We start from the raw sequence: 57,212 nt of genomic DNA, 5'->3' as shown, positions 1-57,212 counted from the left end.
CATGGCCTGGCCGTAGCCAACCAGACGCGGCAGCATTTGCGATGCACCGCCGCCGCCGACCCAGCCGCGCAAGACTTCCGGCGCGCCGAACTTCGCGCTTTGTCCCGCCACGCGGATGTCGGCGCCCAGCATCATTTCGAGTCCGCCGCCCAGCACCCATCCCTTGAGCGCCGCGACGACCGGCTTGGTGAATTCGCGAATGACCATCGCGTAGTCCGTGCGCCGGCGGAATTCCCACGCAGTCCGATACGTCTTCAACGTATGGAGATCGCTGCCGGCACTGAAGGCGCGTTCGCCTTCGCCGCGCAACAGCACGACGCGTACGTCGTTATCCCGCTCCAGTTCCTCCCTGATTCCAACCAGCGTTTGCGTCATTTCCGGCGTCATCGCATTCATTTTTTCCGGCCGGTTGATGACGATTTCGGCCACGGCTCCGTGGCGCCTGAGTAGAACGTGCTCCTGCATTGTGTCTCCTGATTCTGCTGCTGCATGCAGCGCGGTTTCCCTCGATCGCGACCCATATACTTACTTACTAGTAAGTATTTTTCGTGAAGATACCAGCTTTGTTTGAGACAGGCAACGGGGATTTTTGCTAGCGTCATGGCTAGCGCCTGGCGCCGTCCGCAATGGGTCTGCGACGGGTGACGGGAAGTGGGGGAAGTGTTTTGCCGGCCGGCTGGCCGGGCTCGGGGATGGACTGCTTCGCTGCTGGGGCGCGGGGGAGTCGTGTAGAATCGGCGCCATCAATCGTGCCGGACCGTTGTGCGCCGGCTGCCCGCAATTACACGAGTCACGCCTGCTGCTGTGTTCCGCATGAGGCCGCTCTCATCACACCGTTTTTCGCCGAGGTGAGACGTTGAGTCAGAACGACAAGACAACTTCCGGGCCCAAAAAGCCTTCGATGTACGACAGCATTAAAGAACTGGCAAAGAAGCTGCTCATTGCACACGGTTATCACAAGACCACGTTCGGCGTGATCGCCAAACAGTTAGGTATCACGACGACCAATATCCACTATCACTTCGGCAACAAGAACAGTCTCGTTGAAGAAGTCGTCAAGGATTATGTCGACGCGGCAATCCACGGGCAAAAGAGCATCTGGCTCGATGAAACGAAGTCGCTACAGGAAAAGGTGCAGGGAGAGATCGCCTATAACCGCAATCTGTACAGGAAATACAACCCGGGCGGAAAGACCCATCATCCCTGGAGTCTGATCGGACGTCTACGGCTCGAAAGCGATGTGCTCAGCGACGAAGCGCGCGCGACCCTCGTCAGGTTCACGACCGAAATTCACGGCGCAATCGAGACAGCGGTCGGATTCGCGATCCGCAGCGGTGAGTTGAAACGCGATACGCCGAAGGAGGACCTGATTCTTCTATTGACTCATCTTGCAGACAGCCTTTCGGTATTCGCACAGGACGCGGGGGGATTCGAACGGGTCGAGCAATTCATGAATGCGTTTTCGCGCGTCGTGTTGACGAAATACACGCGCAATTCAGGCTGAGAGGACGGAGGTCCTGATTGAGGTACTTCTAATGCGTGCCGAGTCGTCCGGCACGCGGTGCTGCGGTCAGTCCGCGATGGATTGGCCGCAGCTATGCAACGTCGCGCGATCTTCGATGAACCCGACGTCGTGGACATCGGGAACACACTGACTCCCTCACGCCAGCGCCTGCGCTCCCGCTTTCGCGACCTGCGCATCTTCACCCGGCTTCACGCCGGACACACCGACGGCGCCCACCACCTGCCCATCGACGGTAAGCGGAACACCGCCTTCCAGCGTCGCGACGAGCGGTGCGCTCACGAAAGCGGTGCGGCCGCCATTGATCATTTCTTCGTAGAGGCGCGACTCGCGACGTCCCAGGGCCGAGGTGCGCGCCTTGCCGATCGCCATCTCGGCGCCGATCGGCGCGCAGTTATCCAGACGCAGCAGGCCGAGCAGATGGCCGCCGTCGTCGACCACCGCGATGGCGACGGGCCAGTGGTTTTTTTCCGCCTCGGCGCGGGCGGCGTCGAGAATGCGCGTGGTTTCCGCGAGGGTGAGTACAGGTTTGGTTTGCATGTCGGTCGATTCCCGGAGTTATTGAAGCGCGTCTTCGATAAGTTCGATCCAGTGCTGCACGCGCGTGCGATTGGCACCGGCGAGGTGAGTCTGACAGCCGATGTTGGCCGTCGCAATGAGGTCGGGCTGGCCGCTTTCGAGCGCGTCGAGCTTGCGCTCGCGCAGCGTTGCCGCCAGTTCCGGCTGCGTGATCGAATAGGTGCCCGCCGAGCCGCAGCATAGATGCGCGTCGGGAACGTCGGTCAGGTCGTAGCCGAGCCGCGTCAGGATCGCCTCGACCGCACCGCCGAGCTTCTGCGCATGCTGCAGCGTACACGGGCAATGAAAGGCGATGCGCTTGCGCTCGCCGGTTTGCAACGCGTCGAGCGGTTCGGCGCGGAGCACTTCGACGAGATCGCGGGCCAGCTCGCTCGTGCGCGCGGCCTTGGTCGCGTAGCGCGGATCGTCGCGCAGTAAATGTCCGTACTCCTTGACGAAGGCGCCGCAGCCGCTCGCGGTCAGCACGATCGCTTCGGCGCCCGCCTCGATGGCGGGCCACCATGCGTCGATATTGCGGCGTGCGCGTGCGAGGCCCGCATCCTGCGCGTTCAGGTGGTAGTCGGTCGCGCCGCAACAGCCGGCCTGTGGCGCCGCGATCACGCTGATGCCGAGCCGGTCGAGCACGCGTGCTGTGGCGGCGTTCGTGTTCGGCGACAAGGCAGGCTGCACGCAGCCTTCGAGTATCAGCATGCGACGGCTGTGTCTCGCCGGCGGGCGAGGCTTGGCCGCGACCTTGTCGACGGGGATTTTCTGTCGCAGCGATGTGGGCAGGAAGGGCCGCGCAAGACGGCCCGCCGTCAGCAGCGTCTTGAATACCATCGGGCGCGGGATGACCTGCCGCAGCCCTTCGCGCAGCATGCGCTCGCCGGTCGGCCGCGCGACCCGCCGCTCCAGTTCGGCGCGGCCGATGTCGAGCAGCGCGTGATAGGTGACGCCGGAAGGGCAGGTCGTTTCGCAATTGCGGCAGCTCAGGCAGCGGTCGAGATGCTGCTGGGTTTTCGCGCCGACGTCCTCGCCTTCGAGCAGTTGCTTGATCAGATAAATGCGGCCGCGCGGGCCGTCGAGCTCGTTGCCGAGGACCTGATAGGTCGGGCAGGTCGCGTTGCAGAAGCCGCAATGGACGCAACTGCGCAGGATCGATTCCGCTTCGTCGGCGCGCGCGAGAGTTCGGGCCTGTTCGCTGAGGTTGGTTTGCATGGTGTCTCGCGTCAGAAGTCGGCGTACAGGCGGCCGGGGTTGAACAGGCCATGCGGATCGAGCCGCGCCTTCAATGCGCGATGCAGGCGCAGCAGCGGCGCGGTGAGCGGCATGAACGGGCTTGCCGCGCCGCGCGGGTCCGGCGTTGCGTCCGCGCTGTAGCGAGTCGCGTGACCGCCGGCGGCCGCGGCGATTGCCTGTATCGACGAGGCGTCCGCATGGCTCTTGAGCCAGCGCTGCGCGCCGCCCCAGTCGAGCATGACGTCGCCGGGCAGCGGCGTGAGCGGCGCGGCGACCGGCAGCGACAGACGCCAGAGCGGACGCGCATCGGCGAAGAAAGGCAGGCGATGTTCGCGCAGGTCGGTCCAGAACGCCATGTCGAGGTCCGCGCCGCCGATGTGGCCGATGGCCGATTCCACGGAGCCTTCGCCGCCTTCGAGCCGCACGTGCAACAGGCCATCCTCGTAACAGGCGCCGGTGACGGGAAGTGCGCCGCGGCGCCAGTTCGTCAGTGCCGTCATGGCTTTGTCGGCGCTCATCTCAAGGACGACGCTGCGCGTCGCGCGCGGTTTGGGCAGTACCTTTAGCGACACCTCGGTCATCACGCCGAGGCATCCGTAGCTGCCGGCCGCGAGCCGCGCCATGTCGTAACCGGCGACGTTCTTCATCACTTCGCCGCCGAAGCGCAGATGTTTCGCCTCGCCGGTAATCAGGCGGCAGCCGAGCACGAAGTCGCGCATGGAGCCCGCCCACGGCCGGCGCGGTCCCGACAACCCGCTCGCCACCGCGCCGCCGAGCGTCGCGCGGCCGTCGAATTCGGGCGGCTCGCAAGGCAGCATCTGACCGGCGGCGTCGAGTGCCGCCGAGAGCGCCGAGACGGACGTACCGCAGCGCGCCGTGATGACGAGTTCGGTCGGCTCGTAGCGCACGATGCCGCTGTGGCTGCGCGTGTCGAGTTCGCGCGCGCCGTTGGGTGTGTCATCGGGTGCGCTGCGGCCGAGGAACGCCTTGGTGTTGCCGCCGCGCACGCTCAGCGGCGTATGCGTCGAGATGGCGCGAGCGACTTCGTCGACGAGACGCTGGCTGTCGTCCAGCGGGATCGGATCGTCTCGCATCAGAATCGCTCCAGTTCAGGAAACGGCAGGGCGCCGTGGTGAACGTGCATCGCGCCGAATTCGGCGCAGCGATGCAGGGTCGGAATGTTCTTGCCGGGATTGAGCAGACCTTGCGGATCGAACGCGGCTTTCAGGGCATGAAACAAGGTCAATTCATCGGCATTGAACTGCGCGCACATCTGATTGATCTTCTCGCGGCCCACGCCATGTTCCCCTGTGATGCTGCCGCCGACCTTCACGCACAGCTCCAGGATCGCGCCGCCGAGCGCTTCGGCGCGCTCGGTCTCGCCCGCGTTCGCATCGAACAGGATCAGCGGATGCAGATTGCCGTCGCCCGCGTGGAAAACGTTGGCGACGCGCAGCCCGTATTGCTGCGACAGGCGCTCGATGCCGGCCAGCACGCCCGGCAGTTCGCGGCGTGGGATCGTGCCATCCATGCAGTAGTAGTCGGGCGATATGCGGCCGACCGCCGGGAACGCGTTCTTGCGGCCAGCCCAGAATTTCTGGCGCTCGGCTTCGTCGCGGGCGAGCCGCACGTCGGTGGCGCCGGCCGCGCGCAGCAGCGCTTCCACCCGCTCGCAATCCTCGTGGACGTCGCTTTCGGCGCCGTCCACCTCGCACAGCAGGATGGCTGCCGCATCCACGGGATAGCCCGCGTGGATAAAGTCTTCGGCGGCGCGAATGGCGAGGTTGTCCATCATCTCCAGGCCGCCCGGAATGATCCCCGCGCCGATGATCTCGGCCACCGCCGAGCCGGCCCGCTCGACGTCGTCGAAGCTCGCGAGCAGCACGCGGGCGCTCTGCGGTTTGGTGAGCAGCTTCACCGTGACTTCGACGACGATGCCGAGCATGCCTTCCGAACCGGTGAAGAGCGCGAGCAGATCGAAGCCGGGCGAATCGAGCGCGTCCGATCCGAGCGTGACGCGTTCGCCCTCGATGGTGAGGACTTCGAGCTTGAGGATGTTGTGGACCGTCAGGCCGTATTTGAGGCAGTGCACGCCGCCGGCGTTCTCGGCGACGTTGCCGCCGATCGAGCAGGCGATCTGCGACGAAGGATCGGGGGCATAGTAGAGCCCGTATTGCGCGGCGGCCTGCGAGATCGCGAGATTGCGCACGCCCGGCTGAACGCGCGCGATGCCGGCCTCGGGATCGATCGCGACGATGCGGTTCATGCGCGCCATCACGAGCAGAATGCCTTTTTCGAGCGGTAGCGCGCCGCCCGACAGACCAGTGCCGGCGCCGCGCGCCACCACGGGAATGCGCGCCTCGTGCGCATAGCGCAGCAGCGCTTCGATCTGCTCGACGGTTTCGGGCAGCGCGACGAGTAGCGGGGTCGTGCGATAGGCCGAGAGCCCATCGCATTCGAACGGACGCAGCTCCTCGGCTTCGTGCAGGATCGTCAGGCCAGGCACGCGCGCGCGCAGTTCCGCGACGACGGCGGCACGGTCGTGCGTAACGAGCGGGCCGTCGATCGCTTCGTCATAGCGATAGCTCATGAATGTCTCCTCGCCCTCGCGCGACGGATCGGGGCGACCGGCCGGCAGGCGTTGCAGGCGGAATTGTTGCCGCGCCGCCGGCGTCTGTCGATAAGCTGGTCGAGTGGTCGTACCAGTTTTTTATCGGGCTTTGCAGAGCAATTTCCGCACTGGCTTTAATATCGTGCGATATCCTGCTGGATGACGATTTGATTCATGCCCTTGTCCTAACTGGTCGTACCACTTGAAAATGCACGATACGAATACCCGCGAGAACGCCGATGTCGCCCCCGCCCGCCAGGTCGCGGACGTCGTGGCGGAACGCATCGAACGGCTGATCGTCGACGGCGTGCTCAAAGCGGGGCAGTCGCTGCCCTCGGAGCGGCGGCTTGTCGAGAAGCTCGGCGTGTCGCGCACGGCGCTGCGCGAAGGGCTCAAGCTGCTGCGCGCGCGCGGCATCATCGAGACCTCGCATGGGCGCGGGTCGTATGTCGCCAGTCTGACCGGGCACACGGAGACCTCGCCGCTCATGCACCTGCTCGGCTCGCAGCCGCGCACGCTCTACGACCTGTTCGAGGTGCGCGGCATGCTGGAAGCGGAATCGGCGCGGCTGGCGGCACTGCGCGGCACGCCGGCTGACCATGTGCTGATTACGCGGCGCTATCAGGAGATGATCGAGGCACAGGAGACCGAGGCCGATCCGTCGGTCCACGCGCGCCTCGATCACGCGTTTCATCTGGCGATTTGCGAGGCTTCGCACAATCCGGTGCTGGTCCACACCCTGCAATCATTGACCGATCTGCTGCTCAGTTCCGTGTTCGCGTCGGTCAATAACCTTTACCACCGCGAACAGCACAAACGGGTGATCGATCGTCAGCATGCGCGGCTTTACAACGCGGTGATCGGCAAGCTGCCCGAGCAGGCGCGCAAGGCCGCCGCCGATCATATCGACAGGGTCTGTGCGAGCCTGCGTGAAATCGAGCAGGAAGAGCAGAGGCTGGTGCGGGCGACGTTGCGGCTCGAAGGGTGGAGTTGAGCGTCCGCTTATGCCTGGAGATACCTAGAAATCCGCCGCCATGGCGAGCGCCCGGGCTTTTCCCTGCTCGATCGCCTGCCGAGGGTCGGCATGCCAGGTGTGCTCCACCATGAGGCTTTTAACGTCGGCCACGCCAATGAACTTGAGCCAGAAGTCGAGATAGTCGGCCTGATGTTCAAACCCGGGATGGCCGCTGCCGGCACTTGCCTCGCGGCTCTGTCCACGCACATGAATGACGAGGGCGCGCGGAATCTTCAGCATCGGACCGTATGCGCTCCCATTGAAGGTGAACAGCATATTGCGCTGGCTGACGAGATCGATCAGTTGTTTCAGCTTGTACGGGTAGCCGAAATTCCACATCGGCACGCCGAGAACGATCCGGTCAGCTTCCTGGAAACGCTTGACGAGAGACTGTATGCGATTCCAGATCGACGATTCGACGCTGTTCAAGGGTTCTTTCGATACCCCTTTATATTTCGCGCCAATGCCCTCGCTGTCGAAGTCGGGCAGGTCTTCTTCCCAGACGTTCAACGTGTCGACCTCGATCGACGTGCAATGCTGGCGATACGCGTCGAGAAACGCATTCGCGATGGTGATCGAGGCTGACGCGTCGCCACGAGGAGAACACACGATATTCAATAGACGCATGATGCCAGGTCCAGATGGGATTGCGATTAGTCAGGTATCCGGTGAATGCTGCCGCCGGTACTCAAACCGTGGCCGGGTCCATCTTGTCGATATCGATACCGTAGCGCGCAATCGCCTCGCTGACTGTCCGGCGCGCAATGGTGCCTTCGTCCGCGAGCGCTTTCAGTGCTGTGAGCACGATGAAATGCCGGTCCACTTCGAAAAACGTGCGTAGCGACTCCCGCGTATCGGAGCGGCCGAATCCATCGGTGCCGAGCGCGATGAAGCGGCAATCGTCGACGAACGGGCGGATCTGGTCGCCGACGATCTTCATGTAGTCGGTCGCCACGACGACCGGACCCGGCCGGCCCTGCAGGCATTGCTGAACGTACGGAATGCGCGGCTCGTCCTGCGGATGCAGGATGTTCCAGCGCTCGGCGGCGAGACCGTCGCGGCGCAGTTCGGTCAGGCTCGTGGCGCTCCAGATGTCGCTGGAAACCGCGAAGTCCTGCTTCAGCAATTCGCCCGCGGCGATCACTTCGCGCAGAATGGCGCCGCTGCCCATCAGTTGTACATGAGGACGCTGCGCATCGTCGCGAGCTTCGTCCGGTGCCACACCGGGCAGCCTGTATAGCCCCTTGAGAATGCTGGCTTCGGCATCGGGCGGCAGCGCCGGGTGAGGGTAGTTCTCGTTGAGCAGCGTGATGTAGTAGTACACGTCTTCCTGTTGCGCGTACATCCGGCGCAAGCCGTCCTGAACGATGACGGCCAGTTCATACGAAAAGGTCGGATCGTACGAGACGCAATTGGGAATGACCGATGACAGCACGTGACTGTGACCGTCGTCGTGTTGCAGGCCTTCGCCCATCAGCGTGGTGCGCCCGGAAGTCGCGCCGAGCAGGAACCCGCGCGTGCGTGCGTCGCCTGCCGCCCAGGCGAGATCGCCAATGCGCTGCAAGCCGAACATCGAATAGAAAATATAGAACGGAATCGTCGGCAACGCATGATTGGCATAGGCGGTGCCGGCGGCGATCCACGACGCGAACGCACCGGATTCGTTGATCCCTTCCTGCAGAATCTGGCCGTCCTTCGCTTCCTTGTAGTAACTCAGCTGGCCCGCGTCCTGCGGCGTATAGAGTTGCCCGACCGGCGAATGAATGCCGATCTGACGGAATAGCCCTTCCATGCCGAAGGTGCGCGATTCGTCCGGCACGATCGGCACGACCAGCTTGCCCAGGTTCGGGTCCTTCAGCAGCGTACTCAGAATGCGCACGAAAACCATCGTGGTGGACGCACCCCGTTCGCCGCTGTCCTTCAGTTGCGCGGCGAATGCCTCGAGCGGTGGAATCGGCAATGGCGGAACATCGGCGAAGCGGGCCGGAACGTGACCGCCGAGCCGCGTGCGGCACGCCGCTAAATAGCGTGCTTCGTCGCTATTCGGCTCGGGCTTCAGATAGGGCATCTCGTCGAGCTGTGCGTCGCTGACCGGCAGATCGAAGCGATCGCGAAAAGCGCGTACCGCATCGGCGCTCATTTTCTTCAATTGATGGTTGATGTTCTGGCCTTCGCCGGCTTCGCCCATGCCGAAACCTTTGACCGTCTTGGCGAGAACGACGGTTGGCCGGCCCTCGGTGCGCATGGCCTGCGCATACGCCGCGTGAACCTTTTCCGGATCATGACCGCCGCGCGCCAGTTTCCAGATTTCGTCGTCGGACAGATCGGCCACCAGTTCGAGCAGTTCGGGATACTTACCGAAGAAATGTTCGCGCACATAAGCGCCGTTCTGCGACTTGAAGGTTTGATAGTCGCCGTCCACGCATTCCATCATGCGCCGGCGCAGCAGGCCGGTGTGATCGCGTTGCAGCAGCGCGTCCCATCCGCTTCCCCAGATGACCTTGATGACGTTCCAGCCGGCCGCGCGGAAGGTGCCTTCCAGTTCCTGGATGACCTTGCTGTTGCCGCGCACCGGGCCGTCCAGACGTTGCAGGTTGCAGTTGACCACGAAGATCAGATTATCGAGCCGCTCGCGGCCGCCGAGCGAAATCGCCGCGAGCGATTCCGGCTGGTCCATTTCGCCATCGCCGAGAAAGGCCCACACTTTACGGCCCTGATGTTCCTTGAGCCCACGGTAGTCGAGGTAGCGCATGAAGCGCGCCTGATAGGCCGCCGTGAGCGGCCCGAGCCCCATGGACACCGTGGGGAATTGCCAGAAATCCGGCATCAGGCGTGGATGCGGATAAGAGGAGAGGCCATTGCGGCCCGCTTCGCGGCGGAAGTTGTCCAGTTGCGCTTCCGTTATGCGGCCTTCGAGGTAGGCGCGGCCATAGATGCCCGGTGCGGAATGCCCCTGAATATAGACCAGGTCTCCGGCGAAGTTCCCGGTGCGGCCGCGAAAGAAATGGTCGAACCCGACGTCGTAGAGCACCGCGGCGGACGCGTACGTCGCGATATGGCCGCCCACATTCGAATGCTTGCCTGCGCGCAAAACCATGACCATCGCATTCCAGCGGATATAGGCATTCAGGCGGCGTTCGAGTCTCAGGTCGCCGGGGTAGGCGGGTTGCCGTTCGAGTCCGATCGTGTTGACGTAGGCGCTCGTCACGCGGCCATGCATATCGCCATGTCGGGCAGCATCCCGGTCGACCAGTCGATCGATCAGGTAATGCGCGCGTGGACGTCCTTCCACGGCCACGACCGCTTCCATCGCTTCCAGCCATTCTCGTGTTTCCTGCGGATCGACATCGACGGATTCAAAGACGGAATTCATTGGCACATCTCCAGAATGAGTGGCGGGTGCATCGCTTGCACGAACCGCGGCAAAAAAGGTGTCCACGAAAAACAGCGCATTACGATTGCAATTGCAATCGTTAAGGCGGCCATTGTAGCTCCGTAGAGTAGAATTGCAACTGCAATTACCTCATGGAGTTTTCCGATATGTCCAGAAACGAGCCCGACCTGTGGTTCTCATTCGTCCGCGCGCACCGTTTGATGATTCGCGAGGTCGAGCGGCGGCTGGCCGAGAGCGGCTTGCCCGCTTATGCGTGGTATGACCTGCTGTGGGGGCTGGAAAGCGGCCCCGGCGGCACGCGGCGCATGCACGAACTGGCGGACGTGCTGGCGATCGAGCGCTACAACCTGACGAGACTGGTTGACCGCCTGGAGGAAGAAGGGCTCGTTACCCGTGCCCGTTCCGCCGAGGACGGACGGGCCGCCTACGCGTCGATTACCAGCAAGGGGCGCGCGCTGCGCAAAAAAATGTGGAAGGTCTACGAATCCGCGGTGGCCGAGTTGTTTCTCGCCCAGTTCGATGCGGACGAACAGCGCGTGTTCGCGAGCGCACTCGATCAGGCCGGCGCGGCTGCGCGCGAAGCGGCGCCGGGCAGGTAAGGGCAAATAAGGGCAAATAAGGGCAAATAAGGGCAGGGCGCGGCTAGGTCAGCGCATAAGTGCGCAGCGCGGCTTCCAACGTTTGCGCGGACAATGCGCCTTCGTCGACGAGTGCTTTCAGGGCAATCAGGGTGATCCATGGCGCACCGGGGAAATCCGCGTAGGCCGTGCCGCGCTGCGGCGTTGCGCCGAGCGCCACGAATCGCCCGGGTGCAAATGGAGCGATCTGCTCGGCAATATGCTGTGCGTAGCCGGTGACGGCGATCACTGGCGCCGTGCTGTCGCCGAGGCATCGGGCGATATGAGGCCGTCGTGGCCGCGATTGCGGATGAAGCATGTTCCATCGCGCGGCGGCGCGTCCCTCGCGGGCAAGGCGCGTATAGCTGGGACAACTCCAGACTTCCGCCGCGATTCCCCAATCCTGCGAGAGCAGGCGTGCCGCATGGAGCACGCGCTGTAGCGCCTTGCCCGCGCCGCATAGGCGGATTTGCGGCGGCGTTTTTCTATTTCCATTCGTGCTTGCCGTGCTCACTGTGCTTACCTCGGGCGTGAACCTGAGCCGATACATCCCCTTGATTGCGCCTTGCGCATCGGCACGATGCAAGGGGCCGGTGTCGACGCACGTATCGTCATGCGTCGCCAGATAGTAGAAGCCGGCTTGATGGTCCACGTAAAGCGCTTGCAGCGCCGAGCGCAGGATGGCGCGTGCTTCATCGGCGGAAGCGGGGTCGTACGGCGTGCAGTCCGGATGCGAGGCGAGCCAGAGCGGCAGTGCGGGTTGCACGCCCTTGCACCAGATCGATGGCCGCGTTTCGGCATCGTTGCACAGAATGCCCCGTCCCGCCGATTCGAACGACAGCATCCGCAGCCGGTCGAGCGTTTCCGAGCCGAATAGATACAGCAGCGGTTTTTCGAACGCATGACGCCTGCTTTGAAACCAGAGTGGCCATGCACTGGGGAGTGCCCCATGCGAATCTCGCTGCCGGTTCGCTCTGACGATCGAGATTCGATGCGATACCGAACTGTTGCCGCCGAGACTATCCGCAATGGCGTCGATGGCGTGTCGCGGAGAAGTGGCATGGTGTGGGACGCTGCGCTCCATGGCGTCGAACGCATCGAGACAGGCACGTGCCGCACCGCGTGTTGCGTTTGAAAAAACGGGAGGGCGCAGTGGCGCTGAAGTCATACGGATACCTACGGTTGTTGGACGGCTTGCCAAAAGCGATCTTCGGCCATACGATTGCAATTGCAATTATTGTAATTGCAAAAATATGGAGGCCGCAAGGAACCCTATGTCAAACGCCGACGCTATGACGCTTTACACCGCGGACACGCCCAACGGGCAGAAAATCAGCATCTTCCTGAAAGAAGCCGGCATCGCCTACCGGCAGGTGAATCTCGATCTGTCGAGAGGCGATCAGCACCGTCCCGACTATCTGGCGATCAACCCGAACGGGAAGATTCCCGCCGTGGTCGATCATGAAGCCGGCTTGACGATCTTCGAGTCCGGCGCGATCCTGACCTATCTTTCGTCGAAGACCGGGTGCCTATGGCCTGGCCGGCAACGGGAGCAAAGCACGGTCCAGCAGTGGCTGCATTTCCAGATCGGCAGCATCGGTCCGATGCTCGGCCAGCTATGGTGGTTTCTGCATAGGGCCGAGACTGCCAACGATGAGGCGATCGCGCGCTATCGCAAGGAAGCGTTGCGACTTTACGGCGTCGTGAATCGACGCCTGGGCGAGTCGGCATTCCTCGCCTTGCCCGAATATACGATTGCTGATATCGCCGCGTTCAGCTGGTTGCGCACCTTCGGCGAACTGGAGCTGGACGTGTCGGCATTTCCGCACGTAGCGCGTTGGCTGACGGTGATCGAGGCTCGTCCGGCGGTCATCGAAGGACTCGCCGCGAACAGGGTGCTGTCGCCGGCTGCCGACGGGCAATCCAGTGAGACACGGGAGTAGCGGTATGGCGTGGGCAACGCTGTTTCTCGCCGCGATGCTGGAGATCGCGATGGGCGTGTCGCTCAAGCTGAACGCCGGCTGGACACGGCCCGTGCCGAGTATTCTCGCGATAGTCGCGGGACTGCTCAGCATCTATCTATTGGCGCGCTCGCTTGCGTCTTTGCCAATCGGCACGGCTTATGCGATCTGGACCGGCATAGGCACGATCGGACTCGTGGTGATCGGCATGGTCTGCTTTCATGAAGGAACGGGCTGGATGCGGTTGTTCTTTCTCGGCCTCGCGCTGATCGGCATCATCGGATTGCGCTTCGCCGAGGCGCCCGGGTAAGGCAATGACGTTGTGCGCAACATCGTTCCTGACGTCGGGTTATTGGCGCGGCTCGAATCTTGTCAGGTTATGCGCGTGCAGCCACGATGGATTTTCCGCATACATTTCTTCGATCAATCGTTTGACGAGGCCGATATAGATCGAATTGTCGTTGATACGGTGATTGAAAATGACCGGCGACGTTGCGCGGTCGCTGTCCAGCACCCGGTAGTGCACGTCCTGCCGCGATTGCCGTGCCGACGAGGGCACGATGCACACGCCGAATTCGGCCGCGACGAGTCCCAGTGCGGTCTGGATCTCGCGCACTTCCAGCACCTCGCCCACTTCCACGCCGTGGCCGTACAGGACGTTCAGGACCTGATCGGCAAAGCTGGGGCGCGGCTCCTTGGGGTAAACAATCAACTTTTGCCCGGCCAGCTGTTCGATGGGCAATGGCGTCGATTCTCTCGCCATCGGCGAGCCGGCCGGCACGACCGCGGCAAGGCGCTCTTCGCGCAGGACGATCGCGGCGATATTCGGATCGCCGTGGTGCACGCGGCCGAAGCCGATGTCGATACGGCCTTCTTTCAGCGCCTCGATCTGTTGCATCGACATCAATTCGACCATCTGAATGTCCAGTTCGGGTGCATGCTCGCGCAGCTTGCGCATCAGCGTCGGCAATCCCGCGTACAGAACCGAACCGACGAATCCGATCGACAACACGCTGCGCTGATGGAGTCCCACGCGCCTCGCGGCGGCTTTCATCTGATCTATTCGCGCAAGAACCTGCATGGCCTGCTCGTAAAACAGACGGCCCGCGTCGGTCATCCGCACGGGGCGGGTATTGCGAATCAGCAGGGGGACGCCGACCTCTTCTTCGAGCAACTGAATCTGCCGGCTCAGCGGCGGTTGAGCAATGTGAAGCTGCTCGGCCGCGCGGGTGAAATTGCGCTCGCGGGCCACGGCGACGAAGTAGCGCAGTTGACGCAGATCCATGATGGTGATCTCAAAGATGAACTATTTTTCGATGCACGTTTGAGTATATTGCGTCGCAAAAAGCCCATGTGGGTCGGGGATTATGCGCACTTTATATTCTATAGGTATCAAAGAGGATGGGGAAAGTATTGGACGGTCGAAATGCGTGACCTGTATAAAACCATCAAATGAACTGAAGTGCATCTTTCGCCATGCCAGGGCGGACCCGCACCAGGCAATTTCCCCAGATACCCAACGGAGACAGTCATCATGAGCGTCAAAGCAGTCCCGGGCAAGAAAGCGCAGGTCCTGCCGAAAGCCGTGTCGAAGCGCGCATAGGGAGAGGAAATCATGTCCACCATCGTCGACAAAGCCAATGAACTGGATCAACTGCTCGCCACCGCGGTGCAGGATGATAAGGAGGCCGGCATATTCCGTTGCCGGCGCGATATCTTCACCCATGCCGATCTGTTCGAACTCGAGATGAAGCACATCTTCGAGAACAACTGGGTGTACCTCGCGCACGAGAGCCAGATTCCGGACAACAACGACTACTACACCACGTGGATCGGCCGCCAGCCTATTGTCATTACTCGCGACAAGACGGGGCAATTGAATGCGGTCATCAACGCCTGCGCGCACAAGGGGGCGATGCTGTGCCGCCGCAAGCACGGCAACAAGGGCAGCTTCACTTGCCCGTTCCACGGCTGGACGTTCTCGAATACGGGCAAGCTGCTCAAGGTAAAGGACGAGAAGACCACCGAATATCCGGTGCAGTTCAACACGAACGGCTCGCATGATCTGCGCAAAGTGGCACGCTTCCAGAGCTATCGCGGCTTTCTGTTCGGCAGCCTCAATGCGGACGTGTTGCCGCTCGAAGAGTACCTCGGCGAATCGCGCGTCATCATCGACCAGATCGTCGACCAGAGTCCGAACGGGCTTGAAGTACTGCGCGGCAATTCCACGTATGTCTACGACGGCAACTGGAAAATGCAGATGGAGAACGGCTGCGACGGCTATCACGTCAGCACCGTGCACTGGAACTACGCGGCGACGATGGGACGGCGCAAGGAAGACGGCACGCAGGCCGTCGATGCGAATAGCTGGAGCAAGTCGGTCGCGGGCGTCTACGGTTTCGACCACGGCCACATCCTGTTGTGGACCCGGACGATGAATCCGGAAGTGCGGCCAGTGTACAAGCATCGCGAAGAAATCAAGGACCGTGTCGGCGAAACGCAGGCGGAGTTCATCGTCAATCAGACGCGCAACCTGTGCCTGTATCCGAACGTGTTTCTGATGGACCAGTTCAGCACGCAGATTCGCGTGGTTCGTCCGCTCAGCGTGGACAAGACCGAAGTCAGCATCTTCTGTTTCGCGCCGAAGGGCGAAAGCGCGGAGGATCGCGCCATTCGCATCCGCCAGTACGAAGACTTCTTCAACGTGTCGGGCATGGGTACTGCCGACGATCTCGAAGAGTTCCGCGCCTGCCAGGCGGGCTATGCCGGCATCACGGCGATGTGGAACGACCTTTCGCGCGGCGCGCCGCTGTGGATCGAGGGGCCGGACGAGAATGCGAGCCGGATGGGTCTGAAGCCGCGCATTTCGGGCGAACGCAGCGAAGACGAAGGCCTGTTCGTGTGCCAGCACGAGTACTGGGTGCAGGTGATGCGCGATGCGCTGAAGAAGGAAGGCAAGGAGACCGTGGCATGAGCTTCGACTACCAGAAGATTTGCGGCGTGCTCTACCGTGAAGCGCGTCTGCTCGACGATCGCCAGTGGGACGAGTGGCTGGCCTGTTATACGGAGGACGTCACCTACTGGATGCCGTCCTGGGACGACGATGACCGGATCACCGACGACCCGCAAAGCCAGATCTCGTTGATGTACTACCCGGACCGGGGTGGCCTCGAAGATCGCGTATTCCGCATCAAGACGGAGCGCAGCGGTGCCTCGACGCCGGAGCCGCGTACGGCGCACAACGTCACCAACGTGGAGGTCCTGGCCGAGCGCGGCGACGAAGTGGACGTGCGCTACAACTTCCACACGCTGAGTCACCGCTACAAGTCCACGGATCATATTTTCGGCACGATGTTCGTCACCTTGCGCGAGGCCGGCGACGACCTGCTGATTTCGAACAAGAAGATCGTGCTGAAGAACGACTATATCCGGCAGGTACTCGACGTCTATCACGTTTGATGTCGGGCGTCAGAATCAACATGGGATCAGGAGGATCCATGTCCAACTTCAATATTGCACTGAATTTCGAAGACGGCGTGACCCGTTTCATCGAATGCAAGGCGGGCGAGAAAGTACTCGATGCCGCCTTCCGCGCGAAGATCAATCTGCCGATGGATTGTTCCGACGGCGTGTGCGGCACCTGCAAGTGCCGCGCCGAAAGCGGCAGTTACGACCTCGGCGACGATTACATCGAAGACGCACTGACCGAAGACGAAAAGGACGGTGGGCTCGTTCTGACTTGCCAGATGATTCCGCAAAGCGATTGCGTGATTGCTGTGCCGGCATCGTCTTCCGTGTGCAAGACCGGGCAAAGCAAATTGGCCGCGACCGTGGCGAAGATCGAGCAGCATAACGACGCAGCCGTCGTGCTCGAACTGGAGGTGGACGCGGCCGCTCCCGTGTTCCTGCCGGGCCAGTATGTGAATATCGACGTGCCCGGCAGCGGCCAGCATCGTTCGTACTCTTTCTCGTCGGCGCCGGGCGAAGCGAAGATCAGTTTCCTGATCAAGAAGATTCCGGGCGGCGTCATGAGTACCTGGCTCGAAGTCGCGGAGCCGGGCACGAAACTGGATTTGACCGGTCCGCTCGGCAGCTTCTATTTGCGCGACGTGCAGCGGCCATTGCTGTTTCTCGCGGGCGGCACGGGCCTCGCGCCGTTCCTGTCGATGCTGGAAGTCCTGGCGCGTACGAACTCGCAGCAGAAGGTGCATCTGATTTACGGCGTGACCCGCGACCTCGATCTCGTGCTGGTCGAGGCGATCGAGGCGTATCAGACGAAGCTGCCGAATTTCAGTTTCGCCACGGTCGTCGCCGACGCGGAGTCCAGTCATCCGCGCAAGGGCTGGGTCACGCAGCATATGCCGGCCGGGTCCTTGAACGACGGCGACGTCGACGTGTACCTGTGCGGGCCGCCGCCGATGGTCGACGCAGTGCGCAAGTATTTCGACGACAACGGCGTGAAGCCCAACAGCTTCCACTACGAGAAGTTCACTCCCAACGCGGCGCCAAAGGCATGAACATGCAACGATTCACAGGCAAGGTCATGGTCGTCACCGGCGCGGCGCAAGGGATCGGCCGCGGCGTGGCGCTGCGCGCGGCGGCCGAGGGTGCCCGTGTGCTGTTCGTCGATCGCGCCGACTTCGTGGCCGAGGTGGCCGCCGAAGCAGGCCGTGCGGATACGGCGGGTTTCGTTGCGGACCTCGAAACGTACGAGGGCGCTCAGGCGTCGATGGCCTACGCCGCGCAAAAGTTCGGCGGTATCGACATCCTCATCAACGGTGTCGGCGGCGCCATTCGCATGCGTCCGTTCGCTGAGTTCGAGCCCGCGCAGATCGATGCGGAAATCCGCCGCTCGCTGATGCCGACGCTGTACACCTGTCATGCAGTACTGCCTCATCTGCTCGCGCGAGGCGGCGGAACCATCGTCAACGTATCGTCGAATGCGACGCGCGGTATCCGGCGTGTGCCGTATTCGGCGGCCAAGGGCGGGGTCAACGCGATCACGCAATCGCTGGCGATGGAGTACGCGGAGCACAACATCCGCGTCGTTGCCACGGCACCGGGCGGCACCGATGCGCCACCTCGACGCGTTCCGCGCAACGCCGCAGGAGACAGCGAACAGGAAAGGGTCTGGATGAGCGAAGCGGTGCGGCAGGTGACCGGGTCGACCTTTCTGAAGCGCTACGGCAGTATCGACGAGCAGGTTGCGCCGATCCTGTTTCTCGCGTCGGATGAAGCGGGTTATATCACGGGCACGGTGTTGCCGGTTGCAGGCGGAGATACCGGCTGACCCATGACTTGCTTGCGGCAACATTCGGATAGGGTGCAGCATTTGAGGCTGTTTGAGGAGACGTTGATGAATGATCGTAAGGCCATTGTTCCCGAAGGAATGGAAGCAGTGTACGAGAAGATTCGCTATGCACCCGCGGTCAAGGTCGGCAATACGATTTACGTGTCGGGCCAGATTGGCCGTGACAGGAATATGCAGCTCGTCGAAGGGCGCGAAGCGCAAATCGTGCAGGCATTCGACAATCTCAAGACGGTATTGGCTGCTGCCGGCGCATCGCTGCGAGATGTCGTGGACTTGACCACGTTTCATACCGATATGCGTGATCTGCCTTTGTTCATGCAGGTGCGCGATCGCTATCTCGACACCGATCCGCTTCCCGCTTGGACGGCAGTAGGGGCGCATATGCTTGGTGGCGCGCCTGGGTATATCGTCGAGATCAAGGTGGTTGCCGTGCTGCCCGAGTCGGATTTCATTCATGTACCGAACCGGGAGTCGTAGAGGTTCGCTGTTTCAGGTTGCATACGGGTATTCGGCGATATTGCTCAGTTACCCGTAATAATTTTTCCCGGTTTCAGCGGACGGAATATAGCCGGTCGCTTCCATCATCGACGCCGGTTTTCTCCAGACTCTCATTTCAGCATTGCCCGTTTCGAGGCCAGATATGGCCGCTTGCGGGCTGCTTCAAGTCCGCCCTTAGTCGAGCGCCCCATGCGCGGTTTGCCGGCTTCGACAAGCTGCGCATTCGCTTCCAACGCCGGCTCGGCATTCACATCGCACGGCTCAAACTTCCCACCGCCATTATCCGTTCCCGCTTTCCGGGCGGGACGCCCGTCGTCCGTGGCAGAGCGCGGTTATGTCCCTTGATTGAGATGCCGGCCGCGTCGCCCGTCCTGGGGTTTATCCGGACGCACAACGTATACGTTAACGAATAATATCGTGCATACTTGAAGCGAAGCATAAGACTTCTGATGGAGACGAAAATCGTGAGCCGTTCAACACGTGCACTGATTCAGCTCGACCGTGCGATGCCGAGGCGTGACGCGTTGCGGCATCTTGCGGCGTTGGCCATAAGTATCGCTAGCGGAGGACTGACCGCGAAGACGGCTTTGGCGGCGTCGCCCTATGCATCGCCGCCTTCGGATGGTCCGGGCTTTTCGATGCGCGTCGCGACCACTTATGCGGGCGCCGAGCCGTTGGCAAAGCCTTTCACGAAAGTACTGAATGAATTTCAGCGCGACTATCCGAACATCAAGCTTATTCACGAAGCGACGCCGGGATTCGATCATCAGACAAAGATCAAGCTCGATGCGCTGAGCGACCGGTTACCCGACGTGTTTACTTTCTGGCGGCTCGATCCGAGTTATGGGCTCGACCAGATCGCCGAGGCAGGACGACTGGCAGACCTGACCGCATGGAGCCAGAACGATCCCTTTTTCAAGGGTCTTTTCGACGACAGCTCGTGGGACACGGCAACGCGAAAGGGCGTCGTATACGGCATTCCCGCCCAGATGTTCTATATCTGGCTGCTCGTCAACAGAAAGATTCTCGACCGGGCGAAAGTCCCGGTTCCGACGACCTGGGACGAACTGGTCGCAGCAGGACCCAGATTGCGTGCCGCCGGAGAGATACCGTGGTCGATCAATAACGGCAACGACAGTATGGCCGCGCGGGTCTACAACTACGTCATGAGCCGCTGTCTCGGCAACGAGCGGGCGGTCAGAATACATGGCGGCCTGGAGCCGGCCGATTCACCCGATATGATCCGGGCATCGACCCTCGTGCAGCAGCTGCTTGGCGGGAACATTCCAAGCGACGGCATTACCCTGTCCAGCGATCTGGTCTATGCGAAGTACACCAACACCGAAAAAGCGGCGTTCCTGATCGATGCGTCGTTCCGTCTCTTCGAGATCGATCCGAAGATCGCGGGCGACCTTCAGGTACTGAACTTTCCGGCGATTCCCGATGGCGTACAGCACGACTTCCGGGTCGAGCGCGATCTCACTTCGCTCTGGTACGCGAGTTCGAAGCAATATGCCGATGCGGCGCGCAGACCGTACATACAGGAATTCATTCGCCGGATGACGAATCGGCAAACCGCGCGCTATTTCACCGAAACCGCCAAGGTACAGATGCCGCAGCTCGACCTCGAGGTCGATCCCGCGGCGGTAGGGCAGCTATCCGTCGAAACCCTGAAAGCGGCGCTTGCGGCTCCCGGCAACAAATGGGTGCCGAAGCTGATGAAGCCCGCGCAGCGCACGCGCTACGAACCGCTGATGTCGGAATTTATCGAAGGAAAGTACACCCCGCAGGAGTACGTGGCAAAGTTCGCGGAAATCATGCGGAGCTGATTGGGCGTCATCATACGATCCAGGAAGGAATTGAGCATGGGTTCATTGAAATTTAGATGGGAAGTAGTCCTGTATATCATTCCTGCGCTTCTTCTATATGGAATTTTCTTCGTTCTTCCATTTGCGCAGACGATCTTTTTCAGCTTCACTTCGTGGAACTTCTTCGGTCATCCCGCATTCGTCGGGCTTGCCAACTATGCGCGTCTTTTTACCGACGGCGTATACATGGCCGGGCTCTACCGTATTGGCCTATGGGCCGTGCTTGCGATCGTGTTCAAGGTTGGCATCGCGCTGGTTCTGGCGAGCCTGTTGCGCGGCAAGCTGCGAGGGCATGGGTTCTTCGAGACCGCGTTCTTCATTCCGGTGGTTATTTCGTCGGCGGCCATCAGTCTGCTGTTCACGTTGCTGTACGACAAGGACGCCGGGCTGATCAATGAAGTGCTGAGAGGAGTGGGGCTCGGCAAGCTGGCCACCAGCTGGCTTTCCAATAGTCACACTGCGTTGTTCGCCGTTATCGCCGTGCCGATCTGGCACACCATCGGCTACTTCTTCGTCATTCTCCTCGCGGCCATGCACGGCGTATCGCCGGATCTGTACGATGCGGCGAAGATCGACGGAGCCCGCGGTTTCCGCCTGTTCAGGAGCATCACGGTGCCGAGCATCATGCCCGCATTGCAGGTTTGCATCGTACTGGCGATATCGGGCGCGCTGAAGTCGTTCGACTACGTGTTCGTGATGACGCGCGGCGGACCCGGTACCGCCACGCAGGTTCCCGCGACGTGGATGTATCAGACGATTTTCGGCAGTCTGGAATTCGGTTACGGCACTGCTATCGCAACGTCGATTTTCCTGATCGGTTTGTGCGCCACGCTCGCGACCCGCAAGGTCATGGCACCTTCCAGTTACTGAGGTCAGAATGCAAGTTCGTATCAAGGCACTCATGGGACGCCCGTCCTTGAATGAATCGCCGGCGGCGCGTCGGGTCAGGGAACATTCTCCGGTTTCGTTGGTTCTGGTCTATGGCGTGCTCTGTCTGCACGCCGTGCTGACGCTGTTTCCGCTGATCTGGGTCATCGGGAATTCGTTCAGATCGAGCAACTCGATCCTGACGTCGATCTCCCTGTTGCCGCGGCACCTCGACTTCAGCAATTACGAGCGGCTATTTACCAGCACCAATATCCCTTTGAGCTTCTGGAACTCGGTGTCGATCACGGCGGTCAGCCTCGGCTTGCTTCTCGTTGTCGTGGTTCCTTTGTCGTTCGCCCTGACGCGGTTCAAGTTCAAGTTCGCGGAGTACATCCTGCTGTTCTTTACGGTGGCGGTACTTGTTCCGAATGTTTCGGTTCTGCCCATGACCTATGTGCTTTTCACGAAACTCGGGCTCATGGGGACGAAGTATGGCATTGCCCTTGTCTATGCGACCGAGCAGATTCCGGTGTCGATTTTCATCCTGACGGGTTTCATGCGTGCGATTCCCGCGGAAATCGACGAGGCGGCCACGGTCGACGGTGCGAGCGTATGGGCGCTTTTTTCAAGGGTCATTCTGCCGCTTAGCCGGAACGGCATCGCCACCATCATGATTCTCGCATTTGTTTCAATCTGGAACGATTACATGACGGCGCTTCTTCTGTTGCCCGATGCGGAGAACCGCACGCTGTCCGTTGCGCTGGCATTTGCAAAAACGGAGTACTCGGTGGACTACGGAATGATGGCGGCTTCCATCGTCTTCGCGGTTGCCCCCATGGTCGTGGGGTATCTGCTGCTCAAGAAGCAGTTGACCACGGGTATCACCGCCGGCGCTGTCAAAGGCTGAACCCGACGCATACTGGAGAGAGAGATGGGAGCAATCGCCCTAAAAAATCTGGAAAAGACGTTCGAGTCCGTGAAGGTCATTCAGAACATCGACATCGATATTGCCGATGGAGAATTCGTGGCGCTGGTCGGTCCGTCCGGCTGCGGGAAGTCGACGCTTCTGCGAATCATCGCAGGGCTCGAAGAGGCTACCTCGGGCGATGTCAGGATCAGCGGCAAATCGGTGTCCCGACTGAGCGCGCGTGATCGCAATATCGCCATGGTGTTCCAGTCGTACGCGCTTTATCCGCACATGAACGTGGCGGAGAACATGAGCTTTAACCTGAAGCTTGCAGGGGAGTCGAAGGCGCGTATCAAGGAGCGTGTCACCGAGGCGGCGCGCATGATGGATCTGACGGCGCTGCTCGAGCGGCGGCCCGCGCAACTCTCGGGTGGTCAGCGTCAGCGCGTGGCCATGGGGCGTGCCGTTGTGCGTCAGCCGGAAGCGTTTCTTTTCGACGAGCCTCTGTCCAATCTCGATGCAAAGCTTCGCGTGCAGATGCGCGCGGAAATCAAGGCCTTGCATCAGAAAATGCGGACCACGTCGATTTACGTCACACATGACCAGATCGAGGCGATGACGCTTGCCGACCGGATCGTCGTGCTGAACGGCGGCCGCATCGCTCAGCAGGGCTCTCCGATGGAGCTTTATCGACGGCCCGCGAATCGCTTCGTCGCGACTTTTATCGGGTCGCCTGCCATGAACCTTCTCGAAGCGACGGTAGAGAAGATCGCCGATGGATTCGCGGCGCGTTTCGCCGGAGGCGGAAGGGCTGTGCTTCCTGCCGCGAGTGTGAGCGAAGGGCAGGCGGTAACGGTCGGCATCCGGCCGGAGGCGTTGTCGTTGGAGCGCAGTGAGAATCGCATGGCGGCAACCGTGGAGATCATCGAGCCGACCGGTGCGCAAACGCATTTGCTGCTGAACGTCGCATCCGAACGGATCACGGCCGTCGTCGACGGTGCGCTGGATTTCACGGTCGGTCAGGCACTGCAGATCGCGATGCCTTCCAACCAGCTGCATATTTTCGACAGCCATAGCGGAGAGCGCCTCAATGCGGATTGAGGCGAGTGCGCGGGGAATACGCGAGAAATGGTTCAGGGTTAACCTTGATCTCAACGTATGCATTAACGAATACAATCTGGCATTGAAGGGTCATGGAGCAATCGATGAGTGGCGACGTTAGCGCAATCGCTTTTACGGGGCAGGACTTACAGCGCCCTGAGTGCGTTCTTGCGACCGAATCCGGTGCGCTGTTCGTGGCGGACTGGCGTGGCGGCGTCACCGAAATCCGTCCGTCGGGGCAGCAGGTCACCTATCTGGGTCACGCTGTAGACGGCGAGACATTAAAGCCGAACGGGATTGCGCTTCAGCGTGACGGCAGTTTCCTGATTGCCCATCTCGGGGCCGAGCGCGGCGGTCTGTTCAGATTGCAGCGCGACGGTAGCGTCAGTACGGTTCTTCGCACAGTCGACGGGCTTGATCTTCCGCCGACCAACTTCGTCGTCGCCGATCATCTCGGACGGCTTTGGGTCACGGTCAGTACCCGCAAGGTGCCGCGAGCGGCCGGCTATCGGCCCGATGTTGCCGATGGTTTCGTGGTGCTGATCGATGAGCGCGGAGCGCGTATCGTTGCGGACGGTTTGGGTTACACCAACGAGTGCGTGCTGGACGCGACCCATCATTATCTGTACGTCAACGAAACCTTCGGCCGAAAGCTCTCGAGATTCCGCGTTGCCGAAGATGGATCGCTTGGACAGAAGGAAGTATTCGCCGAATTTGGCGCGGGGACTTATCCCGACGGTTTGGCGCAGGACGTCGAGGGTAACTTCTGGATTACCAGTATCGTGAGCAATCGCGTGCTGCGGGTCGACCGGAACGGGCGCAGCGAAATCTACCTGGAAGATTGTGAGCCTTCGCATCTCGGCTGGGTGGAAGAAGCATTCGTCAACTCGCGTATGGATCGGCCCCACCTCGATAACGTCAGGAGCAAAGTACTTCGCAATATATCGAGCCTCGCATTCGGCGGGCACGATTTGCGGACAGGGTTTCTGGGTTGTCTGCTCGGGGACTCTCTCGCGACGATCCGCATGCCTGTCGCGGGCGTCCCTCCCGTTCATTGGAGTTTTGCATGAGTACTTCCCCAGTCGATCAGGATCAGGAAGCAGGTTCTCTTTCCGACAGTGCCTATAAGGCCATTCGTCGCCGGATTCTCGACAACGTCTGGACGCCGGGCTACAACGCGATGGAGCAGGAGATCGCGCAGGAACTCGGTATGAGCCGCACCCCCGTGCGAGAGGCGCTGATGCGTCTCCACAACGAAGGGCTCGTCGAGGTCGTCCCGCGTCGTGGCATGCGCGTTTTGCCGGTGTCGCCGGTCATGATGCGCGAGATCTATGAAATTCTGGGCTCTCTCGAAAGCACGGCGGTCGAGATGTTGACGCGGCGGCGGCCCACCGAGGAGGAGTTGAAGCCTCTCATCGATGCGACGTCGGATATGGCGAAGGCACTAGAGAAGAACGACCTCGATGCCTGGGCGCGTGCCGACGAAAAGTTTCACATGTATCTCGTGACCCTCGCCGGAAACAAGCTCCTCGCGGAAGCGGTTTTTCACTACTGGGATCGCTCGCATCGGGCGCGGCTTTTTTCGCTCAGGCTGCGCCCGTTCCCGACCGCGTCGACGCACGAACATATGGCGCTAGTCGAGAAAATTCGCCAGGGCGATGCGGAAGGGGCGGCGCGCGACAATCTGTTGCATCGCCGCCGGGCGAGCAAAGAATTGCTGGAAATTTTCGACCGCTACAAGTTCCAGCACATGTAACAGCCGAATAACGGCGGCTGTCGAACACAGAACACGGGATTAGCTCGACAGCCGCACCATTGTCATGACTGTGCCAGTCGGATCACGACGTAAGCGCATCGGTATCGTCAATACTATAAGGAGTACAAAATGGGAAAAACAGTGGTTTCCATTTCCGGAAATCAATTTCATATCAACGGCCGCCCGACATGGGAAGGCAGAAGCTGGAACGGCAACAGGATCGAAGGCTTGCTGTTCAACAGCCGCATGGCGAATGCGATTGCCGATGACGAGAACCCCACGACTCGTGGCGTGTGGGCTTATGCGGACGGACCGTGGGACCCGGATCGCAATACCGCGGAATTCTGTGCCGCGCTGGCCGACTACAAGGCGCACGGTCTCGACGCTGTATGTATCAACCTGCAGGGCGGCAGTCCTCGTGGATACTCGCCGATTCAGCCGTGGATCATTTCGGCCTTCGAGTCCGAGGGCTCGCTGAAAGAACCGTGGATGAAGCGTCTCGAGAAAGTACTTCAGGCGACCGACGAACTCGGCATGGTCGTCGTGCTGGGTCTTTTTTACGGCGCATCCACCCGTCTGTTCGCCGACGAAGCGGCTGTCGTGCGGGCTGTCGATAACACGGTCGACTGGCTCGCAAAGCACGCTGCCAATCACGTGCTGCTGGAAATCGGCAACGAGATCGACAACAAGGTGTTCCATCAGCCTGTTATCGAAGTCGCTCGCTGTCACGAACTGATCGAGAGGGCAAAGAGCCGTTCCGAAGGAAAATTCAACACACCGGCCAAACGGCTGCTCGTCAGCGCCAGCATCCTCAATCCCCATACGGTGGCGGACAACATCATCGGTGCGAGCGATTTCCTTCTGGTTCACGGCAATCACGTCACCGGTCTGGAAGGCTGGCAGCAGTCGAATCCCGATGGAATTCGCCTTCAGCTTCTGCGTACGAAGGCTTCGCCCGCTTATCGCGGCCAGCCGATTTTCTACAACGAAGACGATCACTTCGATTTCGACAAGCCCGACAACCATCTCGTCGCGGCAGTCGGAGGTTACGCCGGCTGGGGGTTCTTCGACTACCGCGGCGCGCGTGAATCGATGGCGTGCGGCTTCCAGTCGTTGCCGGTCGACTGGCGTATCGGTTCCGAACGCAAGAAGGGCTTTTTCTCGAAGCTCAAGGAAATCACGGGAGGCAAGGCATGAGCAACAGTCGGCATATCGCCATTTTGCCGGGCGACGGAATCGGTGAAGAGGTCATGGCAGCCGCGTGCCATGTCCTTGGCGAAGTGGGCAAGAAAATCGGCGTCGCGTTCGAACTGGACAGCCAGCCGGCAGGAGCCCAGCACTACCTGGCGAGCGGTGTCGCGCTCCCCGACGAAACACTCGCCGTTTGCGATCGGGCCGACGCCATTCTTTTCGGTGCAATGGGTTTGCCCCACGTTCGCGGCAAGGATGGCACCGAAGTTATTCCGCAGCTCGATCTTCGATTTCATTTCGATCTTTATGCGGGCGTGCGGCCCGTCAAAACGTTCGGCGGGCTGCCGCTGCCCCTCGCTCATCCGAGGAGCCGCGAGATAGATCTGGTTCTCGTGCGTGAAAACACCGAAGGCCTTTTCTATGCTCGCGGCCGGGGAGACGTGAAGCGGGACGAGAACGGCCAGAAAGTCGAAGTGTTCGACACGATGCGGATTACCCGCCAGGGTACGGAGCGAATCTGCGAATTCGCCTTTGCGCTGGCTGAACAACGGGCCGCGCAGAACGGCCGCGCCTCGCGCGTGACCAACGTCGACAAAGCCAATGTATTCGAGTCCATGGCGTTCTTCCGCGAAGTCTTCGAGAGCGTTGCGGCGCGACATGCCGGGGTTGCCACTGATAGCGCCTACGTCGATGCTGTCGCGTTGAATCTGGTCCTGAAGCCCTGGACGTTCGATGTTCTGGTGACCGAGAACATGTTCGGCGACATTCTGTCCGACCTCATTGCGGGACTGGTCGGCGGAATGGGAATGGCGCCGTCGGCGGACATCGGCGACAAACACGGCCTGTTCCAGCCGGCTCACGGCACCGCACCCGACATCGCCGGGCAGGGGAAGGCGAACCCCACCGCCATGATTCTTTCCGCAGCCATGATGCTGCAGTGGCTCGCAGTCCGCCAGGGCGATCAACGTCTTGCCGATGGCGCGGCGCTTATCGAGGCCGCGGTAGAAAAGACTTTCTCGGGCGGAAAGATTCTGCCGTTTGAATTCGGTGGCTCGCACGGTACGAAAGCGATCACGGATGAAGTCGTTTCATTCCTCACCGCGTAACGCCAGGTCCGACATGTCAGTCTCCAAACCGTCCTGGCGCGTCGCCGTTATCGGCGCAGGCTATTTCAGCCAGTTTCATCTCGCTGGATGGACCGCACTCCCGAATGTTGAAGTCGTCGGCATTTGCGACATGGACACAGCAAAGGCCGAAGCGATGGCTGCGCGATATAACGTGGCGCAGACCTTCGGGAGCATTGATGAACTGCTGGACAAAGCGCGCCCCGATCTCGTCGACATCGTGACGGCGCCCACGAGTCACGCGGCGATACTCGATGCGACGCTGGAGCGCCGACTGGCGACGATCTGCCAGAAGCCGTTCTGCACCGACTTCTGGCAGGCGGAGCACATGGCCGAGCGGGCTCAGGGCGCCGGTGTACCTGTCGTCGTGCACGAGAATTTCCGGTTCATGCCGTGGTTCCGCGAAGTAAAGCGTCTTCTGGATCAAGGCATGTTGGGCCAGCCCTACAGCGTGAATTTCCGCCTGCGTCCCGGGGATGGGCAAGGATCGACGGCCTACATGGCGCGGCAACCGTACTTTCAGCAGATGCCCCGGTTCATGGTCAAGGAAACGGCCGTGCATTTCATCGATACGTTCCGCTTCCTGTTCGGTGAAGTCTCCGGTGTGTACGCCAGATTGAGGCGTCTGAATCCGGTTATCAAGGGGGAAGATGCCGCGATCATCTGTCTGGAGTTTCCGGACAACACGATCGGACAGTTCGACGGCAACCGTTTGGTGGATCATGTCTGCGAAAACCCTCGGCGAACCATGGGGGAAATGTGGCTGGAGGGTTCCGCGGGAGTGCTTCGGTTGGACGGCTACGCGAGGTTATGGTTCAAGCCGCATGGTCAGGCCGAGGTCGAGCACGTCTATGATCGAGGCTCGGAGGTCGAATTTGGTGGAGGGGCATGCGGCCGTCTGCAGGCACATGTCATCGATGCACTTGAGAAGGGGCATCGACCTGAAAATACCGCATCGGACTACCTTGCCAATCTTCTGGTCCAGGAGGCGGTGTACCACTCGCATCTAAATGGCTGTCGCGTCGACATGGCGACGTTCCGGCCGAGCCGGGATTTGGCGTCCACCTCTCTTTTCGGGTAATGAGCGATGTATGTGATTACAGTTTCACTGAGTGTGAAGGAGATGCATCACACGGAGTTTTTGCGCGAAATGCTGCTCAACGCGCGGCAATCGCGTGATCTCGAACCGGGTTGCCGCCGGTTCGATGTAGCTGCTTCGGTCGACGACACATGCTCGGTTTTCCTTTACGAGCTCTATGAAAGCGAAGCCGATTTCGAAGCGCATCTTCGCATGGAACACTATCACCGGTTCGACGAAGCAACGAGGGACTGGATTACCTCGAAGGTCGTCAACAGGTTCCATCTTTGCGATTGATGGCCGGTCCGGCCTGATTTCGCCGTAGAAGTTCCACGCAACTGATATTGACCTGGGTTCTGCGCCTGCCAGGCAATCGCATGTCTATTGAATAGGATTGCTACTCGTAATAAGTATTTTGGAGTCTTGATTTTTAATGAATCAGGATATTTTTCTGTCTGTGAACCAGCTGAAATAGCGGAAACGCAAAGCAAATGAAAAAAAGACAATATTGGAGACTTCTTCCTCTCGTCATCGCAATCTCGTCGGGCGGTGCTTTCGCGCAGAGCAGCGTCACGCTCTACGGCATTGCGGACGCGGGGCTGACCTATGTTTCGAACTCGAAAGGATCAACGCTGTATTCGCTGACGAGCGGGAACTATGGTGCAGGACGATGGGGGTTCCGTGGCGTCGAGGATCTCGGTGGCGGACTGAAGACCCTGTTCACACTCGAATCGGGGTATAGCCTCGTGAACGGCACCATGGGGCAGAACGGGACATTGTTCGGTCGGCAGGCATTCGTGGGTATCGACTCGAATTACGGAACTGTTCTGTTCGGACGTCAGTATTCCAGTGCGTCGATTGCTGTTGGGCCGATCGAGTCGGGGCAGGACTGGGCGGCACCTGGGGCGCAATACGGCGCCCATCCGGGCGACGTCGACAATCTCGACAACAATAGCCGTATCAACAACGCCATCAAGTTTCTGAGCAGGAACTACAACGGCTTCAGCTTCGGCGGTGTCTATAGTCCCGGCGGCGTGGCGGGCGATTTCTCCCGCAACCAGATCTGGGACCTGAGCGCGTCGTATACGAACGCGTCGTTGCGAGTGGCGGTCGGTTATCTGTATGTCAACGATCCGAACTATTCGCTATGGGGAAACAAGGCGAACGACAGTAAAACCGGAAACAATATCTCGAGCCCGATTTTTAGCGGCTATGCATCCGCCGCGTCCCAGCGGATATTGTCCGCGGGGGCCAGTTATACGATCGGTTCCGCGACGCTTGGCGCCGTGTATAGCAATACCCAGTTTCGCGATCTCGGCAGCGTGAGTGTGGCCGGTTTGAACACCGCCGCAAGCGGCTACCACGGCAATGCCATATTCAATATCGGCGAAGTGAACTTCAAGTACCAGGTGACACCGGCTCTGCTGCTCGGCGTCTCCTATGCCTATACGCATAACAGCGGCGCGAGCGGTTTGGGCAGTGCGCGTTATCAGCAGGAAAACGTCGGTGCCGTGTACAGCCTTTCGAAGCGTACGTCGCTCTACGCGATACTCGTTCACCAGAACGCGAGCGGAACGGATTCCACGGGCGGTCGTGCGGTAGCCGCTATCCAGGGGACGACCCAGTCGTCCACGGGTTCGCAGACGCTTGTGACGATGGGGCTTACGCAGCGCTTCTGAGAGGTGCGGACAGGCACGAATCGGCGCCGTTGAGCCGGCGCCGGCTTTGCGAGAACGGCAACCTATTCCCTTTATTCAATAGAGATCAACGATGGCAACTGAAAGTCGACCGGGACCGCTGCTTGGCTGTATTGCCGATGATTTCACCGGCGCGACGGACCTTGCGAACATGCTCGTGCGCGGCGGCATGCGCACGGTGCAGACGATCGGTGTGCCTGCCGCCGGCATGCACATTGAAGCAGACGCGCTGGTCGTGGCGCTCAAGTCACGCACGGTATCCGCCGGCGACGCGCTCGCGCAGTCGCTCGCTGCGCTCGAATGGCTGCGGGCGCAAGGATGCGGCCAGTTCTTCTTCAAGTATTGCTCCACGTTCGATTCGACGGATGCGGGCAACATCGGTCCCGTTGCCGAAGCGCTGCTCGATGCGTTGTCTGTGCATGGAGAAGCGCCGTTTGCCATTGCGTGTCCCGCGTTTCCGGAGAATGGCCGCACGATTTATCGCGGACATCTGTTCGTTGGCGACGTGCTGCTGAACGAGTCCGGCATGGAGAACCATCCGCTCACGCCCATGACCGACGCGAATCTCGTGCGCGTGTTGCAGGCGCAGGCGAAGCACAAGGTCGGGCTCGTGCGTTACGACGCGGTGGCGAAAGGTGCCGACGCGGTGCGCGCGGCAATCGCGGCGCTCAAACGCGACGGCGTACGCATGGCGATTGCCGATGCGGTATCGGACGCCGATCTCCATACGCTCGGCGAAGCCTGCGCGGACCTGCCGCTGATTACGGGTGGCTCGGGTGTTGCTCTCGGCCTGCCCGCGAATTTCCGCCGCGCGGGTTTGCTCGAAGCCGCAGGGGACGCAGCCGCATTGCCGCTTATCGAGGGCGCTGCCGTTGTTCTGGCGGGCAGCGCATCGAAGGCGACGAACGCACAGGTTGTCGCGTGGCGCGAGTCACGGCCCGCATTCCGTATTGATCCGATGGCCGTCGCGCGCGGGGAGTCCGTCGTCGATAAGGCGCTGGCGTTTGCACGCGAGCATATGCACGCGGCCCAGCCTCAGCCTGTGTTGATCTACGCAACGGCTTCTCCCGACGAAGTGAAGGCAACACAAGGCGCGTTGGGCGTGACGGAAGCGGGGCATCTGGTCGAACGTACGCTCGCTGCGATTGCCCGCGGGTTGCATGACATCGGCGTGCGCCGGTTCGTCGTTGCGGGCGGCGAGACGTCTGGTGCCGTGGTGCAGGCGCTCGGTGTGCAGATGCTGCGTATCGGCAGGCAGATCGATCCGGGCGTGCCCGCGACCGCGACGGTCGGTGCCGATCCGCTTGCCCTCGCACTCAAGTCGGGGAATTTCGGCAGCGTCGACTTTTTTGCGAAGGCGTTGCGTTATCTGGCTGGAGACGCTTCATGAATGCGGCAATGGTATTGGCCGCATTGGCGTGACCAGCAACCTTCTTCTGCCAATACCACGGGTATCATCACCCGTCAGCCTGACGAAAGAGCTTTTTCCGATGTCCCGAGAGGAGAGAGTTTCTTGATGGCACGCCCACGCCGCTTCGACAACACCACCCAGTCCAACCCCATGGACAAAGCGCCACAGGTAACGGCAACTCATCGATAAAAATTTTATGCTTTGAAGAAGGCAAAGCGTACTTTCTTTAATCGCCCATTGCGACGAACATGGGCGACGAACATCAATCCTCTCGTCGCCCGCGCGTCGCTTCCTTCCCGATTGCCCCGACCATGATCTCCACTTCGAACAAGACCGTCGCCGGTCCCGTGATCCGGCTCCATCCGGACGACAACGTCGTCATCGCGCGAGTCGACATCGCAATCGGCACGCCGCTGCCGATCGACGGCATTGCCTGTCGCAGTCAGGTGCCGGCCGGCCACAAGATCGCCGCGCGCGCGATTCGCGAAGGCGAGCCGATCCGTAAGTACAACGTGGTAATCGGCTTCGCCGCGGGCGACATTGCGGCAGGCACGATGGTGCACAGCCACAACCTGACGTTCCGCGAATTCGACCGCGACTACGCATTCGGCGCCGATTACCGGCCTGTCGAACTGCTGCCCGAGTCCGGGCGAGCGACCTTCGAGGGCATCGTGCGCGAGAACGGCGAGGTCGGCACGCGCAACTACGTCGGCATTCTCGCGACCGTCAACTGCTCGGCGACGGTCGCGCATCGCATCGCCGCGCATTTCACGCCCGAGCGGCTTGCCGCCTGGCCGAACGTCGACGGCGTGGTCGCATTCACGCATGGCATCGGCTGCGGGATGGAGATGAGCGGCGAACCGATGGCGCTGCTGCGCCGGACCATGGCGGGCTACGCGCGCCACGCGAATCTCGCGGCAGCGGTAATCGTCGGGCTCGGCTGCGAGCGTAACCAGTTGGGCGGCCTGCTCGAACAGGAAGGGCTGCAGCCTGGCTCACGGCTGCATACCTTCGTGATGCAGGAAAGCGGCGGCACGCGGCGCACGATCGAGGCCGGCATCGCCGCCGTCGAAGCGCTCCTGCCGGCTGCCAACGACGTGGTGCGAGAGACCGTGCCGGCGAGCCATCTGCGGATCGGCTTGCAATGCGGCGGCTCCGACGGTTTCTCGTCGATCACCGCGAACCCGGCACTCGGCGCCGCCGTCGATCTGCTGGTCCGTCACGGCGGCACCGCGATTCTTTCCGAAACGCCGGAAATCTACGGCGTCGAACACACGCTGACGCGGCGTGCCGTGAGCCGCGAGGTCGGAGAGAAACTGATCGAGCGCGTTCGCTGGTGGAAGGACGAATATTCGGTCGGGCGCGACGTGCAGATCAACGGCAAGGTCAGCCCCGGCAATCAGGTCGGCGGACTCGCGAATATCTTCGAGAAGTCGATCGGTTCGTCGATGAAGGGCGGCACGGGGCCGCTGATGGACGTTTATCGTTACGCGGAGCGTGTGACGGCGCGCGGTCTCGTGTTTATGGATACGCCCGGCTTCGATCCGGTGTCCGCGACCGGGCAGATCGCTGGCGGCGCGAACCTGATCGCGTTCACGACCGGGCGCGGCTCGATGTTCGGCGCGAAGCCCGTGCCGTCGCTCAAGCTCGCGACCAACACGCCGATGTATCGCCGCTTGACGGAAGACATGGACCTCAATTGCGGCGGCATTCTGGACGGCACCGCGACGATCGAAAGCACTGCGCGCGAGATCTTCGAGGCGCTGCTCGCGACCGCGTCAGGCCAGCGTACCCGCAGCGAAGAACTCGGGCTTGGCGACCACGAGTTCGTGCCCTGGCAGATCGGCATCATGAGCTGACGGAAGCGATGGCGTGGTTGCGGCGGAGTGGGTGAAACCGGCAGCATGGCGAAGGAAGGCGCAACATAGGCCGACGGTTTGGATCACGCGCGCCGCGAGCGCGAATCAGCGCGGCGAATGACGCACGGCGTGCCGTCAGACCGGCGTCAGCGCCTTGCCTGTCGAGAAGAACGACGCCAGATTGTCGATCGTGAGTTGCGCCATCGCCATGCGCGTTTCGTGTGTCGCACTTCCCATATGCGGACTCAATACCACGTTCTCGAATCGGAGTAGGGCCGATTCAGGCGCGGGCTCGTGCTCGAAGACATCGAGCGCCGCGCCCGCGAGGGTGCCGTTTTCAAGCGCGAGCACGAGCGCCCGCTCGTCGACGACCGACCCGCGCGCGATATTCACGAGCATGCCCGCCGGACCGAGCGCAGCGAGCACGGCCGCGTCGATCAGATGACGCGTGGCATCGCCGCCCGGGCAGCTCACGATCAGCAGGTCCGACCAGCGAGCGAGTTCCGCCGGCTGCGCGAACCATTGAAACGGCAGAGCCTGTTGCGTGCGGCCGAAGTAGGCCAGTTCGACATCGAAGCTGGCGAGCCGCCGCGCGATTTCCCGGCCGATGCGGCCCATGCCCACGATGCCTACCCGCTTGCCGGCGAGGCTCGATCCCAGCGGAAAGGCGCCTTGTCGCCAGGCACCCGAGCGCACGAAGCGATCGGCGTGCGGCAGTTTCCTCAGCAAGGCGAGCATGAGGCCGATCGTCAGCTCGGCAACCGCGGCGTTGAGCAGGTCGGGCGTGTTGGTGACCGCAATGCCGCGCTCGCGCGCGAACGCGAGCGGAATCCGGTCGAAGCCCACGCCGTTTGTCGCGATGATCCGAAGCGATGGCAGGCGTGCGAGGAGTGCCGTGTCGATGTCGTAGTTCGAGCGCGTGACGATCGCGCCGATCCGTTGCCGCAACGCATCGTCGGCGGCGATATCGGCGAGCGTGAACAGGTCGAGGCGTTCTTTCAGCAACGCATAGGCTACCGAAGGAAATTCGCCGATTTGCAGTACGGGCGGCAGGGTGTGGTTCGGGTCGTGCATCGGGTTTTTTATCATGGGTTACTTGTTGACGAGTCGTGCCGGGACGAAGACGAGAATCAGCAGCGCCGAGAGCGCGAGCGAAGCCGCCACGACGAACAGTCCCGAAGAAAGCGAATGCGTGAGCGTCTTCAGCCAGCCGATCACGGCCGGGCTGATAAAGCCTGCGAGATTGCCGGTACAGTTGATGAGCGCGATACCGGCGGCTGCGCCGGTGCCGCCGAGAAACGCGGTCGGCAGCGCCCAGAACATCGGCAAGGCGGTAATGACGCCCGCGGTCGCGAGCGTGAGCCCCAGCACGGAGATGACCGGCGACGCACCGGACAGCGCGCACAGCACGAAGCCGGCTCCGGCAACCAGCGCGGGCATCGCGACGTGCCAGCGGCGCTCGCGCGTATGGTCGGCGTGCCTGCCGGCCGCGATCATCGCGACGAGCGCGACGGAATACGGAATCATCGTGAGCAGGCCGATGACGAACGTGTCCTCGATGCCGGTCGAGCGCAGAATGCTCGGTTGCCAGAAACCGATCGCATACGAGCCCATCACGATGCCGAACAGAATCAGGCACATCAGATAGACGCGTGCGGATTTGAACACGGCGCGCACCGAGCCGTGCGTGTGCGTCGTGGCGTCGGCGGCGATCTCGTCGAGAATGACCTGCTTCTCGGGCGCGGAGAGCCAGGTGGCGTCGGCGATGCGGTCGTCGAGATGGCGTAGAACCACGAAGCCGAGCAGCAGCGACGGCAGCGCTTCGATGATGAAGAGCCATTGCCAGCCCGCGAGGCCCCCCACGCCCTGCAACGAATGCATGATCCAGCCCGACGCGGGGCCGCCGACGAGTCCCGAGACGGGATTGCCCGCCATCAGTAACGCGACCATCCGGCCGCGCCGGTGCGAGGGGAACCAGTAAGTCAGATACAGCACCATGCCCGGGAAAAAGCCCGCTTCCGCGATGCCGAGCAGAAAGCGCACCGCGTAGAACTCCAGCGGCGTCGTGACCCATGCGGTCGCCATCGAGAGGATGGCCCACGTAATCATGATGCGCGCGATCCAGCGCCGCGCGCCGATGCGATGCAGCAGCAGATTGCTTGGCACCTCGAAGAAAAAGTAGCCGACGAAGAAGAGGCCCGCGCCGAGGCCGTAGATCGCTTCGCTCAGATGCAGCGCGTTGAGCATTTGCAGCTTCGCAAAGCCGACGTTGACGCGATCCAGATACGCGACCACGTAGCCGACGAACAGCAAGGGCATGAAGCGCAGCGCGACACGACGGAAGATCGAATCGGCGTCGTCCGTGCCTATCGAAGCGGGCAATGAGGTGCTGTAGTCCAAGGTTGTCTCCTGATGATGCGGGGCGTGCTGTCGGTTTTGTGTGCTCGCGCGCCCGCCTGTTTGCAGTGTCGGTGCACGTAGTGCGTTCGGCCGGCTCAGTGCAGTGCGCCGGCGTGCAACGCAAGTTGCTCCGCGTGCGGCAGGCGAAAGCCGAGGGCCGTCAAGGCGCTTTCGAGTCGTGCGCGCTGCGTGGTATCGAGTTCGACCAGCGGCGCGCGCAGCGCCGCCCAGCCTGCGTCGCCCGATTGCCACGCGATGGCCGCCTTCATCGCGGCAATCATCGGGAAGCGCTGGAACACGGCGCGGGTTTCGTCGAGGCGGCGCTGTTGCGCGGGGGCGTCGACCGCGCGCCAGTCGCGAGCCAGTTGCGCGATGGCGGCCGCATTCACGTTGCCGGTCGCGGTAATGCAGCCGGCGCCGCCTGCTTCGAGCGTGCGCAGCAGGAACGTCTCGCTGCCCGCGAATACTTCGAAGCCGGCGGCCGCGAATTCGGCGATCAGCGCCGACGTGTTGCTCCAGTCGCCCGAACTGTCCTTGATGCCGGCGATCGTCCCAGGATACGCTTTCAGCAGCCGCTCGACGAGCGAAAGACTGAGGCCGACCTGCGCAACCGGTGGGATGTGATAGAGGTAGACCTTCAGACGCGTATCGCCGACGGCATCGATAACACGCGAGTACGCACGGAACAGTCCTTCGTCGCTGACGTTCTTGTAGTAGAACGGCGGCAGCATCAGCACGCCCGCGCAGCCGCTCGCCACGGCATGCCGCGTGAGTTCGATCGTATCGGGCAGCGCGCAGGCGCCGGTCCCCGGCATCATGCGCGTGGCGGGCAAGCCTGCTGCGAGCAGCGCGTCGAGCAGGCCGCGTTTTTCTCCGACCGATAGCGAGTTGGCTTCGGAGTTGGTGCCGAACACCGCGAGGTCCACGTCATGGCTCAGCAGTGCGCGGCAATGGCGTATGAAGCGTTCCGCGCTTGGCGCGCCGCTTTCGTCGAACGGTGTGACGACCGGTGAAAGCACGTGTTGAAAGTGGCTGGACGAGGTCATGAAAAGCGTCTCCGTGAGTGGCGATGAGATCGGACCAGTATCGCCGTGGGTCGACGCTCGAAGTACACGGGTGCGCTTGTTTCAAACAAAAGAAATTTTGATGTTTCGCGGACGCTTCGGACCGCGGCCGGAATAGGGCGGGGTGCTTGATCCGGAATGCATGGCATGCCGAAGCATCAACGAAAAAAAGGCCGCGCAAGGCGGCCTGCGAATGGGAACGACCCGTGTGCCCTAGCTTCGCGGCGTCACGCCACGCGTTTCGGTCGCGCGCAGAAAATCGAAATCGACGCCCTTGTCGGCCTGCGTCACCGTGTCGAAGAAGAGCTTGCGGTAGCCGCGCTCCGCGGTCGGTATCGATACGGGATGATTCGCGGCGCGCGCCGCCAGTTCCTCGTCGCTGATAAGCAGGCTGATCTCGCGCCGCGACACGCTGAGGCGGATGCGATCGCCGGTGCGGACATGAGCCAGCGGGCCGCCCACGGCGGACTCGGGCGTCACGTGCAGCACGATGGTGCCGAACGCCGTGCCGCTCATGCGGCCGTCGGAAATCCGCACCATGTCCTTCACGCCCGCGGTCGCGAGCTTGCGAGGAATCGGAATATAGCCTGCTTCCGGCATGCCCGGCGCGCCCTTCGGGCCGATGTTCTTGAGCACGAGAATGTCGTCGGCGCATACGTCGAGATCGTCGGAATCGATGCGCGCGGCGAGGTCGGCGCCATTCTCGAACACGACCGCGCGGCCTTCGTGTTCCATGAGGCCGGCATCGGCGGCCGACTGCTTGATGATCGCGCCGCCCGGCGCGAGATTGCCTTCCAGCACCGCGATGCCGCCTTGCGGATAGATCGGCCGGTCGAACGGACGCACGACGTCCTGCTCGAAGGCCGGCCCCGCGGCGTCGATTTCCTCGCCGAGCGTGCGGCCCGTGACCGTCAGCGCGTTCAGGTTCAGCAGCGGCCTGAGTTCGCGCAACAGCGTCGCCATGCCGCCGGCCTTGTGGAAGTCTTCCATGTAATGCGAGCCGGACGGTTTCAGGTCGACCAGAACCGGCGTCTCGCGGCCCATCCGGTCGAGCGCTTTCAGATCGACGTCGTAGCCCATGCGTCCGGCGATTGCCGTCAGATGGACGATGCCGTTGGTCGAACCGCCGATTGCGAGCAGCACGCGCAGCGCGTTCTCGAATGCGTCGGCGGTGAGAATCTTCTCGATCGAAAGGCCATCGCGTGCCATCTGTACGGCCTGCGTGCCCGTCATCTCCGCGATGCGCATCCGGTCCGACGTCACCGCGGGCGGCGCTGCGCCGCCCGGCACCGTCATGCCGAGTGCTTCCGCCACGCAGGCCATCGTGCTCGCGGTGCCCATCACGGAGCAGGTGCCGACGCTCGCGACGAGCTGATTGTTGACCGCCGCGATTTCCGCCTCGTCGATCTCTTCCGCGCGAAAGCGGCCCCAGTAGCGGCGGCAGTCGGTGCAGGCGCCGACGCGCTCGCCGCGATGCGCACCCGTCAGCATCGCGCCGGTGACGAGCTGAATTGCCGGAATGCGCGCCGATGCCGCGCCCATCAGCTGCGCGGGCACGGTCTTGTCGCAGCCGCCGATCAGCACGACGGCGTCCATCGGTTGCGCGCGGATCATCTCCTCGGTGTCCATCGACATCAGATTGCGCAAGTACATGCTGGTCGGCTGCGAGAACGACTCGGCGATGGAGATGGTCGGGAAGTCCATCGGCAGTCCGCCCGCGAGCATCACGCCGCGCCTGACGGCCTCGATCAGTTGCGGCGCGTTGCCGTGACACGGGTTGTAGGCGCTGCCCGTATTGACGATGCCGATCACGGGCCGGTCGAGCGCGCTGTCGGTATAGCCCGCGCCCTTGATGAACGCCTTGCGCAGAAACAGCGAAAAGCCGTTGTCGCCGTAGCTCGTGAGCGATTTGCGCAGGCCGCCGGGTTGCGCGGGCGCGTCGTCGGGCTGCTTCTTGAATGTGTCGGTCATGATTGCGCTACCGTCTCGTGAAAGGATGAGGGGATACCGGTGATTATCGCCAGTGCCGGGCAGGGCGAGGTCGAACTGACGCTTGCTTCAAACGATAAAGATTCTGAGGTCCCGACGTTGCTGACCATGATCGGCCCATAATGATTTGCCCGCAACGTGTTGCCGGCGATGACCGGCTCGCGATCAAATGTTGCTCACCGATTCCGCCGCGGCGAGAAACGCCTGAACGAGGCGCAGCCGCGCCGACGAGCGCCCCCATAGCAGCCCCACGAGACGTCTCGGCGAGGCATGGGGCAACGCCCATTTCTTCAGCGACAGCCCGGCGAGTTCGCACGATGACCAGTCCGGCACGAGCGATACGCCGAGCCCCCGGTCGACGAGCGTGGCGATCGCGCCTAGCCCGTCGAGTTCGCACCGCTGCGACGGCCTGATGCCGTGCTGGCGCAGATAGGTGTCGGCGAGTTGTCCGCCGACCACATTGCGGTCGTAGCGCAGGAACGGTTCGGTTTGCAGGGTCGTGTGCACATCGGCGACGTGCATCGAAGCGGGCGTGAGCAGGATCAGCGGCTCGCTTCTGAACGTGTGCCAGTCGCAGCTTTTCGGCAGATTGAAAAGCGGTTGCGCGATCACTGCGGCATCGAGATCGCCGCTCGTGACCTTGCGATAGAGATCGAGCGAGGTGCCCGGCTCCAGATAGAAGTCCAGGCGCGCATAACGGTTCAGCAGCAGCGCGAGCGCATCGGGGATGAGACTCGCCATCATCGTCGCCATGCCGCCCAGACGCAGTTGGCCGCCGGGTTCGTCGGCGTCCTCGATGTCCGAGCGCAGATCGCGGATGTCGTGCAGCACCGAGCGCGCCCGCGCCAGAATGCGCTCGCCGGCTTCCGTCGCGCCGACGGTGCGGCCCGAGCGGCGCACGAGCGTCGCGCCCAGTTCGGTTTCGAGCATCTTCACCCGCTGGGCGACCGCGGCCGGTGTCAGATCGAGCCGGCGCGCGGCCTCTGCAATCGAGCCGAGTTCCACGACGAACACGAAGCTTTGCAGGTAGCGGGAATCCATCGATAGAAGTGGCCGGGTTCGAAGAGGCTAAAGAATACTTCCTCGGCGGTGCGGATGTCTTCAGGACTTCAAGCGCGGCTTCGCGCCGTCACGACATCGGCAGTTGCGCCAGGCGTGTCGCCGGCACGTGCCCGGAATCGCGTTGCCTCGCGGCGTCACGATTTCGGGCACACGGCTTCAGGACACGGTGCTCCACCGGCCGTACTTCGCCACTTCCTTTTCATCGAAGCCGAAGCCGAGCCCCGGGGTCTGGTGCAGCACCACGCGGCCTTCCTTATGTTCGAGCTGCCGATCGATAAGCCGGCGGAAATTCAGTACCTGGTCGTCCCAGAAGAACTCGACGTAGCGCGCGTTGGGCGTGGCGGCGACGAGCGGGGCATGCACGTCGTGGAACCAGTGCGGGCACACCTGCACGCCATAACCGGCCGACATCGCGGCAATCCGCTTCCACTCGGTGATCCCCCCGCAGACCGCTGCATCGGTTTGCAGGATCGCCGCGCCGCCCATATCGAGTAGCTGCTTGTGATACCAGCGGCCGTAGCCGATCTCGGCGGTGGCGACCGGGATGCGCGTGAGCTTCGCGAGGCGCGCGTGGCTCTCGATGTCGTCGGGGCTGAACGGCTCTTCGATGAAGTAGGGCTGGTACTGCTCGATGCGGCTCAAATACTGCATGGCCTGCACCGTATCGATCCAGCCGTTGTTGCAGTCGAGCATCAGTTCCACATCGGGGCCGATCGCCTCGCGCGCGGCCTTCACGCGGGACTCCTCGCCGCTCGGCGACCAGCGGCCCGTTTTCATCTTGACGGCCTTGAAGCCTCGCGCCACGTAGCCGGCCATTTCCTCGCCGACCATTTCCGCCGTCTTGCCCTCGACGTAGTAGCCGCCGCTCGCATAGGCCGCCACGGTTTCCGTTTCCACGGCGCCGAGGTATTTGTGCAGCGGCAGGCCGGCGCTTTTCGCGTTGATGTCCCACAGCGCGATGTCGATGGCGCTCAGCGCGCGCATCACGGTGCCCATGCGTCCCTGAAGCAGGGACTCCTGATACATGTCTTTCCACAGACCCTCGACGGCCAGCGAGTCGCGGCCGATCACGACGGGCGCGAGCAACTGCTCCACGGCCACCCGGAAGATTTCGCCGGCGGCGCTGCCCACGTAGCAGAAGCCGACCCCTTCGATGCCGTCCACGGTGCGGACCTTGACGAGGCCGTAGTGCCGGTCGGTCACCGTGCGATTGGAAAACGACGTCACCTTGTCGAGCGGGACACGGGCTGCGCAGACTTCGATGGATTGGATGATGGGCACGGCATGTCTCCTTCAGATACGGATTGATCGGGCAATGGAGATACTGTGCGCTCAATCGGACATCTGAAAAAGTGGATTCCAGCCTCTTCAGAAGCTGTAAAATACGTTTTTATGGATACCCGCTTTCTTCAGAGTTTCGTCGCGGTCGTCGAATCCGGTTCTATCGCCGAAGCGGCGCGCCGTCTCGACGTCGCCACGACCACGGTGGCCCAGCAGATCCGCGCGCTGGAAGACGATATTGGTGCGAAGTTGCTGACGCGCGCGGGGCGGACGGTCAAACCCACGGTGGTCGGCGCCCGCATTCTCGAGCGCTCGCGCGATCTGCTGCGGGACGTGCGCGACCTGCGCTCCGCCGCCTCCGATACGGGCCTGCCGGCGGGGCCGCTGCGCCTCGGCGCGACACCTTCGGCGCTGATGGGATTGTTGCCGCCGTTTCTGCGGCGCTGGATGCAGGCGCATCCACAGATCCCGATCTATATCGAGCCCGGCACCTCGGCCGTGCTGCTGGACCGGGTTATGTCGGGGGAGCTCGACGCGGCGATCGTCGTGCATCCCGCATTCGAGTTGCCGAAGACTTGCGCATGGCGGCTGTTGCGCGAAGAGCCGCTGATACTCCTGACCCAGGCGCGTTTGCAGGTGAAGGATGCGCTGGCGACCGCGGCTCACGAGCCGTTCATCCGTTATGACCGCAGAGTCGTGGCCGGAAAAATGGCCGATGAATATCTACGCAAACACGGCGTGCGTCCCAAGGTGCAGTTCGAACTCGACGGTATCGAGCACATTGCCCGGCTGGTGGCAGAGGGCTTTGGCGTTTCCGTGCTGCCGGACTGGCCCATTATCGGCCCGGCCGACCCGCAACTGCGGCGTTGGAAGTTGCCGGAACCGTCTCCCGTACGTCGCGTGGGAATGGTATGGCTGCGCACGTCGGTGCGCTCGCCGCTCGTGGAAGCGTTCGTTCAGATTGCCTGCAGCGAGTCGCCAAAGGCACGGAAACAGAAATGAGCGCAGGGCGCCGGGGCGCGCGTCAATCCGCGAAGCCGTAAAGCACGGCCGGGTTGTCCACCAGAATCCGATCGCGCACCGCGCGCGTCGGGGTCCACGTGTCGAGCAGATCGAGCAGCGCGGCGTCCTCGGGCATGCCGTCGACCAGGCCCGGATGCGGCCAGTCGGTTCCCCAGACGCAACGCTCGGGCGCGGCGGCCACGAGCGCGCGTGCCAGCGCAAGGACGTCGTCGTAGGGGTAGGTTGTCGTCGAGGCACGGTAGCCGCACAGCTTGACCCAAGTCTTGCCGTTCGACAGCAGGCGCAGCAATGCTTCGGTTTCCTGTCGATAGGTCGGCGAGCTGGCGCGAATCTGCCCCATGTGATCGATGACGGCCGGTGTCGGCAGCCCGGCGATCAGCGGCGCAAGCGCCGGGAGCTGGGGACCGTCGACGTAAAACTGCAGATGCCAGCCGAACGCGGCGACCCGGTGTGCGATTGTGTTTATCCGGTCGGGCGTCAAGCCGCCGGCATTGACCAGGTTGAAGCGAACCCCGCGCACGCCGGCCCGATGCAGGCGCTCGAGCGCCTCATCGGAAACATCGTCGCCTAATACGACAACCGCGCGGCCCCGTTCGACGCCCACTACCTGCAAGGCATCCAGCGTGCACCGGTTGTCCGTGCCATACACGCTGGGCTGCACGATGACCATGCGTTCCAGCCCGAGTACCGCGGCCATGTCTCGCCATGCGTGCAGGGAGGCCGCCGGAGGCGTGTAGTCGCGCGGCGTCGTGAACGGATACCTAAGCGGATACGCGAGCGGATCGCCGAACACGTGAAAATGGCAATCGCACGAAAAGCGGGGTGCCGGGTTCCGAGGTGGTCTAACAGAAGGCAACGCGGGCAAACAGGCGAGGGTCATGAGCGTCTCGTGAGTCTTGCCGCTGTTTTGCTGGCAGCGGCGGACCCGGATGGTGTGGCTGGTGTATCGATAGAGGGATGCGTCGGCTCGACGGTCATGCAGGTCATGTGCCGTCGGCAGAAGATCGTTTCAGGCACGCGGCGCTACATGCTTGCGCGACTCGGCGGAGAGATCGTGCTCGCCGGGCGGCACGCTGTCGCGCAGGCCGAGCCCCTTGGTCTCCGGCAGCACGCAAAGCGCGAGGAACATGCAGCCGTAGGCGATGAATCCGAAGAGGGCAATCGATTTTCCGAGCGGCATCTGCGATGCCAGCATGCCGATCAGCAACGGAAACAGCGCACCGATGCCGCGTCCCACGTTATAGCAGAAGCCCTGGCCGGACCCGCGCATGGCGGTCGGATAGATTTCGCTGAGATAGGGGCCGAGCGGCGCGAACACCATGTACGTGAACATGCCGAGGAAGAAGCCGCTCGGCAGCATGACAGCGTTGCTGATGGGCAGCACGAGATAGACGACCAGCGTCACGGCCGCGCCGATCGTGCTGATAAAAAACGTCTTGCGCCGGCCGATGGCATCGCCGAGGTGAGCGCCGATCATGAAACCCGCAAACGCGCCGGCGATGAGGGCGACGGTAAAGCCACCCGTCCCGATGACCGAAAGGCCTCGTTCAGTGCGCAGATAGGTCGGCAGCCACACCTGATAGATGTAGGTGGCACCCTGGCAGCCCGTCGTAAAGATCGACAGCTTGATCGTGGTCCAGAAGAACTCCGGTCGAAATACCGCCAGCAGCGATTCGTTTCGCTGTCCTTCGAGTGCTTTATTGCGTGCGTAGACTTCCGGTTCGTCGACGTGGCGGCGCAGGAAGAACACCAGCGCGGCGGGCGCGATACCGATCCAGAACAGCCAGTGCCACGCCTGACCTTCCGGCACCAGCGAAAACAGGGCGGTGTAAATGACGGCGGCGATACCCCAGCCGACTGCCCAGCCGCTTTGCACGAATCCGCCTGCGCGGCCGCGATATTTATCGCGAATCACCTCGGCGATCAGCACGGAACCGGCGGCCCATTCGCCGCCGAAGCCGATGCCCTGAAGCGCGCGGAAGATGAAGAACTGTTCGAAGTTCTGGGCGAAACCGCATAGGAACGTGAAAACGGCGTACCAGCCTATCGTGATCTGCAGCACCCGCACGCGGCCGAAGCGATCGGCCATGACGCCCGCGAGCCAGCCGCCGATCGCCGACGTCACCAGCGCGACGGTGCCGAGAAAGCCTACCTGCTGTTTGCTGATCCCCCACACGGCAATCAGTGTCGGCACGACGAAGCTGAAAATCTGCACGTCGAGTGCATCGAGGGTCCAACCTGCAAAGCAGGCACGAAGAGCGCTGCTCTCCCGCGGCGTCAAGTCCCGCATCCATCTGAACATCCTTGTCTCCTTTACCGGCTCGCGCCGGACTCTTCTGATTGCTGGTCAACACCGCGTACGCTGATTGATCGAGACTCCGGCAAGGCGTTCGCGACGTTCGATTCGAGAGCACTGTGCGCTCAATCGGACATCTTAAAAAGCGGGTTTCAGCATTTTCAGAGCACGCAAAAGGCGCGTTTAGCCGACGAGAGGAACGGCTGTGGGAATATCGATGGATGGACGGGGCGAGTAGCGGTGTCGATGCCAATTATCGCCAGGAGAGAGAGCGGCGTTTATCGATGGGTACGGGGTTGCCGCTTTCGCGGTCTTGCTGGCATCGCGTGCGTCGCTCCTGCTTGTTCAACCTCAGACGTGTTGCGACGCTCGTTGTGAGCCGTTTTCCGGCGAATGCTTCCGCGAGGCCGAGTGGCTCTTGCAGAATGTAGGGAAGGCGGCGTCCGCGAAGTCCGGACGCCGCCCGCGGCACACCTCAGGCGCGCTGGCCGAATTCCACTTCCTGGGCCGTCCAGCCGGCGACGCGGTCGCTGAGCGTCAGGCCGAGCCCGGGCCGCGTCGGCACGATCATCCGGCCGGCGCGCGTTTCGAGCTTTTCGTTGAACAGCGGTTCGAGCCATTCGAAATGCTCGACCCAGGGCTCGGTCGGATAGCAGGCCGCGAGATGCACGTGCAACTCCATCGCGAAGTGCGGCCCCAGCATCAAGCCCGCGTGCTCGGCCAGCCCGGCAATCTTGAGGAACGGCGTGATGCCGCCGACACGCGGTGCGTCGGGCATCAGATAGTCGGCCCCGCGCAGTTTGATGAATTCCCAGTGCTCCGCCACGCTCGTGAGCATCTCGCCCGTGGCGATCGGCGTATCGAACTGCGCGGCCAGTGCGGCATGGCCTTCCGCGTCGTAGCAATCGAGCGGCTCTTCGATCCAGACCAGATTGAATGGCTCGAACGTACGGCACATGCGCTGCGCGGTGGGGCGGTCCCATTGCTGGTTCGCGTCGACCATCAGCGGGAACGTGTCGCCCAGATGCTTGCGCACCGTTTCGACGCGGTGAATGTCGAGCGCGCAATCGGGTTGCCCGACCTTCAGCTTGATGCCGCCGATGCCCTTTTCGCGTGACGCGTCGGTATTGGTCAGCAACTGGTCGAGCGGCGTGTGAAGGAAGCCGCCCGAGGTGTTGTAGCAGCGCACGGAGTCGCGCTGCGAGCCGAGCAGCTTCGCGAGCGACAGGTTGGCGCGTTTGGCCTTCAGGTCCCACAGCGCGACGTCGAATGCGCCGATCGCCTGCACCGCCATGCCGCTTCTGCCGACCGAGGCCCCGGCCCAGGCGAGCTTGTTCCATAGCTTGGCAATGTCGCTCGGGTCTTCGCCGATCAGCGTCGGCGCGATTTCCTTCGCGTGCGCGAACTGGCCCGGGCCCCCGGCACGCTTCGAATAGCTGAAGCCCAGACCGCGATGACCGTCGGCCGTTTCGATTTCGACAAAGAGGATGGCGATTTCAGTCATCGGCTTCTGACGGCCGGTGAGCACCTTGGCATCGCTGATCGGGGTGGCGAGCGGCAGAAAGGTGGACGCAATACGAACCCAGGCAATGCGGTCGCCCGTTGCCGTGCCGGATGTCAGATGGTCGTTGATGTTCATGAGCGAGGTTCCTGTGCGATTGAAAAGGCGAGCCGCGAATGTATGGCTCAAGCGCATGCCTCGATCATACAATGATTGCGCAATCATTCAAGTGTGGCAGGTGGCGAAATCGTCGTGGTTTACACTGAGCGAGCCGATTCAACGGAGGAGGGGTGCCTGAAATAGGGGGAAGCCCGAGGTGTCGAAGCCGGATTGGGATTCGGGATTCCGGCAGATCATCGCTAGAATTGCGGGCATGACAACAGGAGCCTGAATGGCAAAGAAATCCGCGCGCAGCCAACCCGCCGCCGTCGCCGAGCAGGCGGGGAGCGTGACGTTAATCGATGTCGCTCGCGTAGCAGGGGTCGCGCCCATGACCGTGTCGCGGGCGCTGCATCGTCCCGAGCTCGTCCGCAGCGATACGGCGAGAAAAGTGCTCGAGGCCGTGAGAGCGACGGGCTACGTGCCGAACATGCTGGCGGGCGGCCTGGCGAGCAGCCGGAGTCGTCTGGTTGCGATTCTGCTGCCGACGATCGCCAACTCGATTTTTGCCGACACCGTACAGGCGTTGATGGACGGCCTGACCGCCTCGGGCTATCAGTCGCTGATCGGGCTGACCGGGTACTCCAGCGCCCAGGAAGAGGCGCTTGTCGAAGCGATTCTCGGACGCCGGCCCGACGGGATCGTGCTGGCCGGCACGAGTCACACCGACGCGACCGTCGAGCGGCTCAAGAATGCGCGGATACCGGTGGTCGAGATATGGGATCTGACCGACAAGCCGATCGATATCGTGATCGGCTTTTCACACGAAAAAGTGGGCATCAAGGTGGCGCGGCATCTTCTCGACAAGGGATACAAGCGGTTTGGGGTCCTCTCGGTCAACGATCCGCGTGGCCTGCGCCGTTGCCAAAGCCTTATCCGGGAACTCGGCCGCCATGGCCTGACCGACGTGCCGTTCGAGGTGCTGCAGGCACCGGCAACACTGCAGGCAGGCAGAGAGGGCGTGGGCCGGATGATGGTTGCCGGGTTTCCCGAGATCGTGGTCTGCAGTTCCGACACGCTTGCGCAAGGCGTGCTGGCGGAAGCCGCGAGCCGAGGCCTGCGCGTACCCAAGGATCTCGCGGTGATGGGGTTCGGCGATCTGAGCACCGCCGCGCACGTTTTTCCGGCCTTGTCGACGGTCCGGGTCGACGGGGCGACGATCGGCAGGAATGCCGCGACGGCGCTCCTCACGCGCTTCGCCGGCAAGTCGCAGGCGGGCCTCGATACCGTGAAGATCGATACTGGCTTTTCAATCGTCGACCGGGACAGCGCCTGACGGCGGAGACGGGCAGGGGGCTGACAGGCTGACAGATGGCTCCTCTGGGCGGGACGTTTGCACGTTAACCCGAGTTGCACCGGATGAAAGATTGCGCAACCATTGACTGAAATGATTGCGCAATCTTTTTTGCCTTCTGGTGCCGGGCGGTAACTGGCGACCCTGTGCAAGACAGCGAGATTCAGGCGAAAGGGCGTGACTCTCGCGCCTTGCCGGAGACAGGTGCGGCGCAATCGACGGATACATCTCACTTTCACAGGAGCGGGAGATGAAGGACGTGACGGTTGCATCCCATGGGCTTACGGCCGCCGCCGACGCGACCGGGAAGCCGGGCGCGGCCATGAGGCCGATCATCCAGGTGGTGGCCGGCAATGCGCTCGAAATCTACGATTTCATGATCTATGGCTACTACGCCAGATACATCGCCCAAACGTATTTTCCGAGCGACAGCGAGTACGTTTCCCTGATGATGTCGCTGATGACCTTCGCGTTCGGGTTTCTCGCGCGGCCGATCGGGGCCATCGTGCTCGGCGCCTACACCGATCGTCATGGGCGGCGCAACGGCCTGATCCTCGCCCTGTCGCTGATGTCGCTCGGCATCATTTCCGTCGCGTGCACGCCTTCATACCGGAGCATCGGGCTGGCCGCGCCGGTTATCGTGCTGCTTGGGCGTTTGCTGCAGGGCTTTTCCGCGGGAGCCGAACTCGGCGGCGTCGTGGTCTATCTGGCGGAAATCGCTCCGCCGAAGCGGCGCGCGTTCTTCACCTGCTGGCAGGCGGGCAGCCAGCAACTCTCCGTGATGGCGGCTTCGCTCGTCGGCCTCGTCCTGCTTTATCTGCTCGCGCCGCACGAGTTGCACGCATGGGGATGGCGGATTCCGCTTCTGCTGGGCTGTGCGGTCATTCCCGTAATGTTCTGGTTGCGCTCCAGTCTTGCCGAAACATCGGTGTTCGCCGCGAAAAAGAAGACGCCGACAGTAGGGGATATCTGCACGAGCCTCGTTTCGGGTTGGCGAACCATTGCCCTGTGCATGGGCATGGTGGCGCTCGCCACCGTCACTTCGCAAACCATTACCACGTATGCGCCGACGTTCATCAAGAGTCTGAACCTCGGAGAGTCCGCGGGATTCATCATTCTCTTTTTCGGCGGACTGTCGGTGCTGATCTGTCTGCCTATCATGGCCGTGGTGGCGGATCGTTTCAATCGCCGCACGGTCCTGATCGTCGTGACCCTTCTGGCAGGGCTGAGCGCCTATCCGATGATGTCGTGGCTCGCTGCGCAACCCACCGTGTTCAAGTTCGCGGTCGTCGAGCTGTGGTTCTCGTTCATCTACGCGGCGTACAGTTCCGTGCAGGTGGCCGCGATGGTCGAACTGGTGCCGCCGAGCGCGCGCACGTCCGGCTATGCATTCGCACAGGCGGTGGCGGCCGCGGTTCTGGGCGGCTTCACGCCCGCCATTCTCACGTGGTTGACGCATACCTTCCACAGCAATGCCATGGTCGGCGTCTGGCTGGCGGTCAATGCCGCGATTAGCCTCATTGCCGCGCTTGCATTGGGACAGAAAGAGACGGCAACGCGGCAAAGCGCCCAATTGCAATAGGGATCGGCAACGCCTGGCGTTGATCGGCGCGCCCGGCAATCTTGCCGGTGTGTTTTCGTCGTCGCTGCCAGGCTATCCAGCGGCTCCCATACCTGGCTGCAACGCTGCGGGATGATCTGCCGCCGCTGCAAATTGAATCCCCCGGTTGACGACCATCAAGGCAGATCGGTGTAAACCATGGCGATCGCGTAATCAGTTTCGTTTGAATGATTGCGCAATCATTGTATGATCGAGTCCGCATGGATACGTGGACGCGGCGTGCCGTCCGGCACGAGCCGCCGGCAATCGAACAGGATCAGCAAGGAATCGAGGAGACAGGGCAGTGGTAGCGAATACAACCAGACGGACAAACGTACGATGGTTCATCCTGACGATGATCTTTATCGTCACCGTGTTCAATTACGTGGACCGGGCGACGTTGTCGATCGCGGCGCCGAGCATGCGGCATGAACTCGGCTTCGACGCGCTCACCATGGGCATTGCGTTTTCGGCATTCGGCTGGACCTACACCGGCATGCAGATTCCCGGCGGGCTGATCCTGGACCGGTTCGGCGCGCGGATCGTGCTGGGCCTGAGCCTCATTGCGTGGTCGGTGCTCACGTTTCTGCAGGGATACGCGCACCTGTTCGCGTCGGCGTTCGCCGCGCTCTTCGCGTTGCGCTTCCTGATGGGCGCTGCCGAATCGCCGGCGTTCCCGTGCAACAGTCGTCTGACGGTCATGTGGTTTCCGAGTACCGAACGCGGCCTCGCGACGTCGATCTTCCAGTTGGCGCAATATTTCGCGCTGGCCGTTTTCACTCCGGTCATGACCTATACGGTCAGCCGCTGGGGCTGGCACTACGTGTTCTTCACGACAGGCGCGATCGGTGTGCTGATCGGGCTCTGGTGGCTGAAATCGGTGCGCGAGCCGCAGTCCGATCACCGCGTGAATGCGGCCGAACTCGACTACATCGCCGCCGGCGGCGGACTCCCGACGATGGGCGACAGCCCGCGGCCGTTCCGCTGGCGCGAGGTCCGCGCAATTGCCGCCAACCGCATGATGATCGGCATCTATATCGGACAGTTCTGCCTGACGTCGATTACGTGGTTCTTCCTCACCTGGTTCCCGACCTACCTCGTCGAGGCCAAGGGCATGTCGATACTGAAGGTGGGCATTGCGGCGGCGATACCCGCCGTGGCCGGATGCGTCGGTGGACTCGTCGGCGGCCTGTGGTCCGACTGGATGCTCAAGCGCGGCTTCAGTCTCACGGCGGCCCGCAAGACGCCGATCATCGGCGGCCTCGTGCTGTCGAGTACGATCGTCGCGGCGAATTACGTGCATTCTTCCGTGATCGTGATTCTCGTGATGTCGCTCGCTTTCTTCGCAAAGGGTGTCGGCAACCTGGGGTGGTGTATCGTCGGTGACGTCTCGCCGAAACACGCGATGGGCATCAGCGGCGGCATCTTCAATCTGTGCGGCAATCTCGCGAGCATCGTCACGCCGCTGGCCATCGGCTGGATGATCAAGCGCACCGGCTCGTTCGAGGTTGCGCTGACCTATGTCGCGGCACTTTCGCTGCTCGGTGCTTTTTCGTATCTGTTTGTTGTCGGCAGGCTCGAGCGCATCGAAGGGGGCGAGTCGGATGAGACTGCGTTGGGCGATGTTCCGGCTGCGGCTCTGAAGCCGCGCCACGGCGGTTGAAGCCGCGCAGCAACACTTTTCGACGGGTTACCGTTGATGAACGCAATGGGTTTTACCGCTTCTGTTGCCGCGCGGCGAGTGTCGACAATTTCATTGCCGCGCTTGCGTACGGCCGCTGTCCGAAGGACGCGCTAAACCCGGATACGTGGGTGGGTTTAGCGATCTGGTTGATCGATTGTCACTTCTGGTCCGGAAACGCCGGACGCGCGCGCTGCGCGTCGAGCCAGCGTGCCACCGACGGCATCTCCGGCTGCGCATCGAGCGTGGAGGCGAAGCGCTCGGCCAGCGAGTACCAACGATGCGCGGCGAGCGCGACGCCGATGTCGGCGAGCGTGAAGCGATCGAGCGCGAGATGCGAATGCGTGTCGAGCCGCGCGTCGACAATCCGGAGCAGCCGCGCGGACTCGGCGAATGCGTTGCGTATCGCGGCGTAATCGCGCTTTTCCTCGGGCACGCGAGTCAAGCCGAGAAACGTAATGCGCAACGTCGCCCATAACGCACCGAGCTGCCAGTCCATCCAGCGCTCGACTTCCGAGCGCTCGTCGGCGTCTTGCGGCAACAGGTCGCCATTGCCATAGGCCGTCGCGAGATAGCGCATGATCGTGTTCGATTCCCAGATCGACCGTCCATTGTCGACCAGCGCCGGCACGAGGCCGTTCGGATTGAGCTCGCGATAGGCCGCCGTATCGTTGACGCCGAATTCGAGCCCGGCGTCGATCCGCTCGTAATCGCGGCCTTCGATTCGCCCGAGTTCGCCGAGGCACCACAATACCTTCTGCACATTGATCGAATTTCGTCTTCCGTAAACCTGCATCATCTCTCCTCGAACAAATATCGTGTGCCGTGAGGCTGGCAGTCGTGCGTCACTGCCGCCTGCCTGGCGACGCCGGCAAGTATGCGCTGCCCACCGTCAATCGACAACAACGAGCGCGGCGCAATGGCTCAATGAGCCTTCGCGGGTGGGCCCGCCATGGCTATTTTCCCATTGCATCTCATCGAGCAGCAGATACTGCTATCGACTCCCGGTTTCCTGCTCTGCGTGCAGGGTGATCTTGGGCCGCTGTTTGGCGGCTAGTGAGGAGCCGAGCGGAGCCCCGTGTCGGGCGATCGAGCGCATACAAAGAGTGCTATGAGCATCAATGCGGCCATTCCTGCGAATGTCGCGTTGAAAGTTCCTGTGGGTAACGCGCTGATCGCAAATACGCCATGTGCTTCGTGACCGGATTGTCCGCCGGATAGGACCAATGCACTTCGGCGAATCTGGAACTCGAGGAAAGCGCCGACCGCTGCGCCCCCAAGCATGCTGCCGATCGATCTCAAGAGAAGGTACATCCCGGTGGCTGCTCCGATGTCCCGCTGTTGTGCTGAGTTTTGCACGATCATCAGGGTGCTAACGTTCGCGCACCCCATGCCTGCACCCGTGCACACCGTGAAGACTACGCTTACGTTGAATGCAATGTGCCCGGTGAAACATGCCAGCAGGAAAAAGCCGCACGCGGCGAAGATCACTCCGCCTAGCAGAACGGGCTTCATCTTTCCATAGGACCGCGCTACGTGGCCGGTAATGTAGTTGCCGAGCACATTCGACGCCAGAAACGGGACCATCAACAGACCCGATGACGTTGCATCGGCATGGAATACGCTTTGATAGAAAATCGGCAGAACGAAGAGCGATGCGAACATTGCCGCGGCCGAGAGCATTCCGCCCAGATTGGCAACGACCAGTGCGCGGTCAGCGAAAAGTCGTGGAGGAAATAGACCGTTCTCATAGCGCACCTGCTGATGTTTGAGCAACCAGCCAAACACCAGAGTACAAGCCGCGAGTACGCCTGTCTGTGAGGAAATCCAGGGGAAACTGTTGCCGCCAAGTGTCAGGAGAAGGAGTAGTGAGCTGACCGTCACGGTCATGAATGCGCTGCCGAATCCATCAAACCGCACTTTGGTTTCTCGAACACCCGTTCTCGCCGGCAAGCCACGGCGACAGAGAAAAAGCGCGGCCGCGCCCAGAGGCAGGTTAACCCAGAAGAGCCATCGCCAGGAGGCGTGGTCTGCAAGATAACCACCCACTAGCGGGCCGGCGATCGACGCGACTGCCCATACGCCCGCGAGATATCCCTGATACCTTCCTCGCTCTCTCGGCGACACGGCGTCTGCAATCGCAGCTTGTGCCAGAGACATCAGCCCACCGCCACCGAGGCCCTGCAGGGCGCGGAACACGACCAGCTGAGTGATACTGTTGGCACAGCCGCAGACGATGGAAGTTGCGATGAAGATTGATAGGGCAATCTCGAGAAGCTTGCGTCGACCATAATGGTCAGACAAACGGCCGTAGATAGGTGCGGCGATAGTCGACGCCAGGAGATAAGCGGTGAGTAGACACACTATATGACCGCGACCGTTGCTGTGGCTGTGGCTGTGGCTGTGGCGCGGCTCAGCCTGTTCAGGGCCGCCTCGAACCTGATACGATTGGGACTTTGCCAGCCCGTATGTAACGCCTGACCGTGTTTCTCGACACGCCCAGTCGTTTGGCAATCTCGCGCAACGAGACATGATCGCGAAAGTGCCAGCGTCGGATGATGCTCAATATAGCCACGTCGATCACTCCGTTCCCCCGCCCGTTGCCGAGCAGGTCAGTGTTCTACGTGGGTCAAGATTCGATGCAAATTACTGCCGAGGGTGGGTCAGGATTCCGTGCAAATCAACAGGCAGCACGCAGAGCGTCCCGGCTCCGACCATTTCCAGCACGCCACCGACGATCTGAAGACCGCCCCAGATCCGGTTGAACGACATCTCCGACTGACTGATCGACTGGCGAGCCAGTATCGCGGCCAACTGTGGCGCACTGAGCGCGATGCGCACGCCGTCCGAATCCTGTTGATCCGACATTCCGAATTCCTCTGCAATTGTTTGGGCTACCAATCTGGCAACCGACCACAGGGGTAGGGAATGAGCGAAGGATGATTTCTACTTCCAACGGACAACGAAACGTTAGCAAGTGCTTCCGCTGAAGTGCACGCCGTGGTGCGTGTGAACAGAGGGGATAATGCTGATTCAATCCAGCAAAGCCGGCGTTTTGTGGTGCCGTCAGTCAGTGTGCAGATAGGCTTCGCTCACGCCTTCATCATCGGGCGGAACTGTGCCGGCAAGTCAGTGCCGTGATAGAGCGCTTCACTCTTATATGCAACCGTGTGCACGGTTGCCGGCTCTGCAAGATCAAGATCGCGCGCAGTACCTTGCTCACAGGCACAATCGCGAAACTAGCTCTTAAAACCGTATACGGTTGCCAACGCGCCCCGGCGTATCGCTAGCCGGGGCCGTCGATGTGCCGGGAGCAGGGCGCTTCCAGCAGCGGCAAATACGCATGACGTACATGGCCGTATCTCGGCGGGAGTGAGTTCCTCGCCATCTTTTCCGCAGTACTGCGGATGCGACTGAGCGGATGCATAAGTCACGTAACAGCCGAGCAGGTTCGGTGCGAACGCGCGGGTTTTATCTTGTACAGAGCACCGCGCGCCGCATCAACTGCTTCAATCGACACCCACGTTAACCGCAATGGATGCGTTGTTACTCGCTCTGTGCCGGCCGTCCCGTCTTGACGGCATCGAGTGCCGAAATTGCGGCAAGCAGCCGTTTCGATGAAGCCGATTCGAGCAATTGCAATCCCGCGCGCAGCAGTTCACTCTTCTTGACCGCGACGCCGGCATCGAGGCATTTCCGCTTGAGCAGGGCGATTCGCTCATAGTCGGCCTTGGGCATCGTGAAGCTGTCGCGAACGACCTTGTCTTTCTTCGCATGCCTGACTTTGCTCTTTCCGCCTGCGTCCTGAGCAGGCGCTGCGGCTGCGGAACGAGTCGGTGCGGCAGCGTTGCCTGCCTTGGATTTCTCGGCCTTGGTCTTGCTGGCGCGGACGGTTTTCGCGGGTGCGGCCGCTTCGGGTTGTTCCTTTGCCGCATCGGTCGACTTAGGGAAATGAAACGTCTTCTTTGTAGATTTGCGTGCAGTGACTGTGGCCATATTGGGCTCCTGGTTGAAAACGATATAAACAGTATATACGGTTTATATCGGTCCGTTGCCAGATTCATGGTGTTTTACGCGCGCCGGCATGGCTGGCGCGTGGCTCAGCGTCTCAGCCGGTATCCGGCGTGTCTCTTGACGAATTCATGGAAGTGGCGATTGCCGATCGCGCTCGCCCAGGCATTGACCCAGTCGGTTGCGATCGCTCTTTCTACTGCGGAATCCGCGCGCATGAGGCGAACGGTCGCGATGCGCAGGCGCAAGAGCGCGTATTCCTTCTTCGTACATTCCCTACGCGAAACGGACGTGTCTTCACGCATCGCAGGCAAGCAAAAGATTCGAAAGAAATTCGGCGGCGTAGAACCGGGTTCGCACACATCGATCTTGTGAGCATAGTAGAGTGGCGACATACCTGTCCAGGTGGGGTTTTCGCGAAGCGCGGCGACCGGTTGAATCCGCAGTCGGCTTCGGTCGTTCGATCACGAATGCGCGAGGCGCTAAACCAGGAGCACTGGCAGTCTTGAGACTGTCTCCGGTGTTGCCACGTTATCGCGCGATACGTCGAAGCGTGTCGTGTTCAACGCATGCCGGCCGTCGAGAAATGCAATGCCGAACTCGCATCCACCAGGCCGCGAATCATAAGGTAAGCGAAGAAACCGCTGGAAGCCCGAGCGCCAGTTCAGGCGCGAGCGCAAACCTCGAAAGACGTTGCACCGCGTAGCGGTCTAGCGTTTCGGCTCGGTAACGAAGCCGATTCTGGTCAGGCCACCCGCATAAGCGGCGGACATCACCTGTGCCACGGATTCGTAGGCGGCCTTGCGATCCGCACCGAGATGCAGTTCCGGCAGCGGATTCCCGCGTGCGGCAGCGGCGATCTTCTCGCGCAGCGCAGCGGGTCCGACCGGCTGGCCGTTCCATAACACGGTGCCGTCGGCCTCGATCGATACCTCGATCTGCGCCGCCTTCGTGTCTTCCTGGCGGCTGCTGGCGTGCGGCAGTTCGATGTTCACCGCGTGGCGTAGCGTGGGGATCGTCACCATGAAGACGATCAGCAGCACCAGCATCACGTCGACGAGCGGCGTCATGTTGATGTCGGCCATCAGGCCGTCGTCTTCGTCGTCGGTAAAAGCGGCGAGTGCCATTTCCGTACCTGGCGGGGATCAGTCGTTGACGGTGGCGAGCCGCAGGCCGGCGCCCTGTTCCGAGGCCGGCAGGCTCGGGTCGCTCACGCAGTACGCGTGAAGCCCATGCGCGAACCGCTTCAGCTTTCCGGCGAGCGCCTTGTTGGCGCGTGTCAGCGCGTTGTAACCCAGCACGGCGGGAATCGCGACAAAGAGGCCGAACGCCGTCATGATCAGCGCCTCGCCGACCGGGCCCGCGACCCGGTCGATCGACGACTCGCCCGCCATGCCGATCGCCAGCAGCGCGTGATAGATACCCCATACCGTACCGAGCAGCCCGACGAACGGCGCGGTACTGCCGACCGACGCGAGGATCGAGAGTCCGCTCTGCAGATGGGCGATGCTTTCGTCCATCGTGTCTTTCAGGCAGCGCGTGATCCAGTCCGACACGTCCACGCGCTCGCGCTGAAGCGGCTGCATCCGGCGATGATGCTCGGCCGCTTCCTTGCCCGCCAGTGCGAGCGCGAGAAACGGGTTGCCACGCAGCATTGCCGCACGGTTTTCCGCCGGCTTCGCGCTGTCAGTAAAGGCATCCAGATGTCGGGTGGCCTGTTCGACGCTGCGGGCCAGCCGCTTGAGCCGGATCACGTTCCAGCCTTTGACGATCATCACGCTCCATGAGAGCACCGACATGACCAGCAGTGCGAGCGCGATGCCGCGCGTCACGAAATCGCCGGCTGTCAGGAAGTGCGCAATACCGTAGTTTTGCATAATAGATTCCTCGTTGAATATCCGCGCTAGTCGTTCAGCGCGAATACGAAAGGAACGGACGTCGGCACACGGCGCGGCGTGCCGTTCTCAAGATAGGGCCGGCAGCTGCTATCGCGCACGGCGGCCAGCGCCGCTTCGTCGAGACGGCTGTGTCCGCTGCTGCTTTTCAGTTCCACGGACTCAGGCTGGCCCGTCAAGCCCACGATGAACTTCACCGTCACGGAGCCCGATTCGCCGCGTTTGCGCGACAGTTCCGGGTAGGGCGGCTGGGCAATGCCGCAGTGCAGATGCGAGATATCCTGCGGGGCATCGAGGGCCATCGTGGGGCGGCCCGGGCTCGCGTCGGGCGGCGAAGAGGGCGGCGCCGGCGGGGCGGATGCCGCGGCGGC

The 57,212-nt window shown here is 62.0% G+C and carries 52 protein-coding genes and 3 pseudogenes (1 of these 55 running past the window's edge); 28 read left to right on the top strand and 27 right to left on the bottom strand.

Translation table 11 applies throughout. The features are described from left to right. A protein-coding gene (locus F3J20_RS19885; RefSeq protein ID WP_167040089.1) for an enoyl-CoA hydratase/isomerase family protein crosses the window boundary here: on the bottom strand, positions 1-465 show its 5' portion. It extends 294 nt beyond the left edge of the window; only the first 465 of its 759 coding nucleotides appear in the window; the start codon lies at positions 463-465; its stop codon lies off the left edge, out of view. 436 nt (positions 466-901) lie between these two features. Between F3J20_RS19885 and F3J20_RS19880 the strand changes: the two genes are divergently transcribed. Further along, a complete protein-coding gene (locus F3J20_RS19880) occupies positions 902-1,504 on the top strand; it encodes a TetR/AcrR family transcriptional regulator (protein WP_167284289.1) in 603 nt (200 codons plus the stop codon). Positions 1,505-1,660: 156 nt separating this feature from the next. Here the strand turns inward: F3J20_RS19880 and F3J20_RS19875 are convergent, their stop codons facing one another. From F3J20_RS19875 to glcD, 4 genes are read right to left on the bottom strand one after another with little or no spacing between them, the layout of a single operon-like run. Next, positions 1,661-2,062 (bottom strand): heme-binding protein, encoded by a 402-nt coding sequence (locus tag F3J20_RS19875; RefSeq protein WP_167284288.1) that lies wholly within the window; start codon positions 2,060-2,062, stop codon positions 1,661-1,663. An 18-nt stretch (positions 2,063-2,080) separates the two neighbouring features. Then, the gene (gene glcF / locus F3J20_RS19870; protein WP_167284287.1) at positions 2,081-3,298 is read right to left on the bottom strand and encodes a glycolate oxidase subunit GlcF; all 1,218 of its coding nucleotides are present in this window, start codon (positions 3,296-3,298) and stop codon (positions 2,081-2,083) included. Positions 3,299-3,309: 11 nt separating this feature from the next. Continuing rightward, a complete protein-coding gene (glcE, locus tag F3J20_RS19865) occupies positions 3,310-4,413 on the bottom strand; it encodes a glycolate oxidase subunit GlcE (protein WP_167284286.1) in 1,104 nt (367 codons plus the stop codon). Continuing rightward, positions 4,413-5,909 (bottom strand): glycolate oxidase subunit GlcD, encoded by a 1,497-nt coding sequence (glcD, locus tag F3J20_RS19860; RefSeq protein WP_167284285.1) that lies wholly within the window; start codon positions 5,907-5,909, stop codon positions 4,413-4,415. The genes glcE and glcD overlap by 1 nt, the downstream gene beginning before the upstream one ends. Before the next feature lie 229 nt (positions 5,910-6,138). Between glcD and glcC the strand changes: the two genes are divergently transcribed. Beyond that, on the top strand, positions 6,139-6,924 hold the full coding sequence (gene glcC, locus F3J20_RS19855; protein WP_167284284.1) for a transcriptional regulator GlcC: 786 nt from the start codon (positions 6,139-6,141) through the stop codon (positions 6,922-6,924). Between the two features lie 24 nt (positions 6,925-6,948). Here the strand turns inward: glcC and F3J20_RS19850 are convergent, their stop codons facing one another. Together F3J20_RS19850 and aceE are read right to left on the bottom strand one after the other, a co-directional pair. Beyond that, positions 6,949-7,572, bottom strand: a complete 624-nt coding sequence (locus tag F3J20_RS19850; protein ID WP_167040075.1) for an NAD(P)H-dependent oxidoreductase — start codon at positions 7,570-7,572, stop codon at positions 6,949-6,951. A gap of 61 nt (positions 7,573-7,633) precedes the next feature. Then, positions 7,634-10,318 (bottom strand): pyruvate dehydrogenase (acetyl-transferring), homodimeric type, encoded by a 2,685-nt coding sequence (gene aceE / locus F3J20_RS19845; protein ID WP_167284283.1) that lies wholly within the window; start codon positions 10,316-10,318, stop codon positions 7,634-7,636. A 167-nt stretch (positions 10,319-10,485) separates the two neighbouring features. Between aceE and F3J20_RS19840 the strand changes: the two genes are divergently transcribed. After that, positions 10,486-10,938 (top strand): MarR family transcriptional regulator, encoded by a 453-nt coding sequence (locus tag F3J20_RS19840; RefSeq protein ID WP_167284282.1) that lies wholly within the window; start codon positions 10,486-10,488, stop codon positions 10,936-10,938. 43 nt (positions 10,939-10,981) lie between these two features. Here F3J20_RS19840 and F3J20_RS19835 read toward each other — a convergent pair whose 3' ends face one another. Then, positions 10,982-11,800, bottom strand: coding sequence for a hypothetical protein (locus F3J20_RS19835; protein ID WP_240162845.1), 819 nt, complete (start codon positions 11,798-11,800; stop codon positions 10,982-10,984). A 430-nt stretch (positions 11,801-12,230) separates the two neighbouring features. On the opposite strand from F3J20_RS19835, the gene F3J20_RS19830 reads away from it, so the two are divergent. Continuing rightward, a complete protein-coding gene (locus F3J20_RS19830; protein ID WP_167284280.1) occupies positions 12,231-12,899 on the top strand; it encodes a glutathione S-transferase N-terminal domain-containing protein in 669 nt (222 codons plus the stop codon). Between the two features lie 4 nt (positions 12,900-12,903). Beyond that, positions 12,904-13,227 (top strand): multidrug efflux SMR transporter, encoded by a 324-nt coding sequence (locus tag F3J20_RS19825; protein WP_167040066.1) that lies wholly within the window; start codon positions 12,904-12,906, stop codon positions 13,225-13,227. Positions 13,228-13,266: 39 nt separating this feature from the next. On the opposite strand, the gene F3J20_RS19820 is transcribed toward F3J20_RS19825, so the two are convergent. Beyond that, complete coding sequence (locus F3J20_RS19820) at positions 13,267-14,202, bottom strand: LysR family transcriptional regulator (RefSeq protein ID WP_167284279.1); 936 nt, start codon at positions 14,200-14,202, stop codon at positions 13,267-13,269. 330 nt (positions 14,203-14,532) lie between these two features. Between F3J20_RS19820 and F3J20_RS19815 the strand changes: the two genes are divergently transcribed. The 19 genes and pseudogenes from F3J20_RS19815 to F3J20_RS19730 all read left to right on the top strand — a co-directional run bounded on the left by F3J20_RS19815 (position 14,533) and on the right by F3J20_RS19730 (position 33,585). Continuing rightward, positions 14,533-15,891: a Rieske 2Fe-2S domain-containing protein gene (locus F3J20_RS19815; protein ID WP_167284278.1), complete on the top strand. Its 1,359-nt coding sequence runs from the start codon at positions 14,533-14,535 to the stop codon at positions 15,889-15,891. Then, positions 15,888-16,376 carry a benzoate 1,2-dioxygenase small subunit gene (gene benB, locus F3J20_RS19810; protein WP_167040060.1) on the top strand — a complete coding sequence of 163 codons (489 nt, stop codon included), beginning with the start codon at positions 15,888-15,890 and terminating at the stop codon, positions 16,374-16,376. The genes F3J20_RS19815 and benB overlap by 4 nt, the downstream gene beginning before the upstream one ends. A 38-nt stretch (positions 16,377-16,414) precedes the next feature. Further along, a complete protein-coding gene (gene benC / locus F3J20_RS19805; protein WP_167284277.1) occupies positions 16,415-17,434 on the top strand; it encodes a benzoate 1,2-dioxygenase electron transfer component BenC in 1,020 nt (339 codons plus the stop codon). Beyond that, entirely contained in the window at positions 17,431-18,207 is a 777-nt protein-coding gene (gene benD, locus F3J20_RS19800) for a benzoate diol dehydrogenase BenD (RefSeq protein ID WP_167040055.1), read from the top strand. Before benC ends, benD begins: the two co-directional genes overlap by 4 nt. A gap of 66 nt (positions 18,208-18,273) precedes the next feature. Next, the gene (locus F3J20_RS19795; RefSeq protein ID WP_167284276.1) at positions 18,274-18,705 is read left to right on the top strand and encodes a RidA family protein; all 432 of its coding nucleotides are present in this window, start codon (positions 18,274-18,276) and stop codon (positions 18,703-18,705) included. Positions 18,706-18,923: 218 nt separating this feature from the next. Next, positions 18,924-19,022, top strand: a pseudogene (locus F3J20_RS31890) (IS5/IS1182 family transposase); the annotation flags it as partial. Between the two features lie 168 nt (positions 19,023-19,190). After that, positions 19,191-20,555, top strand: coding sequence for an extracellular solute-binding protein (locus F3J20_RS19790; RefSeq protein WP_167284275.1), 1,365 nt, complete (start codon positions 19,191-19,193; stop codon positions 20,553-20,555). A 36-nt stretch (positions 20,556-20,591) separates the two neighbouring features. Beyond that, entirely contained in the window at positions 20,592-21,464 is an 873-nt protein-coding gene (locus F3J20_RS19785) for a sugar ABC transporter permease (protein WP_167040047.1), read from the top strand. Between the two features lie 7 nt (positions 21,465-21,471). Beyond that, entirely contained in the window at positions 21,472-22,368 is an 897-nt protein-coding gene (locus F3J20_RS19780) for a carbohydrate ABC transporter permease (protein WP_167284274.1), read from the top strand. A gap of 24 nt (positions 22,369-22,392) precedes the next feature. After that, positions 22,393-23,469: a sn-glycerol-3-phosphate ABC transporter ATP-binding protein UgpC gene (gene ugpC, locus F3J20_RS19775; protein ID WP_167040043.1), complete on the top strand. Its 1,077-nt coding sequence runs from the start codon at positions 22,393-22,395 to the stop codon at positions 23,467-23,469. A 104-nt stretch (positions 23,470-23,573) separates the two neighbouring features. Continuing rightward, the gene (locus tag F3J20_RS19770) at positions 23,574-24,539 is read left to right on the top strand and encodes an SMP-30/gluconolactonase/LRE family protein (RefSeq protein ID WP_167284273.1); all 966 of its coding nucleotides are present in this window, start codon (positions 23,574-23,576) and stop codon (positions 24,537-24,539) included. Continuing rightward, positions 24,536-25,225 (top strand): GntR family transcriptional regulator, encoded by a 690-nt coding sequence (locus F3J20_RS19765; RefSeq protein ID WP_167284272.1) that lies wholly within the window; start codon positions 24,536-24,538, stop codon positions 25,223-25,225. Before F3J20_RS19770 ends, F3J20_RS19765 begins: the two co-directional genes overlap by 4 nt. A 129-nt stretch (positions 25,226-25,354) precedes the next feature. After that, the gene (locus F3J20_RS19760) at positions 25,355-26,422 is read left to right on the top strand and encodes a hypothetical protein (RefSeq protein ID WP_167284271.1); all 1,068 of its coding nucleotides are present in this window, start codon (positions 25,355-25,357) and stop codon (positions 26,420-26,422) included. After that, positions 26,419-27,522 carry an isocitrate/isopropylmalate dehydrogenase family protein gene (locus tag F3J20_RS19755; RefSeq protein ID WP_167284270.1) on the top strand — a complete coding sequence of 368 codons (1,104 nt, stop codon included), beginning with the start codon at positions 26,419-26,421 and terminating at the stop codon, positions 27,520-27,522. Before F3J20_RS19760 ends, F3J20_RS19755 begins: the two co-directional genes overlap by 4 nt. Positions 27,523-27,535: 13 nt before the next feature. Then, positions 27,536-28,621, top strand: a complete 1,086-nt coding sequence (locus F3J20_RS19750) for a Gfo/Idh/MocA family oxidoreductase (protein ID WP_167284269.1) — start codon at positions 27,536-27,538, stop codon at positions 28,619-28,621. Between the two features lie 6 nt (positions 28,622-28,627). After that, complete coding sequence (locus F3J20_RS19745; protein WP_167284268.1) at positions 28,628-28,915, top strand: putative quinol monooxygenase; 288 nt, start codon at positions 28,628-28,630, stop codon at positions 28,913-28,915. A gap of 194 nt (positions 28,916-29,109) precedes the next feature. Then, positions 29,110-30,297: a porin gene (locus tag F3J20_RS19740; protein ID WP_167040029.1), complete on the top strand. Its 1,188-nt coding sequence runs from the start codon at positions 29,110-29,112 to the stop codon at positions 30,295-30,297. Between the two features lie 91 nt (positions 30,298-30,388). Next, entirely contained in the window at positions 30,389-31,705 is a 1,317-nt protein-coding gene (gene otnK, locus F3J20_RS19735; protein WP_167284267.1) for a 3-oxo-tetronate kinase, read from the top strand. Between the two features lie 332 nt (positions 31,706-32,037). Next, a complete protein-coding gene (locus tag F3J20_RS19730) occupies positions 32,038-33,585 on the top strand; it encodes an altronate dehydratase family protein (protein WP_167284266.1) in 1,548 nt (515 codons plus the stop codon). A gap of 135 nt (positions 33,586-33,720) precedes the next feature. Here the strand turns inward: F3J20_RS19730 and F3J20_RS19725 are convergent, their stop codons facing one another. From F3J20_RS19725 to F3J20_RS19700, 6 genes are all read right to left on the bottom strand, one after another. Continuing rightward, entirely contained in the window at positions 33,721-34,674 is a 954-nt protein-coding gene (locus F3J20_RS19725) for a 2-hydroxyacid dehydrogenase (RefSeq protein WP_240162844.1), read from the bottom strand. A gap of 3 nt (positions 34,675-34,677) precedes the next feature. Continuing rightward, the gene (locus F3J20_RS19720; RefSeq protein WP_167284265.1) at positions 34,678-35,985 is read right to left on the bottom strand and encodes an MFS transporter; all 1,308 of its coding nucleotides are present in this window, start codon (positions 35,983-35,985) and stop codon (positions 34,678-34,680) included. Between the two features lie 95 nt (positions 35,986-36,080). Continuing rightward, positions 36,081-37,031 (bottom strand): dihydrodipicolinate synthase family protein, encoded by a 951-nt coding sequence (locus tag F3J20_RS19715; RefSeq protein WP_167284264.1) that lies wholly within the window; start codon positions 37,029-37,031, stop codon positions 36,081-36,083. A 231-nt stretch (positions 37,032-37,262) separates the two neighbouring features. Further along, positions 37,263-39,020, bottom strand: a complete 1,758-nt coding sequence (locus F3J20_RS19710; protein WP_167284263.1) for an IlvD/Edd family dehydratase — start codon at positions 39,018-39,020, stop codon at positions 37,263-37,265. 183 nt (positions 39,021-39,203) lie between these two features. Next, the gene (locus tag F3J20_RS19705; RefSeq protein ID WP_167284262.1) at positions 39,204-40,079 is read right to left on the bottom strand and encodes a LysR substrate-binding domain-containing protein; all 876 of its coding nucleotides are present in this window, start codon (positions 40,077-40,079) and stop codon (positions 39,204-39,206) included. A 177-nt stretch (positions 40,080-40,256) separates the two neighbouring features. Continuing rightward, positions 40,257-41,381 carry a mandelate racemase/muconate lactonizing enzyme family protein gene (locus F3J20_RS19700; protein WP_167040015.1) on the bottom strand — a complete coding sequence of 375 codons (1,125 nt, stop codon included), beginning with the start codon at positions 41,379-41,381 and terminating at the stop codon, positions 40,257-40,259. Positions 41,382-41,492: 111 nt separating this feature from the next. Between F3J20_RS19700 and F3J20_RS19695 the strand changes: the two genes are divergently transcribed. After that, entirely contained in the window at positions 41,493-42,383 is an 891-nt protein-coding gene (locus F3J20_RS19695; RefSeq protein ID WP_167284310.1) for a LysR family transcriptional regulator, read from the top strand. 22 nt (positions 42,384-42,405) lie between these two features. Here the strand turns inward: F3J20_RS19695 and F3J20_RS19690 are convergent, their stop codons facing one another. From F3J20_RS19690 to F3J20_RS19680, 3 genes are all read right to left on the bottom strand, one after another. Continuing rightward, a complete protein-coding gene (locus F3J20_RS19690) occupies positions 42,406-43,284 on the bottom strand; it encodes an amidohydrolase family protein (RefSeq protein WP_167284261.1) in 879 nt (292 codons plus the stop codon). 129 nt (positions 43,285-43,413) lie between these two features. Then, on the bottom strand, positions 43,414-44,706 hold the full coding sequence (locus F3J20_RS19685; RefSeq protein ID WP_167284260.1) for an MFS transporter: 1,293 nt from the start codon (positions 44,704-44,706) through the stop codon (positions 43,414-43,416). Between the two features lie 469 nt (positions 44,707-45,175). Further along, positions 45,176-46,339 carry a mandelate racemase/muconate lactonizing enzyme family protein gene (locus tag F3J20_RS19680; RefSeq protein ID WP_167284259.1) on the bottom strand — a complete coding sequence of 388 codons (1,164 nt, stop codon included), beginning with the start codon at positions 46,337-46,339 and terminating at the stop codon, positions 45,176-45,178. Between the two features lie 253 nt (positions 46,340-46,592). Here F3J20_RS19680 and F3J20_RS19675 point away from each other — a divergent pair, with 253 nt between their 5' ends. The 3 genes from F3J20_RS19675 (at position 46,593) to F3J20_RS19665 (ending at position 50,917) form a co-directional block, all read left to right on the top strand. After that, a complete protein-coding gene (locus tag F3J20_RS19675; RefSeq protein ID WP_167284258.1) occupies positions 46,593-47,636 on the top strand; it encodes a LacI family DNA-binding transcriptional regulator in 1,044 nt (347 codons plus the stop codon). Between the two features lie 268 nt (positions 47,637-47,904). Continuing rightward, positions 47,905-49,236 (top strand): tricarballylate/proton symporter TcuC, encoded by a 1,332-nt coding sequence (tcuC, locus tag F3J20_RS19670; RefSeq protein ID WP_240162843.1) that lies wholly within the window; start codon positions 47,905-47,907, stop codon positions 49,234-49,236. A gap of 373 nt (positions 49,237-49,609) precedes the next feature. Next, the gene (locus F3J20_RS19665; protein ID WP_167284308.1) at positions 49,610-50,917 is read left to right on the top strand and encodes an MFS transporter; all 1,308 of its coding nucleotides are present in this window, start codon (positions 49,610-49,612) and stop codon (positions 50,915-50,917) included. A 178-nt stretch (positions 50,918-51,095) separates the two neighbouring features. Here the strand turns inward: F3J20_RS19665 and F3J20_RS19660 are convergent, their stop codons facing one another. The 9 genes and pseudogenes from F3J20_RS19660 to F3J20_RS19620 all read right to left on the bottom strand — a co-directional run. Beyond that, positions 51,096-51,731 carry a glutathione S-transferase family protein gene (locus F3J20_RS19660; protein ID WP_167284307.1) on the bottom strand — a complete coding sequence of 212 codons (636 nt, stop codon included), beginning with the start codon at positions 51,729-51,731 and terminating at the stop codon, positions 51,096-51,098. Positions 51,732-51,988: 257 nt separating this feature from the next. Continuing rightward, on the bottom strand, positions 51,989-53,299 hold the full coding sequence (locus tag F3J20_RS19655) for an MFS transporter (protein ID WP_167284257.1): 1,311 nt from the start codon (positions 53,297-53,299) through the stop codon (positions 51,989-51,991). A gap of 91 nt (positions 53,300-53,390) precedes the next feature. Continuing rightward, positions 53,391-53,510: pseudogene (locus tag F3J20_RS19650) on the bottom strand (HTH domain-containing protein); the annotation flags it as partial. 110 nt (positions 53,511-53,620) lie between these two features. Beyond that, positions 53,621-53,803: pseudogene (locus F3J20_RS19645) on the bottom strand (hypothetical protein); the annotation flags it as partial. 678 nt (positions 53,804-54,481) lie between these two features. Continuing rightward, on the bottom strand, positions 54,482-54,931 hold the full coding sequence (locus F3J20_RS19640; RefSeq protein WP_167284255.1) for a hypothetical protein: 450 nt from the start codon (positions 54,929-54,931) through the stop codon (positions 54,482-54,484). A gap of 104 nt (positions 54,932-55,035) precedes the next feature. Then, complete coding sequence (locus F3J20_RS19635; protein WP_167045060.1) at positions 55,036-55,341, bottom strand: hypothetical protein; 306 nt, start codon at positions 55,339-55,341, stop codon at positions 55,036-55,038. A gap of 315 nt (positions 55,342-55,656) precedes the next feature. Beyond that, positions 55,657-56,073, bottom strand: a complete 417-nt coding sequence (locus tag F3J20_RS19630; protein ID WP_167284254.1) for a biopolymer transporter ExbD — start codon at positions 56,071-56,073, stop codon at positions 55,657-55,659. 18 nt (positions 56,074-56,091) lie between these two features. After that, a complete protein-coding gene (locus F3J20_RS19625) occupies positions 56,092-56,823 on the bottom strand; it encodes a MotA/TolQ/ExbB proton channel family protein (protein WP_167284253.1) in 732 nt (243 codons plus the stop codon). A gap of 26 nt (positions 56,824-56,849) precedes the next feature. Then, positions 56,850-57,212: energy transducer TonB (locus F3J20_RS19620; RefSeq protein WP_167284252.1), on the bottom strand; the 363-nt coding region annotated here is incomplete at its 5' end.

Source organism: Paraburkholderia sp. Cy-641, assembly GCF_011752945.1.
Classification (GTDB): Bacteria; Pseudomonadota; Gammaproteobacteria; order Burkholderiales; family Burkholderiaceae; genus Paraburkholderia.
Note: the sequence above shows the minus strand (reverse complement) of the source record. Positions and strands in the feature narration are given on the sequence as shown.

Bases quoted from the DNA above. Each gene is read 5' to 3' on its own strand.
- F3J20_RS19880 (WP_167284289.1), top strand. From the start codon at position 902: ATGTACGACAGCATTAAAGAACTGGCAAAGAAGCTGCTCATTGCACAC.
- F3J20_RS19875 (WP_167284288.1), bottom strand. From the start codon at position 2,062: ATGCAAACCAAACCTGTACTCACCCTCGCGGAAACCACGCGCATTCTC.
- glcF (WP_167284287.1), bottom strand. From the start codon at position 3,298: ATGCAAACCAACCTCAGCGAACAGGCCCGAACTCTCGCGCGCGCCGAC.
- glcE (WP_167284286.1), bottom strand. From the start codon at position 4,413: ATGCGAGACGATCCGATCCCGCTGGACGACAGCCAGCGTCTCGTCGAC.
- glcD (WP_167284285.1), bottom strand. From the start codon at position 5,909: ATGAGCTATCGCTATGACGAAGCGATCGACGGCCCGCTCGTTACGCAC.
- glcC (WP_167284284.1), top strand. From the start codon at position 6,139: ATGCACGATACGAATACCCGCGAGAACGCCGATGTCGCCCCCGCCCGC.
- F3J20_RS19850 (WP_167040075.1), bottom strand. From the start codon at position 7,572: ATGCGTCTATTGAATATCGTGTGTTCTCCTCGTGGCGACGCGTCAGCC.
- aceE (WP_167284283.1), bottom strand. From the start codon at position 10,318: ATGAATTCCGTCTTTGAATCCGTCGATGTCGATCCGCAGGAAACACGA.
- F3J20_RS19840 (WP_167284282.1), top strand. From the start codon at position 10,486: ATGTCCAGAAACGAGCCCGACCTGTGGTTCTCATTCGTCCGCGCGCAC.
- F3J20_RS19835 (WP_240162845.1), bottom strand. From the start codon at position 11,800: ATGCTGTCGTTCGAATCGGCGGGACGGGGCATTCTGTGCAACGATGCC.
- F3J20_RS19830 (WP_167284280.1), top strand. From the start codon at position 12,231: ATGTCAAACGCCGACGCTATGACGCTTTACACCGCGGACACGCCCAAC.
- F3J20_RS19825 (WP_167040066.1), top strand. From the start codon at position 12,904: ATGGCGTGGGCAACGCTGTTTCTCGCCGCGATGCTGGAGATCGCGATG.
- F3J20_RS19820 (WP_167284279.1), bottom strand. From the start codon at position 14,202: ATGGATCTGCGTCAACTGCGCTACTTCGTCGCCGTGGCCCGCGAGCGC.
- F3J20_RS19815 (WP_167284278.1), top strand. From the start codon at position 14,533: ATGTCCACCATCGTCGACAAAGCCAATGAACTGGATCAACTGCTCGCC.
- benB (WP_167040060.1), top strand. From the start codon at position 15,888: ATGAGCTTCGACTACCAGAAGATTTGCGGCGTGCTCTACCGTGAAGCG.
- benC (WP_167284277.1), top strand. From the start codon at position 16,415: ATGTCCAACTTCAATATTGCACTGAATTTCGAAGACGGCGTGACCCGT.
- benD (WP_167040055.1), top strand. From the start codon at position 17,431: ATGAACATGCAACGATTCACAGGCAAGGTCATGGTCGTCACCGGCGCG.
- F3J20_RS19795 (WP_167284276.1), top strand. From the start codon at position 18,274: ATGAATGATCGTAAGGCCATTGTTCCCGAAGGAATGGAAGCAGTGTAC.
- F3J20_RS19785 (WP_167040047.1), top strand. From the start codon at position 20,592: ATGGGTTCATTGAAATTTAGATGGGAAGTAGTCCTGTATATCATTCCT.
- F3J20_RS19780 (WP_167284274.1), top strand. From the start codon at position 21,472: ATGCAAGTTCGTATCAAGGCACTCATGGGACGCCCGTCCTTGAATGAA.
- ugpC (WP_167040043.1), top strand. From the start codon at position 22,393: ATGGGAGCAATCGCCCTAAAAAATCTGGAAAAGACGTTCGAGTCCGTG.
- F3J20_RS19770 (WP_167284273.1), top strand. From the start codon at position 23,574: ATGAGTGGCGACGTTAGCGCAATCGCTTTTACGGGGCAGGACTTACAG.
- F3J20_RS19765 (WP_167284272.1), top strand. From the start codon at position 24,536: ATGAGTACTTCCCCAGTCGATCAGGATCAGGAAGCAGGTTCTCTTTCC.
- F3J20_RS19760 (WP_167284271.1), top strand. From the start codon at position 25,355: ATGGGAAAAACAGTGGTTTCCATTTCCGGAAATCAATTTCATATCAAC.
- F3J20_RS19755 (WP_167284270.1), top strand. From the start codon at position 26,419: ATGAGCAACAGTCGGCATATCGCCATTTTGCCGGGCGACGGAATCGGT.
- F3J20_RS19750 (WP_167284269.1), top strand. From the start codon at position 27,536: ATGTCAGTCTCCAAACCGTCCTGGCGCGTCGCCGTTATCGGCGCAGGC.
- F3J20_RS19745 (WP_167284268.1), top strand. From the start codon at position 28,628: ATGTATGTGATTACAGTTTCACTGAGTGTGAAGGAGATGCATCACACG.
- F3J20_RS19740 (WP_167040029.1), top strand. From the start codon at position 29,110: ATGAAAAAAAGACAATATTGGAGACTTCTTCCTCTCGTCATCGCAATC.
- otnK (WP_167284267.1), top strand. From the start codon at position 30,389: ATGGCAACTGAAAGTCGACCGGGACCGCTGCTTGGCTGTATTGCCGAT.
- F3J20_RS19730 (WP_167284266.1), top strand. From the start codon at position 32,038: ATGATCTCCACTTCGAACAAGACCGTCGCCGGTCCCGTGATCCGGCTC.
- F3J20_RS19725 (WP_240162844.1), bottom strand. From the start codon at position 34,674: ATGATAAAAAACCCGATGCACGACCCGAACCACACCCTGCCGCCCGTA.
- F3J20_RS19715 (WP_167284264.1), bottom strand. From the start codon at position 37,031: ATGACCTCGTCCAGCCACTTTCAACACGTGCTTTCACCGGTCGTCACA.
- F3J20_RS19710 (WP_167284263.1), bottom strand. From the start codon at position 39,020: ATGACCGACACATTCAAGAAGCAGCCCGACGACGCGCCCGCGCAACCC.
- F3J20_RS19705 (WP_167284262.1), bottom strand. From the start codon at position 40,079: ATGGATTCCCGCTACCTGCAAAGCTTCGTGTTCGTCGTGGAACTCGGC.
- F3J20_RS19695 (WP_167284310.1), top strand. From the start codon at position 41,493: ATGGATACCCGCTTTCTTCAGAGTTTCGTCGCGGTCGTCGAATCCGGT.
- F3J20_RS19690 (WP_167284261.1), bottom strand. From the start codon at position 43,284: ATGACCCTCGCCTGTTTGCCCGCGTTGCCTTCTGTTAGACCACCTCGG.
- F3J20_RS19685 (WP_167284260.1), bottom strand. From the start codon at position 44,706: ATGTTCAGATGGATGCGGGACTTGACGCCGCGGGAGAGCAGCGCTCTT.
- F3J20_RS19680 (WP_167284259.1), bottom strand. From the start codon at position 46,339: ATGAACATCAACGACCATCTGACATCCGGCACGGCAACGGGCGACCGC.
- F3J20_RS19675 (WP_167284258.1), top strand. From the start codon at position 46,593: ATGGCAAAGAAATCCGCGCGCAGCCAACCCGCCGCCGTCGCCGAGCAG.
- tcuC (WP_240162843.1), top strand. From the start codon at position 47,905: ATGAAGGACGTGACGGTTGCATCCCATGGGCTTACGGCCGCCGCCGAC.
- F3J20_RS19665 (WP_167284308.1), top strand. From the start codon at position 49,610: ATGATCTTTATCGTCACCGTGTTCAATTACGTGGACCGGGCGACGTTG.
- F3J20_RS19660 (WP_167284307.1), bottom strand. From the start codon at position 51,731: ATGCAGGTTTACGGAAGACGAAATTCGATCAATGTGCAGAAGGTATTG.
- F3J20_RS19640 (WP_167284255.1), bottom strand. From the start codon at position 54,931: ATGGCCACAGTCACTGCACGCAAATCTACAAAGAAGACGTTTCATTTC.
- F3J20_RS19635 (WP_167045060.1), bottom strand. From the start codon at position 55,341: ATGTCGCCACTCTACTATGCTCACAAGATCGATGTGTGCGAACCCGGT.
- F3J20_RS19630 (WP_167284254.1), bottom strand. From the start codon at position 56,073: ATGGCACTCGCCGCTTTTACCGACGACGAAGACGACGGCCTGATGGCC.
- F3J20_RS19625 (WP_167284253.1), bottom strand. From the start codon at position 56,823: ATGCAAAACTACGGTATTGCGCACTTCCTGACAGCCGGCGATTTCGTG.